General features: G+C 61.1%; 50 protein-coding genes and 3 tRNA genes (2 of these 53 running past the window's edge). 41 read left to right on the top strand and 12 right to left on the bottom strand.

Translation table 11 applies throughout. From position 1 onward, the window contains the following. The 3 genes from AAA021_RS00930 to AAA021_RS00920 form a co-directional block, all read right to left on the bottom strand. On the bottom strand, window positions 1–110 hold the start of the coding sequence (locus AAA021_RS00930; protein WP_226812580.1) for a TRIC cation channel family protein. It extends 580 nt beyond the left edge of the window; the window shows 110 of its 690 coding nt (coding positions 1–110); its start codon is at window positions 108–110; its stop codon lies beyond the left edge, outside the window. Between the two features lie 424 nt (window positions 111–534). Next, window positions 535–625 (bottom strand) — tRNA-Ser (locus tag AAA021_RS00925). A 48-nt stretch (window positions 626–673) separates the two neighbouring features. Further along, window positions 674–764, bottom strand: a tRNA-Ser gene (locus AAA021_RS00920). A 504-nt stretch (window positions 765–1,268) separates the two neighbouring features. On the opposite strand from AAA021_RS00920, the gene rpsF reads away from it, so the two are divergent. The 15 genes from rpsF to AAA021_RS00845 all read left to right on the top strand — a co-directional run bounded on the left by rpsF (window position 1,269) and on the right by AAA021_RS00845 (window position 18,456). After that, on the top strand, window positions 1,269–1,562 hold the full coding sequence (gene rpsF / locus AAA021_RS00915; RefSeq protein WP_006235831.1) for a 30S ribosomal protein S6: 294 nt from the start codon (window positions 1,269–1,271) through the stop codon (window positions 1,560–1,562). Between the two features lie 48 nt (window positions 1,563–1,610). Beyond that, entirely contained in the window at window positions 1,611–2,063 is a 453-nt protein-coding gene (ssb, locus tag AAA021_RS00910) for a single-stranded DNA-binding protein (RefSeq protein WP_006235830.1), read from the top strand. Between the two features lie 72 nt (window positions 2,064–2,135). Then, a complete protein-coding gene (gene rpsR / locus AAA021_RS00905) occupies window positions 2,136–2,402 on the top strand; it encodes a 30S ribosomal protein S18 (RefSeq protein WP_006235829.1) in 267 nt (88 codons plus the stop codon). Window positions 2,403–2,417: 15 nt separating this feature from the next. Next, on the top strand, window positions 2,418–2,957 hold the full coding sequence (gene rplI / locus AAA021_RS00900) for a 50S ribosomal protein L9 (RefSeq protein ID WP_022094073.1): 540 nt from the start codon (window positions 2,418–2,420) through the stop codon (window positions 2,955–2,957). Between the two features lie 224 nt (window positions 2,958–3,181). Further along, on the top strand, window positions 3,182–4,573 hold the full coding sequence (gene dnaB / locus AAA021_RS00895) for a replicative DNA helicase (RefSeq protein ID WP_022094074.1): 1,392 nt from the start codon (window positions 3,182–3,184) through the stop codon (window positions 4,571–4,573). Between the two features lie 93 nt (window positions 4,574–4,666). Further along, window positions 4,667–5,953 carry an adenylosuccinate synthase gene (locus tag AAA021_RS00890; RefSeq protein ID WP_349087596.1) on the top strand — a complete coding sequence of 429 codons (1,287 nt, stop codon included), beginning with the start codon at window positions 4,667–4,669 and terminating at the stop codon, window positions 5,951–5,953. A gap of 118 nt (window positions 5,954–6,071) precedes the next feature. Further along, window positions 6,072–7,376: a phosphoribosylamine--glycine ligase gene (gene purD / locus AAA021_RS00885; protein ID WP_349087595.1), complete on the top strand. Its 1,305-nt coding sequence runs from the start codon at window positions 6,072–6,074 to the stop codon at window positions 7,374–7,376. Between the two features lie 21 nt (window positions 7,377–7,397). Next, on the top strand, window positions 7,398–8,093 hold the full coding sequence (locus tag AAA021_RS00880; RefSeq protein WP_195363837.1) for an NUDIX hydrolase: 696 nt from the start codon (window positions 7,398–7,400) through the stop codon (window positions 8,091–8,093). A 247-nt stretch (window positions 8,094–8,340) separates the two neighbouring features. Continuing rightward, entirely contained in the window at window positions 8,341–10,113 is a 1,773-nt protein-coding gene (locus AAA021_RS00875) for an ABC transporter ATP-binding protein (RefSeq protein WP_349087593.1), read from the top strand. A gap of 19 nt (window positions 10,114–10,132) precedes the next feature. Beyond that, window positions 10,133–11,098 carry a hypothetical protein gene (locus tag AAA021_RS00870; protein WP_006235822.1) on the top strand — a complete coding sequence of 322 codons (966 nt, stop codon included), beginning with the start codon at window positions 10,133–10,135 and terminating at the stop codon, window positions 11,096–11,098. 206 nt (window positions 11,099–11,304) lie between these two features. Next, complete coding sequence (gene carA, locus AAA021_RS00865) at window positions 11,305–12,744, top strand: glutamine-hydrolyzing carbamoyl-phosphate synthase small subunit (protein ID WP_349087591.1); 1,440 nt, start codon at window positions 11,305–11,307, stop codon at window positions 12,742–12,744. A 1-nt stretch (window position 12,745) separates the two neighbouring features. Then, on the top strand, window positions 12,746–16,060 hold the full coding sequence (gene carB / locus AAA021_RS00860; RefSeq protein ID WP_349087590.1) for a carbamoyl-phosphate synthase large subunit: 3,315 nt from the start codon (window positions 12,746–12,748) through the stop codon (window positions 16,058–16,060). A gap of 444 nt (window positions 16,061–16,504) precedes the next feature. After that, the gene (gene purE, locus AAA021_RS00855; RefSeq protein ID WP_006235810.1) at window positions 16,505–16,969 is read left to right on the top strand and encodes a 5-(carboxyamino)imidazole ribonucleotide mutase; all 465 of its coding nucleotides are present in this window, start codon (window positions 16,505–16,507) and stop codon (window positions 16,967–16,969) included. 35 nt (window positions 16,970–17,004) lie between these two features. Beyond that, window positions 17,005–18,003, top strand: a complete 999-nt coding sequence (locus AAA021_RS00850) for a sortase (protein ID WP_349087589.1) — start codon at window positions 17,005–17,007, stop codon at window positions 18,001–18,003. Between the two features lie 3 nt (window positions 18,004–18,006). Further along, a complete protein-coding gene (locus AAA021_RS00845) occupies window positions 18,007–18,456 on the top strand; it encodes a molybdenum cofactor biosynthesis protein MoaE (protein ID WP_349087588.1) in 450 nt (149 codons plus the stop codon). A gap of 90 nt (window positions 18,457–18,546) precedes the next feature. On the opposite strand, the gene AAA021_RS00840 is transcribed toward AAA021_RS00845, so the two are convergent. Beyond that, the gene (locus tag AAA021_RS00840) at window positions 18,547–19,776 is read right to left on the bottom strand and encodes a putative ABC transporter permease (RefSeq protein ID WP_349087586.1); all 1,230 of its coding nucleotides are present in this window, start codon (window positions 19,774–19,776) and stop codon (window positions 18,547–18,549) included. Window positions 19,777–20,070: 294 nt separating this feature from the next. Here AAA021_RS00840 and AAA021_RS00835 point away from each other — a divergent pair, with 294 nt between their 5' ends. The 11 genes from AAA021_RS00835 (at window position 20,071) to AAA021_RS00785 (ending at window position 30,157) form a co-directional block, all read left to right on the top strand. Beyond that, complete coding sequence (locus AAA021_RS00835) at window positions 20,071–21,741, top strand: amidophosphoribosyltransferase (RefSeq protein WP_138113623.1); 1,671 nt, start codon at window positions 20,071–20,073, stop codon at window positions 21,739–21,741. 157 nt (window positions 21,742–21,898) lie between these two features. Next, the gene (gene purM / locus AAA021_RS00830; protein ID WP_349087584.1) at window positions 21,899–23,002 is read left to right on the top strand and encodes a phosphoribosylformylglycinamidine cyclo-ligase; all 1,104 of its coding nucleotides are present in this window, start codon (window positions 21,899–21,901) and stop codon (window positions 23,000–23,002) included. After that, the gene (gene purN / locus AAA021_RS00825) at window positions 22,992–23,693 is read left to right on the top strand and encodes a phosphoribosylglycinamide formyltransferase (RefSeq protein WP_349087583.1); all 702 of its coding nucleotides are present in this window, start codon (window positions 22,992–22,994) and stop codon (window positions 23,691–23,693) included. The genes purM and purN overlap by 11 nt, the downstream gene beginning before the upstream one ends. Before the next feature lie 152 nt (window positions 23,694–23,845). Beyond that, complete coding sequence (locus AAA021_RS00820) at window positions 23,846–24,310, top strand: PTS sugar transporter subunit IIA (protein WP_349087581.1); 465 nt, start codon at window positions 23,846–23,848, stop codon at window positions 24,308–24,310. A 170-nt stretch (window positions 24,311–24,480) separates the two neighbouring features. Further along, window positions 24,481–25,701 carry a peptidylprolyl isomerase gene (locus tag AAA021_RS00815; RefSeq protein ID WP_349087579.1) on the top strand — a complete coding sequence of 407 codons (1,221 nt, stop codon included), beginning with the start codon at window positions 24,481–24,483 and terminating at the stop codon, window positions 25,699–25,701. Window positions 25,702–25,755: 54 nt separating this feature from the next. After that, complete coding sequence (locus AAA021_RS00810) at window positions 25,756–26,199, top strand: GatB/YqeY domain-containing protein (protein ID WP_055310319.1); 444 nt, start codon at window positions 25,756–25,758, stop codon at window positions 26,197–26,199. Window positions 26,200–26,455: 256 nt separating this feature from the next. Then, window positions 26,456–27,187, top strand: a complete 732-nt coding sequence (locus tag AAA021_RS00805; protein ID WP_349087578.1) for an amino acid ABC transporter ATP-binding protein — start codon at window positions 26,456–26,458, stop codon at window positions 27,185–27,187. Window positions 27,188–27,195: 8 nt separating this feature from the next. Further along, window positions 27,196–28,071, top strand: coding sequence for a transporter substrate-binding domain-containing protein (locus AAA021_RS00800; protein ID WP_082435536.1), 876 nt, complete (start codon window positions 27,196–27,198; stop codon window positions 28,069–28,071). 25 nt (window positions 28,072–28,096) lie between these two features. Beyond that, window positions 28,097–28,843, top strand: a complete 747-nt coding sequence (locus AAA021_RS00795; RefSeq protein WP_035136546.1) for an amino acid ABC transporter permease — start codon at window positions 28,097–28,099, stop codon at window positions 28,841–28,843. Window positions 28,844–28,846: 3 nt separating this feature from the next. After that, a complete protein-coding gene (locus AAA021_RS00790; RefSeq protein ID WP_006235796.1) occupies window positions 28,847–29,485 on the top strand; it encodes an amino acid ABC transporter permease in 639 nt (212 codons plus the stop codon). Window positions 29,486–29,533: 48 nt separating this feature from the next. Next, on the top strand, window positions 29,534–30,157 hold the full coding sequence (locus tag AAA021_RS00785; protein WP_148331746.1) for a cytidylate kinase-like family protein: 624 nt from the start codon (window positions 29,534–29,536) through the stop codon (window positions 30,155–30,157). Between the two features lie 126 nt (window positions 30,158–30,283). On the opposite strand, the gene gltA is transcribed toward AAA021_RS00785, so the two are convergent. From gltA to glmU, 6 genes are all read right to left on the bottom strand, one after another. Continuing rightward, complete coding sequence (gene gltA, locus AAA021_RS00780; RefSeq protein WP_006235794.1) at window positions 30,284–31,693, bottom strand: NADPH-dependent glutamate synthase; 1,410 nt, start codon at window positions 31,691–31,693, stop codon at window positions 30,284–30,286. Further along, entirely contained in the window at window positions 31,684–32,523 is an 840-nt protein-coding gene (locus AAA021_RS00775; RefSeq protein ID WP_006235793.1) for a sulfide/dihydroorotate dehydrogenase-like FAD/NAD-binding protein, read from the bottom strand. The genes gltA and AAA021_RS00775 overlap by 10 nt, the downstream gene beginning before the upstream one ends. Window positions 32,524–32,896: 373 nt before the next feature. Beyond that, complete coding sequence (pth, locus tag AAA021_RS00770; RefSeq protein ID WP_349087576.1) at window positions 32,897–33,526, bottom strand: aminoacyl-tRNA hydrolase; 630 nt, start codon at window positions 33,524–33,526, stop codon at window positions 32,897–32,899. Window positions 33,527–33,876: 350 nt separating this feature from the next. Further along, window positions 33,877–35,004: a hypothetical protein gene (locus AAA021_RS00765; protein WP_349087575.1), complete on the bottom strand. Its 1,128-nt coding sequence runs from the start codon at window positions 35,002–35,004 to the stop codon at window positions 33,877–33,879. A 451-nt stretch (window positions 35,005–35,455) separates the two neighbouring features. Beyond that, the gene (locus AAA021_RS00760; RefSeq protein WP_022094252.1) at window positions 35,456–36,442 is read right to left on the bottom strand and encodes a ribose-phosphate pyrophosphokinase; all 987 of its coding nucleotides are present in this window, start codon (window positions 36,440–36,442) and stop codon (window positions 35,456–35,458) included. Between the two features lie 191 nt (window positions 36,443–36,633). Then, a complete protein-coding gene (glmU, locus tag AAA021_RS00755; protein WP_349087574.1) occupies window positions 36,634–38,046 on the bottom strand; it encodes a bifunctional UDP-N-acetylglucosamine diphosphorylase/glucosamine-1-phosphate N-acetyltransferase GlmU in 1,413 nt (470 codons plus the stop codon). Between the two features lie 199 nt (window positions 38,047–38,245). Here glmU and AAA021_RS00750 point away from each other — a divergent pair, with 199 nt between their 5' ends. From AAA021_RS00750 to AAA021_RS00740, 3 genes are read left to right on the top strand one after another with little or no spacing between them, the layout of a single operon-like run. Further along, complete coding sequence (locus AAA021_RS00750) at window positions 38,246–39,133, top strand: energy-coupling factor transporter transmembrane component T (protein WP_349087573.1); 888 nt, start codon at window positions 38,246–38,248, stop codon at window positions 39,131–39,133. Next, window positions 39,133–40,776, top strand: coding sequence for an ATP-binding cassette domain-containing protein (locus AAA021_RS00745; RefSeq protein WP_349087572.1), 1,644 nt, complete (start codon window positions 39,133–39,135; stop codon window positions 40,774–40,776). Before AAA021_RS00750 ends, AAA021_RS00745 begins: the two co-directional genes overlap by 1 nt. Window positions 40,777–40,780: 4 nt before the next feature. Next, window positions 40,781–41,494 carry a DUF6580 family putative transport protein gene (locus AAA021_RS00740; RefSeq protein WP_349087571.1) on the top strand — a complete coding sequence of 238 codons (714 nt, stop codon included), beginning with the start codon at window positions 40,781–40,783 and terminating at the stop codon, window positions 41,492–41,494. 149 nt (window positions 41,495–41,643) lie between these two features. On the opposite strand, the gene AAA021_RS00735 is transcribed toward AAA021_RS00740, so the two are convergent. Beyond that, entirely contained in the window at window positions 41,644–42,462 is an 819-nt protein-coding gene (locus AAA021_RS00735; protein ID WP_349087570.1) for an exodeoxyribonuclease III, read from the bottom strand. Window positions 42,463–42,598: 136 nt separating this feature from the next. Here AAA021_RS00735 and AAA021_RS00730 point away from each other — a divergent pair, with 136 nt between their 5' ends. The 3 genes from AAA021_RS00730 to AAA021_RS00720 all read left to right on the top strand — a co-directional run bounded on the left by AAA021_RS00730 (window position 42,599) and on the right by AAA021_RS00720 (window position 45,897). After that, complete coding sequence (locus AAA021_RS00730) at window positions 42,599–43,351, top strand: NAD-dependent protein deacylase (RefSeq protein ID WP_349087569.1); 753 nt, start codon at window positions 42,599–42,601, stop codon at window positions 43,349–43,351. A gap of 95 nt (window positions 43,352–43,446) precedes the next feature. After that, entirely contained in the window at window positions 43,447–45,195 is a 1,749-nt protein-coding gene (gene folP / locus AAA021_RS00725; protein ID WP_349087568.1) for a dihydropteroate synthase, read from the top strand. Then, window positions 45,196–45,897, top strand: a complete 702-nt coding sequence (locus tag AAA021_RS00720) for a hypothetical protein (protein ID WP_006235776.1) — start codon at window positions 45,196–45,198, stop codon at window positions 45,895–45,897. A 196-nt stretch (window positions 45,898–46,093) separates the two neighbouring features. Here AAA021_RS00720 and AAA021_RS00715 read toward each other — a convergent pair whose 3' ends face one another. Beyond that, window positions 46,094–46,867: a type III pantothenate kinase gene (locus tag AAA021_RS00715; protein ID WP_161115240.1), complete on the bottom strand. Its 774-nt coding sequence runs from the start codon at window positions 46,865–46,867 to the stop codon at window positions 46,094–46,096. 196 nt (window positions 46,868–47,063) lie between these two features. On the opposite strand from AAA021_RS00715, the gene AAA021_RS00710 reads away from it, so the two are divergent. The 9 genes from AAA021_RS00710 to AAA021_RS00670 form a co-directional block, all read left to right on the top strand. After that, window positions 47,064–47,140 (top strand) — tRNA-Met (locus tag AAA021_RS00710). A 447-nt stretch (window positions 47,141–47,587) separates the two neighbouring features. Next, window positions 47,588–49,618 (top strand): bilirubin reductase, long form, encoded by a 2,031-nt coding sequence (gene bilR, locus AAA021_RS00705; protein ID WP_240125875.1) that lies wholly within the window; start codon window positions 47,588–47,590, stop codon window positions 49,616–49,618. Between the two features lie 447 nt (window positions 49,619–50,065). Continuing rightward, entirely contained in the window at window positions 50,066–50,461 is a 396-nt protein-coding gene (locus AAA021_RS00700; RefSeq protein WP_349087567.1) for a transposase, read from the top strand. A 284-nt stretch (window positions 50,462–50,745) separates the two neighbouring features. Beyond that, entirely contained in the window at window positions 50,746–53,628 is a 2,883-nt protein-coding gene (locus tag AAA021_RS00695) for a proton-conducting transporter membrane subunit (RefSeq protein ID WP_349087566.1), read from the top strand. 12 nt (window positions 53,629–53,640) lie between these two features. Further along, window positions 53,641–54,228, top strand: a complete 588-nt coding sequence (gene nuoB, locus AAA021_RS00690) for an NADH-quinone oxidoreductase subunit NuoB (RefSeq protein WP_349087565.1) — start codon at window positions 53,641–53,643, stop codon at window positions 54,226–54,228. Continuing rightward, window positions 54,228–54,971 (top strand): NADH-quinone oxidoreductase subunit C, encoded by a 744-nt coding sequence (locus AAA021_RS00685; RefSeq protein ID WP_195443995.1) that lies wholly within the window; start codon window positions 54,228–54,230, stop codon window positions 54,969–54,971. The genes nuoB and AAA021_RS00685 overlap by 1 nt, the downstream gene beginning before the upstream one ends. Window positions 54,972–54,976: 5 nt before the next feature. After that, the gene (locus AAA021_RS00680; protein WP_260699074.1) at window positions 54,977–56,065 is read left to right on the top strand and encodes a nickel-dependent hydrogenase large subunit; all 1,089 of its coding nucleotides are present in this window, start codon (window positions 54,977–54,979) and stop codon (window positions 56,063–56,065) included. A 7-nt stretch (window positions 56,066–56,072) separates the two neighbouring features. Then, window positions 56,073–56,414, top strand: a complete 342-nt coding sequence (locus AAA021_RS00675; protein WP_349087564.1) for a 4Fe-4S dicluster domain-containing protein — start codon at window positions 56,073–56,075, stop codon at window positions 56,412–56,414. A gap of 469 nt (window positions 56,415–56,883) precedes the next feature. Beyond that, window positions 56,884–57,484 carry the start of an FctA domain-containing protein gene (locus AAA021_RS00670; RefSeq protein ID WP_349087563.1) on the top strand. The gene runs 5,984 nt beyond the window's last position, so only the first 601 of its 6,585 coding nucleotides appear in the window; it begins with the start codon at window positions 56,884–56,886; the stop codon falls past the right edge of the window.

Below are 57,484 nucleotides of genomic sequence, written 5' to 3'. Positions count from 1 at the left end.
ACACCCGAGATCGATGCAGCGACAACAGCGAACATCTCGAGCCAAAACGGAATAGCGACCATGGCATCTGAGGCATGTGAGGTAATGGTTATAGCGGCGACGACGGGCAAGATGGGGTCCTTTGGGTTGTGGGTTTGGACAATGCCCGTACATAGTACATGGTTGGCGGGCCTGGCGACCCTATTGCTCGGTAAACGGTTGCGACTGGGTGGGGGCGTAGGCACCAAACGTGTACATCAGCCTCCAAAGATGTCGAAAAATGTCGCTTTTGGAGGGTGATGTACACATTTGAGATTCAAGTTGGGATCAAAAGCGATGGGGGCGTGGCTGAATAGGAGGGATGTCCAAATTTTGAGCGGAGCTCAAAATTTATCCGGTCGGCTTACGCCGACCGCGCTGCGCTAAAAACGCGCCACGGGCGCGTTTTCTTTACGCTCCGCGCCCTGGCGGGTTCGAATCCCTCCTCCGCCGTATTTGCTTGTTAGGGACTCAAAACAAAAAAGCTCCCATTCCCGGGAGCTTTCTCAACCAAAATGGCGGAGGAGGAGGGATTCGAACCCTCGTGACCTTATACAGGCCAAACGGTTTTCGAGACCGCCGCATTCAACCACTCTGCCACCCCTCCGCGTGGGGTAAAAACAAAGCAGGCTCGAAGGCCTGCTTTGGAATTAACTGGCGGAGAGTCAGGGATTTGAACCCTGGAGACGCTTTTGACGCCTACACGATTTCCAATCGTGCTCCTTCGGCCACTCGGACAACTCTCCGTTAAATGCGAAAGTCAGTATACACGAGGAATCGCAAAGTGCAAACAGAAAAGTTGGCATTTTTTAAAACGCTTTGCCGCGCTTGGCGTTGCAGTGGGGTTTGAGGTGCCAAAAAACGGCTTCCGACCAGCCTGGTTGATCAACTCAATTGTTCAAAAGGGGTATTCATAAGCGACTTGGCAATGAATATAAAAATCTTTGGGTGGTGTTGTGGACCACTGGTATGCATTTTGCGACCACAACCTTGTACCCGTTGACCTGCGGCTTGGCTCAGCTTGTCCCCACGGCACCGTATCTTGTCCACAGATCCGTCAAGCTCTTGGTCGGCATTTGGTTGGAATGTGCATGAAACGTCGTGCGAGTATGGGCATATGTGGAGGTCATGAGGTTGTAGCTGCATATTCTTGCAGCCTAGGAGGTTGAAAGATATTATTACCAAGTCTTTTCCTGCTTCAGGCGCACCTTCACGACCTGAAGCCACATTTGCCCAGAGGAGGTGACAATATGAAGGCTTATGAACTGCTGTTCTTTGTTGACCCGTCGCTCGACCCCGAGACTCGTCTCGCTGTTATGAAGCGTATCGATACCACGATCGCTGAGGGCGCTGGCAAGGTCGACTCCGTTGACGAGTGGGGCAAGCGCAAGCTCGCCTACGAGATCAACGACCTCACCGATGGTGACTACACCCTCATCAACTTCCACGCAGATCCTACCCAGATCGCCGAGCTTGATCGCGTCCTGCGCATCACCGACGCTGTGGTCCGCCACATGATCGTCCGTCGCGACGACCAGGAGTAAGACTGTCGTTTTGGACTGGGCTTGTGCCCCAAGAGGAAGTAGTGAGTTATGAGCATCAATCGAGTGAACATCACCGGTAACCTCACCCGCGATCCCGAGCTGCGCGCCACCGCCGGCGGAACCCAGGTTCTGTCCTTTGGCGTCGCCGTGAACGATCGTCGCCGCAACGCGCAGACTGGCGAGTGGGAGGACTATCCCAACTTTGTCGACTGCACCATGTTCGGCACCCGCGCCGAGGCCGTGAGCCGTTTCCTGGCAAAGGGAAACAAGGTCGCGATCGAGGGCAAGCTGCGCTACAGCTCTTGGGAGCGCGACGGCCAGCGCCGGAGCAAGCTTGAGGTCATCGTCGATGAGATCGAGTTTATGAGCTCCCGTGGTGGCCAGGGTGGCTACGATCAGGGCGGTTACGCCCCCGCAGCTCCCGCGCCCGCAGCACGTCCTGCCGCACCGGTGGCTACGCCGCCCGCGGTCGACGTCTACGATGAGGACATCCCGTTCTAAGGGTTGTTCACCTATTTTTGAGTGAGAGGCGGCTTCGGTTCGCCGAAGTTGCCAAACGAAAGGTATTTTGACATGGCTAATGATTTTTCTGCACGTCAGCCGCGTCGTAAGTACTGCCAGTTCTGCAAGGAGAACACTGAGTTCATCGACTATAAGGACACTCAGCTTCTCCGTAAGTACATGACCGACCGTGGCAAGATCAAGCCCCGTCGCGTCACTGGCGCTTGCACGCAGCATCAGCATGACATCGCCAACGCCATCAAGCGCGCCCGCGAGATGGCTCTCCTGCCGTACACCGTCCCCGTGGTTTCCTCTCGTGGCAACCGCGACCGCGGCTAAGAAGGGAGACGCATCATGAAGGTTATTCTTCTCGATGAGATCAAGGGCAAGGGCGGCGAGGGTGACGTCGTAGAGGTCGCTCAGGGTTACGCTGAGAACTTCCTGTTCCCCAAGAAGCTCGCTGTTGCCGCCACCAAGGGCAACCTCAAGCAGCTTGACGAGCGTCGCAACAACATCGCCAAGCGCGAGGCCGTCCGTCTGGCTACCGCCAACGAGACCAAGGCTGCCTTCGAGGGCAAGACGGTCACCGTTGACGTCAAGGTCGGCGACGAGGGCATCCTCTTTGGCTCCGTTACCGCCGCTATGATCGCTGACGCCATCAAGGCTCAGCTCGGTATGGACATCGACCGCAAGCGCGTCGAGCTCGGTAAGCCCATCAAGGTTGCCGGTGCCCACACCGTTGCCATCTCGCTGTACCGCGAGATCAAGGCCGAGGTTGTCGTTCTCGTCGGCGTTACCGCCGAGGAGCTCGCTGCCGAGGCTGAGGTCGAGGAGGCCGCTGAGGTCGCCGAGGCCGAGACCGCCGAGGTCGAGACTGAGGCTGCTGCCGAGTAGCATTTGCTGCAACGCAACAATCTTGTTCTAAGAAGGGCGCTCTGGGAAACCAGGGCGCCCTTTTGTTTTTTGCGCTGAGTGAGTGTCATGGTGAACGTTGCGTCGAAGTCCTATATACAGGACCGTTCATCCGTTTGGTTCGGTGATGATTGGCCGCGCGCGGCGCGTTTTGGGACCGTGGCTGATACTATGGATGCTCGCAAGCGATATGAATGAGGATGCTCATGGCATATGACGATAGGGAGACCGGGCTGACGGTTGAGGACCGCGGCTCAAAGTTGGGTCTTCCCCAAAACCAAGATGCAGAGGCCAATGTGCTGGCCGCTATGCTGCTATCGCCCGAGGTGGTCGAAGAAGCCCAGGTCGAGCTGCAGCCCGATGACTTCTACCGGCCCATTCATAAGACCATCTATACCGCGATGGTCGATATGTACAACAGCCGCATTCCCATCGACTCCATCTCGCTGATCGATTACCTGCGAAGCATCAACAAGCTCGATGCCGTGGGCGGCGAAGCGTACATTTTGGAGTTGATGGGTCAGACCCTGTCGCTCGTCAACTGGCAGCATCATGCCGCCATCGTTCGCCGCGATTCGATGCTGCGTGAGCTGATCGGCGCCACCAACGAGATCAACGCGCTGGCATATAATGCCCCCACCGACACCAAAGAGGTTGTCGAGCTGGCCGAGAGCAAGCTACTCAAGGTTACGGCACGCGAGGTCAAGTCGAGTTACAAGACGTTGACCGAGTTTATGGTCGAGGCCTATAACGAGGCCGAGGAAGTGTGCCAGGCCGGTGGCCAGGCTGCGGGCGTGCCCACGGGCTTCCCGTCGCTCGACCGCATGCTCATGGGTTTTCGCGAAGGCCAGCTCATCATTATCGGCGCCCGTCCTGCTGTAGGTAAGACGTCGTTCGCTCTGAACCTGGCACTTAACGCTGCCGCTGCTGGTTATACCGTCGGCTTCTTCTCGCTGGAGATGTCGGGCAAGGAAATTGCCCAGCGTCTGATTTGCGCCTACGCCATGATCTCGATCAGTGACTTCCGCATGGGCCGTATTAGCCCCGAACAGTGGGCCAATATCAACGAGGCCACGCAGACCTTGTCCAAGCTCGATATTCTGATTGACGATACGCCCGGCACCACAGTGACCGAGATTCGCGCCAAGAGCCGCCGTATGCTCCATAACAAGGAGAAGGCAATCATCATCCTGGACTACCTGCAGCTGGTGAGTCCTCCGCCGGGACGCCGCTCCGAGAGCCGTACCGTCGAGGTTTCGGAGATGTCGCGTGGTCTGAAGATCATGGCCAAGGAGCTCAAGATCCCGCTCATCGCGCTGTCGCAGCTTTCGCGTCAGGTTGAATCCCGTACCGGCAAGCGCCCGCAGCTTTCCGACCTTCGTGAATCGGGCTCCATCGAGCAGGACGCCGATATCGTTATGTTCTTGGACCGCTCCGCCGACGAGGCCGAGGCCTCGCGCGACGATCGACCCGACGAGGGCGTCACGCGTATCGTCGTGGCCAAGAACCGTTCGGGCCCGATCGGCGACGTCGACCTGATGTTCCTGCCGGCATCCACCAAGTTCTATGAGCTTGATGGGGCACATGCCGAGGAGTAGGACAGGCGCCCGTTGCACGGGTATACTGGGAATGTTTTGTGCTTCTGCGTGCCGGCGTGGCGCGTAGACAGTCCATGAATGTAAGGAGTAAACATGCCGTCAACCGTTTTGGTCGGTGCCCAGTGGGGCGATGAGGGCAAGGGTAAGATTTGCGACCTAGTCGCCGGCGACTTCGATGCCGTCGTGCGCTACTCGGGCGGCAACAACGCCGGTCACACCATCGTCGTCAACGGCAAGAAGTACGGCCTGCACCAGGTGCCCTCCGGCATCATGTATTCCGACCACGTGTCGGTGATCGGTAACGGCTGCGTCGTCAACCCCAAGGTTGTCCTTGAGGAGATCGATATGTTCGAGGCCGACGACATCACCACCAAGAACCTCAAGATTAGCGGCAACGCGCATGTCATCATGCCGTACCACATCGATCTGGATGGCGCCTTTGAGCAGAAGCTCGGCAAGAAGAACATCGGTACCACCAAGCGCGGCATCGGTCCGTGCTATCAGGACAAGATGGTCCGCATTGGCCTGCGCATGCAGGACATGCTGGACGAGGCGCTGTTCCGCGACAAGCTGGAGACCGCTCTCGCCCGCGTGAACCCCGAGCTCGAGCTCATCTACAACCTGCCCACCTACACCGTGGACCAGATTTGCGACGAGTACCTGCCGATGGCCGAGCGCCTGCGTCCCTACATCACCGAGACGAGCCTGCTGCTCAACAACATGATCGATGAGGGCAAGGACCTGCTGTTTGAGGGCGCCCAGGCGACGCTGCTCGACATCGACCACGGCACCTATCCGTACGTGACGTCTTCCAACTGCACCGCCGGCGGCGCCATTACCGGTTCCGGCGTCGGCATGAAGAACGTCGACCGCGTGCTGGGCGTCATGAAGGCCTATATCACCCGCGTCGGTTCGGGCCCCATGCCCACCGAGCTTTCCTATGAGTCCGAGGCCGGTCACACGCTGACCGAGGAGGGCTATGAGTACGGCGTGACCACCGGTCGCCGTCGTCGCTGCGGCTGGTTCGACGGCCCTATTGCCAACTACGCCTCGCGCGTCAACGGCCTCACCGATATCGCCATGACCAAGCTCGACGTGCTTTCGGCCTTCGACACCATCAAGGTGTGCGTGGCCTACGACGTCGATGGCGAGCGCTATACCAGCGTGCCCGAGCATCAGGTTCGCTTTGAGCACGCCAAGCCCATCTACGAGGAGCTTCCTGGTTGGAAGTGCGATATCACTGGCTGCCGCAGCTTTGAGGAGCTGCCGCAGGAGGCTCAGGACTACGTGGCGTTTATCGAGGATCTGGCACACACCCGCGTGACGTTCGTTGGCGTTGGCGCTGGTCGCGAGCAGATCATCAACCGATTCTGGAAGTAATCGGGACTATTTGGTTATTGCGATATACCCCTTTGCAGCCCGGACGGGCGGCCGAGGGGTATATTTGCTTGCAAAGGGCTCGCGCGGAGCGGGCCGTTCATCCATAGAGGAGGCACCCTTGAAGGCGGACACTCAAACCATCGACATCCTGTTGTTGGGCAGCGGCGGCCGCGAGCATGCTTTGGCAGCTAAGCTCGCAGCATCACCGCGCGCCGGCAAGCTCTACATCGCGCCGGGTAACGGCGGCACTGCGAGCTGCGGCGAGAACGTTGTTCTCGACGACTGCGATCCTGCGGCCGTGGCGGCGTTTGCGCAGAGCCACGGATGCGGACTCGTGGTGATTGGCCCCGAGGCTCCGCTCGTGGCGGGCGTGGCCGACGCCGTGCGCGCGGCGGGTATTCCCTGCTTTGGCCCGGCTGCCGAGGGCGCCCAGATGGAGGGCTCCAAGCTGTTCTCCAAGCAGCTCATGGAGCGTGCCGGTATCCCGACGGCAGCCTACGGCTCGTTTACCGACGAGGCTTCGGCTCTTGCCTATGTGCGTGAGCAGGGCGCTCCGCTGGTCGTCAAGGCTGACGGCCTGGCCGCAGGCAAGGGCGTTATCGTGGCGACTGAGCTCGAGCAGGCCGAAGAGGCCGTGCGCGAGTGTTTTGGCGGCACCTTTGGCGATGCCGGCAATACCGTGGTCATCGAGGAGATGCTCGTTGGTCCTGAGTGCTCGCTGCTGGCCTTTACCGACGGCAAGACCGTGCGCCCCATGGCCACTTCGCAGGACCACAAGCGTGCGCTCGAGGGCGACAAGGGTCCCAACACCGGTGGCATGGGCGTTTACAGCCCGGTGCCCATCGTGACTGACGAGGAGCACGCCACGATGGTGAAGGTCATGGAGCAGACCGTGGCCGAGCTCGCTGCCGAGGGCATCGACTACCGCGGCTGCCTGTATGGCGGCTTTATGCTCACCCCCGCCGGCCCCAAGGTGCTGGAGTTCAACGCCCGCTTTGGCGACCCCGAGACGCAGGTCGTGCTGCCGCGCCTCAAGAACGACCTGGTCGAGGTTATGCTCGCCTGCGCCAACTGCGAGCTTGATCAGATTGAGCTCGACTGGCGTGACGAGTGGGCCGTGGCTGTTGTTCTGACGAGCGCGGGCTATCCCGGCAGCTACGAGAAGGGCAAAGTCATCACCGGCATCGCCGATGCCGAGGCCATGGAGAACGTGACCGTGTACCACGCGGGCACTGCCGTGGTGGACGGCCAGCTCGTGACCAATGGTGGCCGCGTGCTTGCCGTGACCGCTCTGGGCGACACGTTCGAGAATGCTCGCAACCTTGCCTACGAGGCCTGCGAGAAGATTGATTTTGAGGGCAAGACCCTGCGTCACGACATCGGCCTGCGCGCGCTGCGCGGCCGCGACGCCTGGGATGCCTAAAATCCGAGAGGAATGAGACGGATGGACGAGAAGAACGAAGAGCTCGTGGACGCGCAGATCGTCGAAGAGGACAGCCGCATGTATGGGCACGCCGAGGGCGAGCCTGGTGGCGAGGTCGCTGACGAGCCGGCACTGGTGCTGGGCGACGACGACCCGCACGATGCCGAGCTGCACGAGAAGATTCTTTCGGAGGAGTGCGCCTGGAAGGGCAAGATCCTCGACGTCCACCGTCTTGAGGTTGAGCTGCCCAACGGTCACCGCAGCGCCCGCGATATCGTTCGCCATCCGGGTGCGGCGGCCGTTGTGGCACTGACCGAGAGCGGCAAGATCGTACTGGTGCGTCAGTACCGCACCGCCATCGACCGCGTGACGGTCGAGATTCCCGCCGGCAAGCTCGATCCAGGCGAGGACCCGCTCGATTGCGCCAAGCGCGAGCTGCATGAGGAGACGGGCTTTAGGGCTGGTCGCATTCGCTTTTTGACGTCGATTGTCACGTCCTGTGGTTTTTGCGATGAGATTATCCACATCTACTTGGCTACCAAGCTCGAGTTTGATGCGCCCAACCCCGATGATGACGAGTTTGTCAACGTGGACCTGGTGCCGCTGCACGAGCTGATCGACGCCGTACTCGACGGCAAGATCGAAGACGCCAAGACCGTCGTAGGCGCCTTGGCCTGCGACAGCATCGCGCACCGCCTTGGGGGCACGGAGCTCTAGGTTACGCGGTTTTACCAAACCGCGTAACGAGTCGACGCTGCAAACGCCCCTAAGCGGCAATCTGCCTTTCAATCGTCGCTCGCGTACCGAAGTACGCGTCGCTCCTCTTTCAAGGCACCTTGCTCGCTTAGGGACGTTTTCGCTGACGTTGCTAGAACATCGGCGTTATGTTTGTTGGGACGCTTTGTTTTCAGCCCGACCGGCTCAACCGGATTTATCACGCTATTTATTTCTCTTCGAGGACTGCATGTTTAAGAGGTTTCTTTCGTATTACGAGCCCCAGATGGGGCTTTTTGTTGCTGATACTGTTTGTGCTCTGGTGCTTGCCGCCATTGACCTTGCTTTTCCTATTATTCTGCGTAATTTGACCGGTGGGCTATTTACTCAGGGTCAGGCTGCCATTATGCAGGCGCTCGGCATGATCGCGGTGGGCTTGGTGCTGATGTATGCCGTCCGCTGCGCCTGCCGCTACTTTGTGAGCTATTGGGGCCACGTGATGGGCGCGCGCATGGAGTCCAAAATGCGCGAGGACCTGTTCGACCAGTATGAGCGCTTTAGCTTTGCGTACTTCGACCGCAACAGCTCGGGTGACATGATGAGCCGCGTGGTCAGCGACCTGTTCGATATCTGCGAGGCGGCGCATCACGTACCCGAGTGGATCATCATCTGCGGTATCGAGATTATCGGCTCGTTTGTGATCCTCTTTACCATCGCTCCGGTGCTGGCGCTTGCCATGGCCGTGGTGACGGCGGCGTTTGCGGTCGTCATGTTTTGGCAGAACATGCGCATGCGCGAGGTCTTTAGCGACAACCGCAAGAAGATCAGCGGCATTAATGCACAGCTGCAGGATTCTCTGGCGGGCATGCGCGTGGTCAAGAGCTTTGCCAACGAGGAGACCGAGCGTGCCAAGTTCCGTGCCTCTAACGACCGCTACCTTTTGTCCAAGGAGAACATGTATCACGCCATGGGCGTCTATACCGCGACGTATGGCCTGCTCTCGGGTGTGCTCTATGTGATCGTGGTGCTGCTGGGCGGCTGGCTGGTCGCCAAGGGACAGCTGCAGGCGGTCGATATGGCGACCTTTGCACTCTATATTTCGCTGTTCTGCACGCCGCTCGAGACACTCGTCAATTCGGCCGAAACGTATCAGAAGGCTATCGCCGGCTTTAAGCGTATGGACGAGGTGCTCTCGACGGCGCCGGATATCCAGGACAAGCCGGGCGCTACGGATCTGCAGGTGACTGCCGGCGCCGTGGAGTATCACGACGTGTGCTTTAACTACGAGGATGTTGAGCTGGGCGAGGGCTATGCCGACGAGCGTCCCGTTATCGACCATATGGACCTGTCCATCAAGCCCGGGCAGACCATCGCTTTGGTTGGCCCTTCGGGCGGCGGCAAGTCCACGACCTGTTCGCTGCTGCCGCGCTTTTATGACGTGGCTACCGGATCCATTAGCATCGACGGTCAGGACGTGCGCGATGTGACGCAGCAGAGCCTGCGCCGCGCCATCGGCCTGGTGCAGCAGGATGTCTATCTGTTTGACGGCACGATTGGCGAGAACATCGCCTACGGCAAGCCGGGCGCTACGGCAGAAGAGATCGCCGAGGCCGCCCGTCGCGCCAACATCGATGCCTTTATCGAGTCGCTTCCGCAGGGCTACGACACCGTGGTGGGCGAGCGCGGCAGCCGTCTTTCGGGCGGACAGAAGCAGCGCGTTGCCATCGCGCGCGTGTTTCTCAAGAACCCCAAGATCCTGATTTTGGACGAGGCGACGAGTGCTTTGGATAACGAGAGCGAGGAGGCGGTGCAGGAGTCACTCGAAGAGCTGGCACGCGGCCGCACCACGATTATCATCGCCCACCGTCTTTCGACCATTAAGCATGCCGATGAGATTGCGACCGTTGAGCATGGTCGCGTTGTGGAGCGTGGCACGCACGAGGAGCTTCTCGCCCGTGGCGGCACCTATGCCCGTTACTATCGAATGCAGTTCGAAGGTGCGCGTGCGCACGAGCTCGACTGATTGATATGACAGGAAGTTTATGGCTGACAAGAACCCTTTGACTCCGGAAGAAGTGACGGAGTTATTCTCCGAAATCGATGCATCCGGCGTCTTGGATCCCACGCTCGCCAAAAAGCGTACCGAGCGCATGCGTGAGAAGGAGGCTGCGGCCAAGCGCGGTGACAAAGCGGCGCTAGCGCAGCTGCGCAGCGAGGACCGCGCGAGCCAGGCAAAACATATCGACCCGCTGTCCGAGGACGATCCTTCGGGCTCGCAGGTGAGCCATACCATTACGAAGACCGCGATGGCCGTGGTCATCGGTATTTTGGTGCTGATCGTGGGCATGCAGATTGGCTACGGCGTGATGCGTCGTCTGAACACCGCCAACCTGTCCGAGAGCGTTTCGGTCGATACCGTTTCGACCGCGCTCAAGGGTGGACTTGAATGGGGCAACGGCTTTACGCAGTTCCCGCTCGACTTTACCGTCGATGAAGCCGATGAGCGTACGGGCACGGTCGAGGTGACGGTGTTGGACACATCGTCTGCCAACGAGCTCGAGCTGCTGTCCAACGGGCAGATCCAGGCCGCGGCGCTTGCGACCAACGCGCTGCTCAACGATAAGATCGACCGCGTGGTGTATAACGTTCACGCCTATATCGACGAGGATAGCAACATTCAGCACGATTCCTTCTTTGGCATGTTCCCCGCGCGGGGCCACCAGAGCGCCATTTTGACGTTCGTGTGGACCAAGAGCTCATCCAACGCCACGAGTATCGACTGGAAGATGCGCATCGTGAGTATGGATGACACCATCGCCGAACGCATTCAGAAGCAGGTGAACTCGGTGTCGTCGTTGATTGAGGACCCGGTGGTGAGCCAGACCAAGATTGACGAGGAAAAGGCCGAGCGTGACCTGGAACATCGTCTGCATGGCCGCGAGATTTTCCGCGGCGGCAAGCCCGATCGCACACCGTCCGAACTGCTGGAGCAGGACAAGAAAAAATAAGACGCCATCATCCCGCGTGAGCCACAAGCCCCGCGGGATGTTTTTTTTGGGACGGGGATTAAAAAACATTATGCATAGAAAGTCATAATTATCATTTCGTAAACATTTCGATGAAATTAACGCCATGAGGCATGCTTGCGGTTACAATACCGCGAGGCCTAACTACACACCTTTAAGCCGGTCCTGTGAGACCGGGAAGGAGAATTATGGCGAACAACCATACCGCGGGCGCTGCCGCCCGCACCTTCGCGCCCAGCGAGCTTTGCCAGCGTATGCTGGCCAAAACCAGCAAGGGCACCTGCGGTCCCTGCATCCTGTATCTTGAGGATGGGACCATTTTTTATGGACGTGCATGCGGCGCCAAGGGCACCGCGACCGGCGAAGTCTGCTTCAACACCTCGCTCGAGGGCTACTTTGAGGTCATGACCGACCCAAGTTATGCCGGCCAAATCGTAACCATGACCTATCCGCAGATCGGCAACTACGGTATCGACGAGACCGACGTCCAGTCGGCCTTCCCCGGCGACGCCGTGCGCCCTGCGAGCGCTCCGGCCATGCGCGGCATGATCGTTCGCGACATGTGCGCCACGCCTTCTAACTGGCGTTCGGCCGTCAGCGTGCCGGAGTATCTGCGCGCCCACGGCATCGTCGCTATCGAGGGCGTCGACACCCGCGCTCTGGTGCGCCATCTGCGCGACAATGGTTCCAAGATGGGCATTATCTCGACCGAGATCTTCGACGTCGACGAGCTTGCCGAGCGTCTGGCCGCAGCGCCCACGCTGGTAGGCGAGAACCTGGTGAAGACCGTAAGTTGCCCCGCGCCTCACGAGTTTGTGGCCGCCGACCTGCCTGCCACGCATGACTTTGCACTTGCGGTTGCCGCTCCTGCCCGTCACAAAGTGGTCGCCTACGACTGCGGCGTCAAGCGCGGCATTCTGGAGGGCCTCGTCCGCGCCGGCTGCGACCTTACTGTCGTGCCGTGGGATACGCCTGCGAGTGAGGTGCTCGACATGAATCCCGATGGCGTCTTTTTGTCCAACGGCCCCGGCGACCCCGATGCCGTGGTGGAGACCTACGAGCAGGTGCAGCAGCTGATCGGCAAGGTGCCGGTCTTTGGCATTTGTCTTGGTCACCAGATGATTAGCCTGGCCTGCGGCGCCCAGATGGAAAAGCTTAAGTTCGGTCACCGCGGTGGCAACCAGCCGGTCATGAACCTGGTAAGCCGTCGCGTGGAGATCACCGCGCAAAACCATGGCTTTGGCCTGCTGTTCCCCAGCTTGGGCAATCTTGTCCCCGAGCTTTCCGGCGGCGAGACCGAGCATGCGGCCGATGGAGATCTGCGCGTCTGGGTGCGCCGCGGAATCGCGCCGGTCGTGATGAACGAGCGCTTTGGCCGCATTCGCCTAACACATGTGAATCTCAACGACGGCACCGCCGAGGGTATCCAGCTGCTCGACGCCCCGTGCTTCTCGGTCCAGTACCACCCCGAGGCTTCGCCTGGCCCCACCGATGCCCACTATCTCTTTACCGCCTTTACGCGACTCATGGACGGCGAGGAGAACTACCTGGACATCGACACCGCGAAGGACCGCCTCGCCGGCTGGAATTTTGCCGAGACCGCCGCGACCGAGACCGAGGAGAACTAACATGCCGAAACGTACTGACATCAAGCGCATCCTTGTCATTGGTTCGGGCCCCATCGTTATTGGCCAGGCATGTGAGTTCGACTACTCCGGCGCCCAGGCCTGCAAGGTGCTCAAGGAGGATGGCTTTGAGGTCATCCTGGTCAACTCCAACCCGGCGACCATCATGACCGACCCGGGTCTTGTCGACCGCACCTATGTCGAGCCCATCACCGCCGAGTTTATCGAGCGCGTGATCAAGAAAGAGCGTCCGGACGCGCTGCTGCCCACGCTGGGCGGCCAGACCGGTCTGAACGCCGCCGTCGAGCTGGCGAAAGACGGCACGCTCGACAAGTACGGCGTCGAGATGATCGGCTGCGACCTGGCCGCCATCGAGCGCGGCGAGGACCGCAAGCTCTTTAACGAGGCCATGGCCGAGATTGGCCTGGAGGTCGCGCGCTCGGGCTATGCCTACAGCGTGGCCGACGCCGAGGCTATCGCCGAGCGCGTGGGCTATCCCTGCGTACTGCGCCCGAGCTTTACCCTCGGCGGCGCCGGCGGCGGCATCGCTCACACCCACGAGGAGCTCGTCTCCATCGTGAGCCAGGGCCTCGAGCTCTCGCCCGCCCACGAGGTGCTGGTCGAGGAGTCCATCGAGGGCTGGAAAGAGTATGAGATGGAGGTCATGCGTGACCACGCCGGCAACGGCATCATCGTGTGCTCCATCGAGAACCTCGACCCCATGGGCGTGCATACCGGTGACTCCATCACCGTGGCGCCGGCGCAGACGCTCTCCGACCTTGAGTATCAGCGCATGCGCGTGGCCTCGCTCGCCATTCTGGAGAAGATCGGCGTCGAGACCGGCGGCTCCAACGTGCAGTTTGCCGTGAACCCCCGGACCGGCCGCCTGATCGTCATCGAGATGAACCCGCGCGTGAGCCGTTCGTCCGCACTGGCCTCCAAGGCCACGGGTTTCCCCATTGCCAAGGCCGCCGCACGCCTGGCAGTGGGCTACACGCTCGACGAGATCGTCAACGACATCACCAAGGCCACGCCCGCCTGCTTTGAGCCCACAATCGACTACTGTGTGGTCAAGGTGCCGCGCTTTGCCTTCGAGAAGTTCAAGGGTACCGACCCCACGCTCACCACGCGCATGAAGGCCGTGGGCGAGATCATGGCGATCGGCCGCACCTTCGAGGAAGCCTTTGGCAAGGCCATGCGTTCGCTGGAGGACGGGCATCAGGGCATTTGCGTCGGTGGCAAGGAGGGTGCCGACAAGCTGAGCGACGATGAGCTCGCTCAAGCCGTGGCAACGCCGACCGAGCACCGCATTTTCTTTGTGGTCGAGGCTCTGCGCCGCGGCTGGGATATCACCCGCATCCATGCCATCTGCGGCATCGATCCGTGGTACCTCAACCGCATCAACGACATGGTGCAGGTTCAGGAGAGCATCCGCGGCATGCGTGTGGAGGACATTGATGCCGACGCGATGCGCCTGCTCAAGCAGTATGGCACGAGTGACGCCGAGATTGCCGCGCTGACCGGCTCGGACGAGCGCTTTGTGCGCGCCTACCGCAAGGGCCTGGGTGTGGTTCCCAGCATGAAGACGGTCGATACCTGCGCGGCCGAGTTCTCGAGCGCCACGGAGTACCATTACAAGACCTACGAGAACATCTACCGCACGAGCCCGGTCGCCAAAAAGTGTGTGGCCCCCGACGAGACCACGCCGGTAGATAAGCCCAAGGCGATGATCCTGGGTGCCGGACCCAACCGTATCGGCCAGGGCATCGAGTTTGACTACTGCTGCGTGCATGCGAGTTATGCGCTGGCGGCCCGTGGCTTTGAGACCATCATGGTCAACTGCAATCCCGAGACCGTCTCGACCGACTACGACACGTCCGACCGCCTGTATTTTGAGCCGCTCACCTACGAGGACGTCATGGACGTCATTGACGTTGAGCGTCCCGACGGCGTCGTGGTGACGCTCGGCGGCCAGACCCCGCTTAAGCTGGCGCGCATGCTCGAGGAGAGTGGCGTCAACATCATGGGCACCAAGCCCGATGCCATCGACTTTGCCGAGGACCGCGAGCGCTTTGCCGCCCTGCTCGACAAGCTGGGCATTATGTATCCGCCGGCGGGCCAGGCAACCTCGTTTGAGGAGGCCGAGGCCGTGGCCGCGCACATCGGCTATCCGCTGCTGGTGCGTCCGAGCTACGTGCTGGGCGGCCGCGGTATGATGATCGCCTACGATGCCGAGCATCTGCGCGATTACATGGCCGAGGCCGCGCGCATTAGCCCCGACTACCCGGTGTATCTGGACCGCTTCCTGGAGGGCGCAATCGAGTCGGACGTCGACGCTCTGTGCGACGGCGAGGAGGTCTACATCGGCGGTATCCTGGAGCATATCGAGGAAGCCGGTATCCACTCCGGCGACTCCGCGACCTGCATTCCGCCGTTCAGCTTTAGCGAGAGCCTGCAGGCAAAGCTTCGCGAGACCACACGCCGCATCGCGATGGCGCTGGGCGTGCGCGGCCTGGTCAACGTGCAGTACGCCATTAAGGGCGAGACCGTTTACGTGATCGAGGCCAACCCGCGCGCAAGCCGTACCGTGCCGTTTATCTCCAAGGCCACCGGTGTGCCACTGGCCAAGTGTGCCGCACGTATCATGGCGGGCGATTCCATCGCGAGCTTGGGCCTGCCGAGCGACGAGCGCCAGCTGGACTGGTTCTGCATGAAGGAAGCCGTTATGCCCTGGGGTCGTTTCCCGGGCGCTGACGTTATCCTGGGGCCCGAGATGAAGTCGACGGGCGAGGTCATGGGTATCGCCAAGAGCTATCCCGAGGCATACGCCAAGACGCAGCTGGCGATTGACTACAAGCTGCCCGACCCGAGCGCCGGCAAGGTGTTCATTAGCGTGTGCGACCGCGACAAGCGTCACATCCTTTCGGTCGCGCGTATCCTGCGCTACCTGGGCTTTGATATCTGCTCCACCGAGGGAACGGCGCGCGTGCTGCGTGGAGGCAACGTGACGTGCGAGGTTGTGGAAAAGATCAGCGGCCCGCACGACGGCGAGCGTCCCAACATCGGCGACCTGATCGCCGACGGCAAGATCGCGGTGATCGTCAATACGCCGTATGGCCCGGGTTCGCGTGGCGACGGCTATCTGTTGCGTACCGAGGCGGTGCGCCGCGGCGTGACCTGTGTGACCGCGATGTCTGCCGCCAACACGTACGTGAGTGCCATCGAGGCCGTGCGCGAGGACCAGCAGGGTCACGGCAGCGCCAACGACATGGGCATGGACGTCATCGCCCTGCAGGACCTGCCGCAGTACACGGTGTAGTGTGACCTGTCCGGCCGGGGCGGGAGGGGCCGAGATTTCCCCCTTTCGCTCCGGCTGCAAGCAGAGTCGCTCAGGAGGAAACTCGGCCCCTCCCGCCCCGGCCTGCGGTGACTCGGTTGCACCGTGTGCTGCCAAAGGGGCTTTGCGCGATGACTAGGGCTAAATAAAAAGTGAGTGTGGGATCCGCCGTTCGTTCGAACGGCGGATTCCACGTTAATAATTCAGCCAACGTACGTCATAGCAATTCCCGGTAGGTCGAGGGTGCCCCGCGGCGGTCTGGTGTTTTCATCTGAACGACTTTGCGAAGCAACCGGAGTGAAGATGAAAACACCAGACCGCCGCGGGGCACCCGCAGACCGCAGGGACGGGAGCAGCTATACTACTCTCAGTAGTTAAGGGTCGCGGATCCGCCGCGTCACCGCTCTCAACAGGAGGTCTTTGTTTATGGCAGATCAAAAGCCGGTTGTCGGGATCATCATGGGCTCCAAGTCCGATCTGGGTGTTATGGAAGGCTGCACCGCCGAGCTCGAGGCACTGGGCGTGCCCTATGAGCTCGTGATTGCAAGCGCGCACCGCACGCCGGCGAAGGTCCACGAGTGGGCTTCGACTGCTGCCGATCGCGGTATCAAAGTGATTATCGCTGCCGCCGGCAAGGCCGCTCACCTGGGTGGTGTCGTGGCTGCCTTTACGCCGCTGCCGGTCATCGGCGTGCCTATGAAGACGAGTGACCTGGGCGGCATGGATTCGCTGCTGTCGATGGTGCAGATGCCTTCGGGCGTGCCCGTGGCCTGCGTTGCCATCAACGGCGCCAAGAACGCCGCCATCTACGCCACGCAGATTCTGGGCGCTTGCGACCCCGAGTACCGCAAGGTTATCGAGAAGATGAAGCAGGAGATGGCCGACGCCTAGGCGTTCCGCCGTTTCACCGCAGTATAAGGAGAGCCATGTCCGACTATCAGGGAAAACGATTCAAGGCTTCTCAGATTCCCGATCCGTCGAAGCCGGGTGCTGCCCATGCGGCACAGCAGGGTCGGACATCCTCTCCTCAGCAGCCGCGCGCGCCGCGCCCCGTGACGCCGGCGACGCATCGTCGACAGGACGCGCCAGCCGCATATCGACCTTCATCTTATAGCAACGCTAAGAAGCCGCCCCGGTCTTCATCGCATGCCGCGCCGTCGGATTACACCGAGCCGCCGCGCAAAAAGCGCCGCTCCATTATTCCCATTCTGCTCATCATCATCGGCATCGGCCTGATTGTTGCCGCCGCTGCCATCTTTATCAATGCTCAGATTGGCTATAAACAGGCAAGCGATTCGTACCAGAAAATCGAGAAGCAATATGTAAGCGATAAGGACGCCAGCGGCGTGCCGATTATCGACTTCGATGCACTTGCCCAGACAAATCCCGAGGTTGTGGGTTGGATTTACGCGCCAGGAACCAACATCAACTATCCCGTGGTGCAGACCAACAACAACTCCAAATACCTCAACACGCTGTTCGACGGTACGGCCAATGCATCCGGGGCCATTTTCCTGGATAGCAATGACACCGCGCCGGGCATGGTGGATCAGCAGACCACGATCTACGGCCACCACATGAATGACGGGTCGATGTTCAACGTGATTTCGGACACCACTGATCAGGCAACGTTCGATAGCATCGAGTTCGTGTATTACATCACACGGGATGCTACGTATAAACTGCGACCACTGGCGACCAAAGTTGTCGAGGACACGTATGCCAAGGCGCGCACACCCAATTTTGAGGGCGACGACGGGCTCAAGAACTACCTGTCCGAGATGCTCGACGGGGCTTCTGCCGTGGCGAGCGATGCCACCGATCGCGCCGCTTCGGCAACCAAGGTCGTAACGCTTGTGACCTGTCGTTCGTTATCGCTGAGCAACACACGTGCCGTCATGGTGCTCACGCCGGTCGAGGAATAGATTATGGGCTACTCAATGACGGTGAAAGGGGAAATGATGCTCGAGAATGGCAAAACGATGCCTTCGGTTGATGCTTGGCTGCGCGAGGCCAAGGCCGATGCTTCGGCGGCAGGCTGTGGGATGTATCTGACGCATAACGGCGTGGTGCGCGCGACGCCCAAGGCCGAGGCGCGCGGTGTCGAGACCGATGGCGTGGCGCCGGGCCACAAGGTGGGCGGCATGGTGTTCGGCTACGACGCCAGCAAGGTACAGGCTGCTATCGAGGCCACGCGCGCGATGCCAGGTATCGGCTATGTGCGCGTGTGGCTGGCAAGCGGCGAGCTTGCCGTAGGTGACGACATCATGCTCGTGCTCATCGGCGGGGACATTCGCCCGCACGTGGTCGATGCGCTGCAGGCGCTCGTCGGCACCATCAAGAATGAATGCGTGAGTGAGGTCGAGCGCGAGGCGTAGAGGCTTGCGTCGATAGAAGGCTCGTTTATAAAAATGCCCGCCGGTACGTGTGATACCGGCGGGCATTTTGCGTTTTGGGCGCGGTTGGCGCTACACGCGCGTCGCATCCTTGGGTCTCATGGTCATGCTCTGGAAGCGATTCTCCATAAAGTCATTATCGAAGTACTTGCCGTAGAACTGCGCAACGGGAATATCCGGTTCCGTGCCGTTGACGCGCTGATACCAATAATCGAGCGACTGCAGCGTCATGACGCCATCGACCAGCATAATGATGGTGAAGATGACGGTAGCCGAGTAGCGGCTCTTCCACGGAATCATGTTGATGAGCTTGAGCAGCCTCGGCAGCAGCAGCTTGATCCAGATGAGGCCACCCAGGCCCCACAGGCAGGCGAAGCCCGTGCAGGTACGTCCGCCGGTAAGGACGGCGAGCGGATCGGGCATGCCAAAGAGCTTCATATGCGAGTAGCTCCACGAGACCACGCCAAACGAGGTCTGCATAAACCAGCCCACGAACACCTCAAAGCTTGCGCCGAGCAGCGCGCTCACCAAAAAGATAATGATGGGGTTCTTTTTGTAGAAGCGGTTGAGCACCATGGTCATGAGTACGGCGCCAAATCCGTAGATGGGGCTGAAGGGGCCAAACAGCATGCCGGCGCGGTTCTGGTAGACGCCCGGGTCGTCGACCGTCATGTGCCAGATGTCCTCGGCGATCAGGCCGAGTATGCAGCAGACAAAGAATACCCAGAACAGGTTGAAGTAGTTGAGCTTGATGTAGCCTTCGCCGGTTTCATCGCGCCCGAGCATGCCCTCGGCTGCGGCGTCGCGATCGAGCATCTCCTGCAGGCGGCGCTGCAGCTCGCGCTCCTGGCGCAGCGTGGGGTCGACGGTGGCCGAAAGCGCGACGAGGATACCGAGCTGGATGGCAGGGCGCAGCAAGAAAGGCCCGATGCCCTGGAGCATCACGTCAACCAAAAGCTCGACGACGGTGAATGCAATAAGGATGTAGGACAGGCGAGCGGCGTTGCGGCGCTGGTTTTTGATGAGGTCCAGGCCAAAGATGATCAGGATGACGGCGCTTGCCGCAGAGAGCATGATGCCGGCGACGATAAGGCCGACCGCGACGAGCGTGTTGTCGCCGAGCTTGGCGGCGGCGTTGCCGTTGATGAGCGCGGTGATGACCTGCCACATAAAGGCGCCGACCGAAGGGAGCGTGCCCACGCCGGACAGGATGCACAGGACGGCGTACACCTTAATGATGAGGGGGATCTTCTTGACCTCCGTGGCGCTGGGGACGCTGGGGTCGAGTTCGTTTCGATCCATATAGAACCTTTCTCGTTTTGCTGTAGGTGCAAGGATACGCCGCCGACCTGCTAAAAGACAGGACAAACGACCCAATTGCAGCAATGTAAGCCCTAGCGGTGGACGAGACGCGTCGCGACGGAAGCATGCGAGATCGTCGGCCCCGAGGCGGTTGCCCAATAAAATGTTTGGCTGCAAAACGGATTATAAGCTCGGTGGGCTTTTAAAAAGCGCTGTTCATGCGCAGGAGTGCTTGTCTTGCCGTGCGTATAATAGGGCAGGTAACGCCAAATAACGAGGCTCTGAGGGGATGCCATGTCTCAAGAAACCATCCGCGCGGCCGAGCGTGCCGCGGGACAGGTGAAGACCATGTCGACGTATGATCCGGACTCCGACCAGCTGCATGAGGAATGCGGCATTTTTGGTGTGTGGGCACCCGATCGCGATGTGGCTCGACTGACGTACTTTGGTCTGCGCGCGCTGCAGCATCGCGGCCAGGAATCGGCGGGAATCGCCGTGGGTGATGGCGGCACGGTTATGGTCCGCAAGGATCTGGGCCTGCTCGACCGCGTGTTCTCCAACGCCGACCTGTCGACACTCTCCGGCCAGCTGGCCGTGGGCCACGTGCGCTATGGCACCGCCGGTGCCAAGAGCTGGGAAGCCTCGCAGCCGCATCTTTCCACCATCAACAGCGTCATTATCGCGCTTGCTCACAACGGCACTCTGGTCAACACCGACGAGCTACGCCGCCAGCTGATCGAGCTGGGCGTGCCGTTCCTCTCCAATTCGGATTCCGAGGTCGCGACCAAACTCATCGGCTACTTTACTCAGCGTACAGGCCATCTGCGCGAGGGCATTCGCAAGACCATGGAGCTCGTGCGTGGCGGCTACGCCATGACGCTCATCAACGAGCAGGCGCTCTACGCATTCCGCGATCCGCACGGCATTCGCCCGCTCGTGCTGGGCAAGCTGGTGGACGAGGGTCTGGACCAGGCCGATGCCGCATCCGTTTCGCAGCTGCCGTCGCAGGACGGTGCCGCTACGGTCGACGCCACCACCCATGTCACGCGCGCCGGCGGCTGGGTCGTTGCCTCCGAGACGTGCGCGCTCGATATCGTGGGCGCCGAGTATGTTCGTGATGTCCGACCCGGCGAGATCTTGCGCATCAGCGCCGAGGGTCTGGTATCCGAGCAGGGCGTGCCTGCAGCCGAAGAGCCCGCCAACTGCATCTTTGAGCAGGTCTACTTCGCCCGTCCCGACTCCATCATGAACGGCAAGAGCGTCTATGCCTGCCGTTACGACATGGGTCGTCAGCTGGCACACGAGGAGCCCGTCGAGGCCGACCTGGTCATCGGCGTGCCCGACTCCGGCCTGCCGCCCGCGGAGGGGTATTCGCACGAGAGCGGTATTCCCTTTGGCGAGGGCCTTATCAAGAACCGCTACGTGGGCCGTACGTTTATCGAGCCCACGCAGGAGCTGCGCGCCATGGGCGTGCGTATGAAACTCAACCCGCTGCGCGACAACATCGAGGGCAAGCGCCTGGTCGTCATCGACGACTCCATCGTGCGCGGCACCACCATGGTGCAGCTCGTCAAGATGCTACGCAACGCTGGCGCCAAGGAGATTCATATCCGCATCAACTCGCCCGAGGTCATCTGGCCGTGCTTCTACGGCATCGATACCGACGTGCAGTCGCAGCTTATCAGTGCCAACAAGACGGTCGATGAGATTTGTGAGTATATCGGCGCCGATTCGCTGGCCTTCCTTTCGGTCGAGGGCCTGCTTAAGGTCATGCCCAAGGGCGGTTACTGCGATGCGTGCTTTACCGGCCGCTACCCCGTGGCGATTCCCGAGAGCTTTGGCCGCGACAAGTTCATGGAGGGCTTTAAGCCCCGCAACCTAGACAAGCCGCTGCACTTTGACGACGACGCCGTGGTCGAGAAATACGACGACCGCAGCTGGGAAGAGGAACACGGCGAGGCCTAAAACCTGCCATGTAGGGACAGGTTTATTTTGGTAGGTTTTACCTGCTGTTTTGTTGATATGACGGCGCGCGTTGTTATGGCGCGCGCCGAAATGAACGCAACTATGAGCACCGTTTGGCGCCCGCGCGGCGCCACGGTAGTGGGAGAGGAAGGCTCAGATGAGCGACAGCAAGCATGTGACGTATGAGGATGCCGGCGTCGATACCGCCGAGGGCGGCCGTGCCGTTGACGCTATTAAGCAGATGGTTAAGGACACCAACCGTCCCGAGGTCATCGGCGGCATCGGTGGCTTTGGTGGCCTGTTCTCGGCTGCCGCGCTTAAGGATATGGAAGACCCGATTCTGATTAGCGGTACCGACGGCGTGGGCACCAAGCTCGTGCTCGCTCAGATCATGGACCGTCACGAGACGGTGGGCCAGGACCTGGTTGCTATGTGCGTCAACGACATTCTGGCTTCGGGCGCCGAGCCGCTGTTCTTCCTGGACTACGTTGCCATCGGCCACATCGAGGCCGAGCACATGGCAAAGATCATCAAGGGTGTGGCCGACGGCTGCAAGCTCGCGGGCTGCGCGCTCGTGGGCGGTGAGATGGCCGAGCACCCCGGCGTCATGGCTCCTGCCGACTACGACCTTGCCGGATTTACCGTGGGCGTCGTCGACCGTCCCAAGATGCTCGACCCCGCGAACGTCCGCCCCGGCGACGTGATCCTGGGCCTGCCTTCCACTGGCGTGCACTCCAACGGCTACTCGCTCGTGCGCAAGGTCATTGGCGTCGACGGCATTAAGCCGGGCACGCCCGAGGCCGCCGCTAAGGCCGAGGAGCTGAGCCGTCCGCTCGAGGAACTCGGCGGCGCATCGCTGGCAGACGCCCTGCTGGCTCCCACGCGCATCTACGTCAAGCCGATTCTGGAGCTGCTGCGCGGCGGCGCCAACGTACACGCTATCGCCCACATCACTGGCGGCGGTATTACCGAGAACCTCAACCGCGCGCTTGCCGACGACGTCGATGCCGTGGTCACCCGTAACGGCGTCGAGATGGGTTGGGACGTTCCGCCCGTCATCACCTACGTCTCGCGCCAGGCCGAGCTCGCGCCCAATGAGGCATGCAAGACCTTCAACATGGGCGTTGGCCTGTGCCTGATCGTCGCCCCCGAGGACGAGGCCGCGGTGACCGAGGCTCTGGTCGCGCTGGGCGAGAAGCCGTTCCGCGTGGGCGAGTGCGTCGAGGGTTCCGGTAAGGTCGTGTACTCCGATGAGCGCTAACGAGCAGATGGCTGCTGCCGCGAGCCTGGGCTTTGTGCCCTACACCCGTCCGACCGGCACCGATACGGCCGAGCCGCTCAAGATCGGTGTGCTCATCAGTGGTTCGGGTACCAACCTGCAGGCGCTGATCGACCTGATCGCCGCCGGCAAGCTCAACGCTTCGATTGAGCTTGTGGTGTCGAGCCGTCCTTCGGCTAAGGGTTTGCAGCGCGCTGAGCGCGCGGGCATCCAGACGCTCACGCTGTCCAAGGATGTCTATGCCGACCCCATCGCCGCCGACGAGATCATTGCGCACGAGCTGCTCGAGCGCGGTTGCGAGTATGTGGTCATGGCCGGTTACATGCGCATGGTGCACACGCCGCTGCTGGCGGCGTTTCCCAACCGCGTGGTCAACTTGCATCCGGCACTGCTGCCGAGCTTTACCGGCGCGCATGCGATCGACGATGCCTTTGCGCGCGGCGTCAAGGTAACCGGTGTGACCGTGCACTTTGCCAACGAGATCTACGACAACGGCCCCATCATCGCCCAGCGCGCGCTGGCTGTTGAGGAGGGCTGGGACGTCGACAGGCTCGAGGAGCACATCCACGCGATTGAGCACGTGCTGTATCCCGAGGTCGTGCAGATGCTCGCCGACGGTCGCGTCCACGTGCTGGAGAACGGCAAGGTCGCAATTGACGCGCCTCGCGGCTAGCGGCGCACAGTACAATTTAGCCGAGTAGTCAGGGTGGTCATTGGCGCCAAGGCGCGCGTGGCCACCTTTTGTTTTGGGTAGTCATCGGGAACGGTCTTTAACGACTGGTCATTCAAGAACGTCGCAGGTGACTAGATGAGAGAGGTGAGCGCATGGCGGATAACGAAGCGCTGTTTACGCCTGAGCTGGTGTTTTTTGATTGGGAGTGTGCAACGCCGGATGAGGTGTTTGCGCGGCTCGAGGGCGAGCTTGCACCACGTGGCTACATTGCATCCGGTTGGCTCGACGCCGTTCGCACGCGCGAGGATGCCTATCCCACGGGTCTTGCCATGCCGGCGGCAAACATTGCCATTCCGCATACCGATCCGGGGTTTGTGGCCAAGCCCTATATCGCGGTGGTGAAGCCCGCCGCGCCCGTGACATTTAACGCTATGGCTGGCATGGGCGCTCCGATGCCGGCGCAGATCGTCATCAATCTGGGCATCGCAGAGCCGGGCGGTCAGGTCGAGGCCCTGCAGGCGCTCATGAACATCTTTATGGACGCCGATGCCGCAGCCGACGTGCTCGGCCAAACCACGCCGCAGGGCATGGTCGACGCCATCCGCCGCCACTTCTAAGGTGGGGCTGAGTCGGCACTTGGGGACTGTCCCTAACTGCCGGCTGCCAGAGCTGTCCCCTTTGCACCAAAATGGTGCAGATTAACCCGTCCCCCATGCACCAGGTGTGCCGCGGGGGCTGCGTTGTGACACAATGGCGTTTGTTCGATTCGTTATGCGAAAGGCCAACTATGGCAAATAAGAAAAAGAACTCCGAGGCCGCGCCGACGCCCGAGCAGCAGGCCCGCGCTGCCTCCAGCTCTCGCAAGAAGCAGCGCAAGACGTACGTGTCTAAGACCGTCAAGATCGTCCTGGTGGTCATCGGCGTGCTGGCGATGCTGCTTTCCGTCTCGGCGATGGCGTGCTCCGGCCTTATGTCGCAGGCCGAGGACACCTCGGGCTACAAGCTGACCGGCGGTGTTGCTGCAACTATCAACGGCACCAACCTCACCGAGGACACCGTGACCAAGCAGATCATGAGCATGCGCACGTCCTACGGCTACACCAAGGATAAGGATTGGGCGCAGTATCTGGTTGACAACGACCTCACGCCCAAGAAATACCGCAAGCAACTCATCGACTCCTACACGCAGCAGATTCTGCTTCAACAGGCACAGAAGGAGAACGGCGTGACGGTGTCGGACGAGGAGGTCGAGAAGGCTTGGAAGGACGCGTGCAAGAGCGCGGGCGGTGCCAAGGCCTTTAAGAAGACCCTCAAGACCTACGGCTATACCGAGGACACCTACAAGGACTCACTCAAGGAGAGTCTGGCGCAGCAGAAACTCAAGGATGCCGTCGCGCCCACGAGCAAGCCCAAGGACAGCGAGATTGTCGATTACATCAACGAAAACCTATCCAGCTACAACGACGCCCGCCGCTCGTCGAACATCCTGATCAAGGTTGATTCCGACGCTTCCGACGAGGACAAGGCTGCCGCCAAGGCCAAGGCACAGGAGTGCCTGGACAAGATCAACTCCGGTGAGCTGAGCTTTGAGGACGCCGTTGAGCAGTACTCCGAGGACACCGGTTCCAAGGAGAAGAAGGGCGATGTGGGCTGGGATAAGCTCACCACTTTCGTCGACAGCTACCAGACGGCGCTCGAGGGGCTCAACAAGGGCGACGTGAGCGAAGTCGTCGAGTCGACCTATGGCTACCACATCATCAAGTGCACCGACTACTTCCATGTCGATAATCAGGTTGATGATATCAACCAGGTGCCCAAGGCCATCAAGAAGTATGTCTCCAACGTGGTGAAGACGCAGGCGGCCAGCACCGCGTACAGCGAGTGGCTAGAGCAGTACAAGAAGGATGCCGACATCACCGTTAATCCCATGCCCAAGGACGTGCCGTACAACGTCAGCCTGAAGGGCGTCACCAAGAGTTCGACCGACGATTCGTCGACGACTGAGTAATCATGGGACGGCGCTCGTGTGAGTGCCGCCCACGCTATTGAGGAGGATTTGCAGATGACCAACGAAGAGCTGCAGAAGGAAATGATTGCGGCCATGAAGGCCAAGGACAAGGTTCGCCTGTCCATCATTCGCCAGGTCAAGGCCGAGGTGAAGAATATCGAGGTCAATGAGCGCCGCGATGTGACCGAGGAAGACGTCAACAGCATGATCAAGCGTCTGATCAAGCAGACGAGCGAGACGCTGGAGATGTCCATCAAGGCCGGCACCGACCAGGAGCGTACCGACAACCTGACCGAGCAGGTCAAGATTCTAGAGAGCCTGCTGCCCGCGCAGGTTTCGGGCGAGGAGCTCGAGGCCCTGATCGAGCAGGTTATCGCCGAGCTGGGTGCCACGTCCAAGAAGCAGATGGGCCAGGTTATGGGTGCACTCGGCAAGGCCACCGGTGGCAACTTCGATAAGCCGGCCGCGGCAAAGATCGTCGGAGCCCGCCTCGCGTAGGGGCCGAGTGGCACCAGTTGAGGCTGAGGGGGCGTGACCATTGCGGCCGCGCCCCTTTTTGCTGGGCTGGGCAATCATTGGGGACAGGCTTAAATGAGTACCCAATGAGCGGGCACTCATTTAAGCCTGTCCCCAATGAGTGCCGACGAGCAGGTGGAAGGTTGCGGGTTCTTTACGGGAATGTAGTGTGGGCTGCGGAAACGTGATTCTTTCCGTACAATAGTTCAACTCGTGTAAACGCAGGGAAGGGACATTCATGGCAGACATGATCGAGATCAAGCATCTCAACAAGTACTTTGGCGACCTGCATGTGCTCAAAGATATCAATCTCACCGTCAAGCGCGGCGAGAAGCTCGTAATGATCGGGCCTTCCGGCTCGGGTAAGTCGACGCTCATCCGTTGCGTCGATTATCTGGAGGAGCCCACGTCGGGCGAGGTCGTCATCGACGGTACGCCGCTCACCAAAAAGAATCACCTGGAGATGGCTCGCAAGTATAGTTCCATGGTGTTTCAGCAGTTCAACCTGTATCCCAACATGACGGTGCTCGGCAACCTGACGCTCGCGCCCATCAAGCTGCAAAAGAAGAGCAAGGAGGAGGCGACCGAGGTCGCCATCGCCGCGCTCAAGCGCGTTGGCATGGCGCATAAGGCCGGCGAGTATCCGCAGAACCTCTCGGGCGGTCAGCAGCAGCGCATCGCCATCGCCCGTGCCCTGTGCACCAAGCAGCCCATCATCCTGTTTGACGAACCGACCTCGGCGCTCGACCCCGAGATGGTCCAGGAGGTTCTGGACGTTATGATTGAGCTCGCGCAGGAGGATATCACCATGATCTGCGTGACGCATGAGATGGGCTTTGCGCGCCAGGTGGCCGACCGCGTCATCTTTATGGAGGACGGCCGCATTCTGGAGGAGGGCACGCCTGAGCACTTCTTCGATAACCCCGAGAACCCGCGCTGCCGCGAGTTCCTGTCCAAGATTCTGCACTAGGCGCGGTGATGGACATGACGGATATGACGAGGGCGGCCGTGTCGCGCCGTCACTTTTTGCAGCTGGCGGGCGCCGGCATGCTCGCGCTGACGGGGACCGCGCTTACCGGTTGCGGCAACTCCACCAGCGGCGAGGGCTCCGACAAGGGGTCCAAGCTTGCGGCCATCAAGTCGCGCGGCCATCTGAATGCCGGCGTTAAGAAGGACGTTCCCGGCTATGGCTATTACGACACCGCCAAGGGCCGCTTTGAGGGCATGGAAGTCGATTTGTGCTACCAGATCGCCGCTGCCGTCTTTGGCGTGAGCTACAAGGAGGCCCGTGCCCAGGAGCTTGTCGAGTTTACCGACGTAACACCCAAGACGCGCGGCCCGCTGATCGATAACGGCCAGCTTGACGTGGTCGCGGCGACCTACACCATCACCGACGAGCGCAAGAAGAGCTGGGATTTCTCGACGCCGTACCGCACCGACTACGTGGGACTCATGGTCAAGAAGCGTTCGGGCTTTACCTCGATTGAGGACCTGGACGGCAAGGTCATCGGCGTGAGCCAGGGTGCTACCACGCAGGGCCTGATCGAGCAGATGATCAAGGACAACGGCTTTAGCTGCAAGCCAGAGTTTAGGGCCTTTAGCGGCTACCCCATCATCAAGAGCTCGCTCGACGCCGGCAATATCGACGTCTTTGCCATGGACCGCTCCACGCTGGCCGGTTACATGAACGAGACCGTTGAGCTGCTGCAGCCCGAGGTCAAGTTTGGCGAGCAGGGCTACGGCGTGGCGACCAAGAAGGGCTGCGACCTTTCGGCCGTGGTCGATCAGGTGATTTGCGATCGCCTGGCCGACGGCTGGCTCGACCAAGAGGTCAAGACCTGGGGTCTTGTATAGGCGCATCGTCCAAGGAAGGAATCAAATGCTCGAAGGATTATTTGACGCCGACCGTTGGTCGACGACATTTCAAAATATGGGGCCCTTCTGGGAGGGCTTTGGCGTGACGCTGCAAGTGGTCGTTGCCGGCCTGCTGTTGTCGCTGGTGCTGGGCACGCTGCTGGGCGTGTTCTCTACCACTCGCTCGCGCGTGCTGCGCGCCATAAGCCGCGTGTACGTGGAGTTTTACCAGAACACCCCGTTGCCCGTGCAGGTGCTCTTTATGTACATGGCCGGTCCGCAGTTTTTGCAGGCCATAACCGGTGCCGACCAGCCGGTGCGCATCGCGCCGTTCGTGCTGGGCTTCTTGGGCGTGGGCCTGTATCACGCGGCCTACATTTCGGAGGTCATCCGCACTGGTATCGAGGCGGTTCCGCGCGGTCAGATGGAGGCGGCCCAGAGCCAGGGCTTCACCCGTGCGCAGGCGTATTGGTACATCGTGCTGCCCCAGACATTCAAGATCATTCTGCCGCCGCTGTGTAACCAGGCGCTCAACCTGGTCAAGAACACGTCGGTGCTGGCACTTGTGGCCGGCGGCGACCTTATGTATCGTTCCGACAACTTTGTGAGTCTGTACGGTTATTTGCAGGGATACATCGTCTGCTGCCTTATGTACTTCATCATCTGCTTTCCGCTCGCCATGCTGGTGCAGTGGCTCGAGCGCCGCTCCAAGGAGCGTCCGCGCGGCGTGAGCCTGGCCGAGCTGGGACTCGACAACGTAGAGGAGGCCTAGCGCATGGAAATCTTCAACGCGACCAACCTGCTCTACATCTGGGGCGGCTTTGTTAAGACGATCGAGATCTCGGCGCTGTCGATCTTTTTCTCGCTCATCTTTGGCACGGTGCTGGCGCTCGTCAAGAGCTATGCGCCCCGCCCGTTCCGTATTTTGGTGAGCGCCTATATCGAGCTGTTCCGTTGCACGCCAAACCTGCTGTGGATCCTGTTTATCTACTTTACGGTGCAGGGTTTGGACATTGTGATTTCGACCATCGCCTTTACGCTGTTTACCAGCGCTGTTATGGCCGAGATTGTGCGCGGCGGTCTCAACTCGATTCCGCGTGGCCAGTTTGAGGCGGCGCAGAGCCAGGGCTTTGGCTTCTTTGCCACCATGCGCTATATCATCCTGCCGCAGACGTTTAAGACGATTATTCCGGCGCTGTTTAGCCAGTGCACGACCGTCATCAAGGACAGCTCGTATCTTTCGGGCATTAACGTGGCCGAGCTCATGTACACGGCAAATGTCGTGATGGCCCACGCGATCGACCTATCGCAGGTGCTTATGCTCTACGGCCTGGTGTTTGCGATGTACTTTGTGCTCAACTTTGGTATCTCGTTGCTGGTGAGGGCTTATCAGAGGCGAATGGTGGCAGCGTAGAATGTGGCAAAGGGACAGTCCCTTTGTCACATAGAGAAAGGAATCGCGATGAGCGATCTGGAGAATAAGAAGAGTCCTGTGGTCATTACCATCGCGCGCGACTTTGGCGCCGAGGGCCACGAGATTGGCCGTATCCTCGCCGATGAGCTGGGGATTCCGCTGTACGATAACGAGCTGCTGGTGCGTGCTTCGCTGCGCGCGGGCGAGTCGCTCGACAAGATGGCCGCCTACGACGAGCGCCTGGCCGTGGAGAACATGGCGTTTCTGCCCGACCGCTACGATGCGCGTTCGTACTCGGACAAGTTGTTCCAAAAGATGAGCCAGGTGATTTTGGATCTGGGTGAGACCGAGAGCTGCATTATCGAAGGCCGCCTGTCCGATTACCTGTTGCGTAACAACCCCAACCATATTGCCGTGCTGGTGACTGCGCCCTTTGAGGACCGCGTCGAGATCGTGCGCAAGAAGCGCGGCCTCAACAAAAAGAAGGGCGCCAAGCTGGTCAAACAGCAGCAGAAGGCGCGCGAGGCGTTCTATAAGCGCTACAGCGCCGGAAAGTGGAAGATGACGAGCGGCAAGGACATCGTCGTCAACCGCGCCAAGCTGGGCCGCGAAGGCTGCAAGGATGTCATCGCCGCTGCCTACCGCTACAAGGTGGCGCAGCTCGAAGGCTAACCGACCAAAACCATCACAAAGGTGCCTGTCCCCATCGTGGTGGTTGGGTGGTCGGCATAGAAAAAGTCCCCGCCGGGCGTGTGCTCGACGGGGACTTTGCCGTTTGGTGGTTAGCGCTGTAGGTGATTACTCGCCCAGCAGGCTCTTGGTGATGGAGGCAGCGGCCTTCTTGCCGGCGCCCATCGCCAGAATGACCGTAGCGGCACCGGTGACGATGTCGCCGCCGGCCCAGATGCGGGGATCGGTGGTCTGGCCGGTCTCCTCGTCGGCGACGATGTAGCCCCACTTGTTGAGCTCCATCTTGCCACCGATCTTCTTTGCGAAGGGGTTGGCGTTGGTGCCGATAGCCGAGATCGCGACATCGCAGGGAATCTCCTCGATGGCGCCCTCGATGGGCACCGGGCGACGACGGCCGGACTCGTCGGGCTCGCCGAGCTCCATCTTCTGGACCTTGACGGCGCATACGGAGCCGTCCTCGCCAGCGACAAACTCGAGCGGGGAGACGAGCGGCAGAACCTCGACGCCCTCGGCCTTAGCGTGGTGCAGTTCGGCGCGACGGCAGGGCATCTCGTCCTCGGTACGACGGTAGGCGATGATGGCGTGCTCGGCGCCCAGACGCTTGGCGGTACGGACGGCGTCCATAGCCACGTTGCCGCCACCAAAGACGACGACGTTCTTGCCGTGCTTGGTGGGGGTGTCGTACTCGGGGAACTTGTTGGCCTTCATCAGGTTCACGCGGGTGAGGTACTCGTTGGCGAAGAAGACGTTGGGCAGGTTCTCGCCGGGGACGTTGAGGAACTTGGGCAGGCCAGCGCCGGTCGCCACGTAGATGGCGTCGAAGCCCTGCTCGAACAGCTCCTCGGCCGTGGCCATGTTGCCCACGACGGAGTTGTACTCAAACTTGACGCCCATGTCCTCCAGGCCGTCGATCTCGCGCTTGACGACCGCCTTGGGCAGACGGAACTCGGGGATGCCGTAGACCAGCACGCCGCCGCCGGTGAAGAATGCCTCGAAGACGGTGACGTCAAAGCCGTTGCGGGCGAGCTCGCCGGCGCAGGTGATGCCGGACGGGCCGGAGCCGACGACGGCAACCTTCTTGCCGTTCTTGGGGGCCATCTTGGGCGTGGAGGCGAGCTCGGGGCGGTCACCCAGGAAGCGCTCGAGCTGGCCGATGGCCACGGGCTCGGACTTCTTGCCACGGATGCACTTGCCCTCGCACTGGTTCTCCTGCGGGCAGACGCGGCCGCAGATGGCGGGAAGCATGGAGTCCTCGCGGATGGTATCGAGAGCGCCGCCGAAGTCCTTCTCGCGGATCTGTTCGATAAAGCGGGGGATGTTGATGTTGACGGGGCAGCCCTCAACACAGAACGGCTTCTTGCAGTTGAGGCAGCGCTCGGCCTCGGCCAGCGCCATCTCCTCGGTGAAGCCCTTGTCGACGGGGCGGAAGTCGCAGGCGCGCTCGGCAGCCGGCTCCTCGTTGTCGGGGGTGCGGGGCGACTTCATATCGGCAACGAAACGACCGTTAACTAGTGGCATGCGCAGCTCTTTTCCTCATAGGCCTTGAGGGACTCGCCCTCTTCGGAACGGTAAGCGGCCTGGCGGGCACGAAGGTCATCCCAGTCGACCAGGGTGGCATCGAAGTCGGGGCCGTCGACGCAAGCGAACTTGGTCACGCCGCCCACCTCGACGCGGCAGCAGCCGCACATACCGGTGCCGTCAACCATGATGGGGTTGAGCGACGCGGTGATGGGGGTGTCGTACTTCTGGGCGGTGAGGGTCGAGAACTTCATCATCGGAACGGGGCCGACGCAGAAGACCTGGCTCACGGCCTTGTCCTGCAGCAGGCGCTCCAGCGGAGCGGTGACAACGCCCTGCTCGCCGTAGGAGCCGTCGTCAGTGGTGATGTGGATGTGGTCCTCGTCGAGGAGCTCGCGGAACTGGTCCTCCATGAGCAGGAGGTCCTTGGTGCGGGCGCCCATGATGGCGTGCACCTCGTGGCCGGTCTCGACCAGGTGCTTGGCGACCGGGAAGGCAATTGCCAGGCCGACGCCGCCGCCAATGACAGCGCAGGGGCCCTCGGCCATCTCGGTGGGAACGCCCAGCGGGCCCACGACGTCGCGCAGCGACTCGCCGGCCTCGTAGGTGGAAAGCATCTCGGTGGTCTTGCCGATCACCATGAAGATGAACTCGACCCAGCCCTCGTCACCGTTCCAGCCGGCCAGGGTAAACGGGACGCGCTCGCCCGTCTCGTTGGCGCGAACCATGAGGAACTGTCCAGCGTGCGCATGCTTGGCGATTGCAGGCGCCTCGATGCGGAACTTGAACACCTTCTCCGAGAACTGCGTCTTCTCCAGGATCTTATACATAGAACCCCTCTCTTGTTAGGGCCGCCGAACCGTGCCTCCACGGAAATGGACGGTAGCCCGAATAAAACCGTACGTGCACAGGCGTTGTGCAGACATACGGTGCAAATTATACCCTCATGGACATGTCACTTACGTGTGTCTTCGGCGGTTGGGAGCAGGGTTTGTCCACTTTGGCCTACCAAAGGGGGAGAGGTTTATTTTGGTCAGCTTTATCGGGTAAAACGGCAAAGGGGCCAGCCTCGGGTTGCAATGAGGTCGGCCCCCTTTGGGGTGCTATGTGTGTATGGCGGTGCGCGGTTTATTGCGATGCGGCCGCTGCGGCGTTTCCGCAGGTAAAACCTGCCAAAATAAACCTATCCCTAAATGATAGGTTTTAGTGCTTGCCGTTGGCGGAGGCGGCGCCGTTGACATGGTCGCGAGCATAGACTACGCCGTGCACAATCGCCAGGCCGGCGGCGTCGGCCGCGCGGGCGCAGGTGTCCTGGAAATCCTCGGCCTCGCGGGCGCGCAGCTGCTTAAGCACGTAGTCGGCGACGGCCATCTTGCCGGGAGGGTTGCCGATGCCGGTGCGGATGCGGCTGAAGTCGCGGCTGCCCATCTTGTCGATGATGGAACGCAGGCCGTTGTGACCGGCATGGCCGCCGCCCACCTTAACACGCACGTCGCCGGCGGGAATATCGAGCTCGTCGTGGATGACGAGCAGCTCCTCGGCCTTGATCTTGTACTCGCGGCAGAGTTTGGAGATGGGCCCGCCCGAGGTGTTCATGTACGACTGCGGCTTGACCAGTACAATCTGGCGCTTGCCGCCCTCTTCCTCGGGATCGTTGATGTTGATGAGCGCGACCTCGGCACCTGCTTGGTTTTTCCAGTACGTGACGCCGGCCTGACGGGCCAGCTCGTCGATTGTTTTGAAACCAGCGTTGTGACGGGTCTCGGCATATTCCTCGCCCGGGTTGCCAAGCCCGGCGACCATGCGAATCTTAAGCGGCTGTGCAGCTGCCATGTTCATCCTTTCGTTGATTTGTCGCCTGCTATGGTGAGCGACCCTGTTGCCGCTGTCAAATGGAGGGCAATTGAGGTTGTTTGGGGGCGTTTGGACGGCCGCCGAAATTCGAGATGGACAGTTAGTTCAGATACGTATAAGTTCTGAGGATTCGAGGTGCTCAATTCAATGTCGATACGTTGTTTTGGAGCCTTAGTTAGTCCATACGGCGTTGTTTTGAAGTTTACCCTGCCTTCAAATAGGGCGAATGGTATAGAGATGGCTGCAAAACAGCCTAATTCAATGTGTCCATTTATACGTATCTGAACTAACTGTCCAGCCCTGTTCGACGGCGTGCGGGTGATTCGCCGTTAGACCGGCGCAAGGCCGATTCCGGCCCGCAGGGCGTTGAGCCAAGCGGCCTGACGCTTGCGATAGCCCTTGATACGGTATCGGAATCGGACTCCCGCGAGTCGATGCATCGTTTGGGCGAAGGCTTCGAGTGCAACAAGGTCTTTCATTTGGTCGCGATTGATAACCAGGACGTGGATGCCCATTGCCTTGAGGCCATTATTTCGATTGCCATCGTGGATGCGAGCGTTTTGAAGCTCATGCCCAATTCCGTTGTATTCGTTGTCGACTCCGGCTGCCGGGCAATATAGGTCGCAGATGGCATAGGGGATGCCCGAGGACATGTTGACCGCAAGAGTGTCGAAGTCGATTCGATAGTTGAGTAGCAGGCCTCCCATGGGCAGACTGCAACATCCGAATCCTCCAAAGCGCATGGGCGCTCCGAGAACGGCAAACATTAGGGATTCGGCTGGGGATGCAGATCCGGGTCGGGCAAGTTTGACTGCCGTGCGAAACGAGGTGTATGAGCTACTTTTGGCAAGCTGTGCAACAGCCTCGAGATCTTCGATGGTCGTGGCGGGCTCGCATTTGTAGTGTGCCTGTTCGTAGCGGGTTTCGTTCTGCTGTTCGGTCGCCGACTGGTCGCCCCGGCAATCGAGGTCGTCCATCGCTTCGTAGTCATCGCCCTTGGGCCAGATGTCGTCATAGGCAATGGGGTATGTTGCCCTGGGAGGAAGGGAGTAGGTTCCGAGCAGCTCCATAAGGAGCATCAAGGTTTTGGCGACTGATTCATTTTTGGAACAAAGCATGGCTGTCATGGCAGGAGACGTTGCGTAGATGTCGGCCTCGACGTGCATAATTGCACCTTCAGGAAGAGGAGTGGAGAGAATATGCTGAAGAAGTCGCTTGTCGGGGCGCCTGTTGTCTTCGTTTGAAACGAGAAGATCGAGCAGTTCGGAATCATCTTCATTCCAGGCGTCGAGTATCGAAAGTGCGCCAAAGTCTATCGCGTCATTGTTGGGAATGCAGCCAGCCAAGGCCTGTGCTTGCTGTTCGCTATCAACGGAGTCCCAGGGTAGGGCAGAGTACGCCCGTCGTGCGCGACGAATTGCGCGGAGGGCGGAGAAATGTGAAATCACGGTCGTCATAGCTATAACGTACTAAGTTGGCGGCAGAATGCGACCGCCATACCGTTCTTTTCGCTCAGCGGGGCGCTGCGCGCCATGAACGGCTGGGTGTTATGAAATCGGTGGAATCGGTTGAGGGGATTGCAGGAAATTGAGCTCTGCCGCGAAGGTTGACGATAGCTACTGGACAGTTAGTTCAGATACGTATAAGACGGCGGGCGTTCGAGGCGTTTCTAAGGGCTTTCGAGGGCGATTTGAGGGTAAATATGCGGCGGTCGTACTCGAAAGCGATGAGCTTTGGGCAGTATGGCGTTCGCCGGGGAGCTCAGAAGGCTCAGAACGGCCTTTGGAGCTTTAAAAAAATACGTATCTGAACTAATTGTCCAGGGAAGGTTGTCGAGGGGTAGAAAAAGGGTCGGAAGCGAGCTTCCGACCCTTTAAAAACACCAAAGATGATGAGATGCACGCTGGATTACAGCGCGAAGTCGCCGCCGACGAGCGTGGAGACGGGCTCCTCGTGGTAAACGGCGGAGATGGCCTGAGCGAACTCCTCGGCGACCGAGATGGTCTTGATCTTGCCGCCGACCTCGACGGGAATGGCGTCGGTGACGAGGCACTCGACGATCGGGGCGTCGTTCAGACGCTCGATGGCCGGACCGGAGAAGATGCCGTGGGTGGCGCATACGTAGATGTCGCCGGCGCCCATAGCCTTGAGCTCCTTGACGTTGGCGCACAGGGTGCCTGCGGTGTCGATCATGTCGTCGTTGATGATGCAGGTCTTGCCCTTGATGTCACCGATGATGCCCATGACCTCGGCGGCGTTGTGGCGCGGACGGCCCTTGTGGGCGATGGCCAGGTCGCAGCCGAGCATGTCGGACAGCTTCTTGGCGGCCTTGGCGCGGCCCACATCGGGGGAGACGACAACCAGGTTGTCGGTGTCGAAGTGCATGTCGTTGTAGTACTGGCCAAACAGCGGCAGCGCGGACAGGTGGTTAACCGGGATATCGAAGAAGCCCTGAATCTGGCCCTGGTGCAGGTCGAGGGTGATGATGCGGTTGACGCCGGCGCGCTCGAGCAGGTTGGCGACGAGGCGGGCGGTGATGGGCTCGCGCGGGCCGGCCTTGCGGTCCTGGCGGGCATAGCCGTAGTGGGTGATAACGGCGGTGATGGAGCGGGCGGATGCGCGCTTGGCAGCGTCGGTGGCGATGAGCAGCTCCATGAGCATGTCATTGACGTTGCCGCCGGCCACGGACTGAATCAGGAAGACGTCGGCGCCGCGGACGGTCTCGTCGTAGCGGGCGTAAATCTCACCGTTGGCGAACTGCTTTAGCGTAAGGCCCGAAAGCTCGACCCCAAGGTACTCAGCGATCTTCTGAGCGAGGGGACGGTTGGAGGAACCGGAATACACGCGGATGGACTTGCGCATATTCTCCGACTTCTCGGGATCATTAATCGGCATTACCCTTCTCCTTTATATCGAATGCCATATAGATGCCTTGTTGCATTGTAACCGCGCGACGGGGTTAATCGGGTCTTGATAACGTCTTTACCGTCAACGGACACGAACCGACCACTCATCCGGTTGTGCAGGTCACGATAGAAAAAGGAGCCGCCCCCATGGGAACAGCTCCTTAGATGCTTGGTAAAACGTTATACCTCGTCGTCCTCGTGCAGACGGCGGCGATAATCGGCGGCCCAGCCCTCAATATTTACCTGACGGGCGCGACCCAGGCCAAGTGCGTCGGCCGGGACCGGCTCGGTGATGACGGAGCCGGCGGCCACGAGCGCGCCGTCGCCAATGTGGGCGGGCGCGACCATCATGGTGTCGGAGCCGATGAAGGCATCCTTGCCGATGACGGTCTTGTGCTTGTGTACGCCATCGTAGTTGCAGGTGATGGAGCCCGCGCCCACGTTGACGCCGGAGCCCATGGTGGTATCGCCGATGTAGGACAGGTGCGGCACCTTGGAGCCCTCGCCGATCGTGGACTTCTTGATCTCCACGTGCGTGCCGGCCTTGGAACCGTCGAGCATGTGGGTGCCCGGGCGCAGGTAGGCGCGCGGGCCGCAGTCGACGCCGTTCTCGATGACGGCCTCGACGGCGATGGTTTCATCGATGGTGCAGCCGCTGCCGACGGTGGTGTCGGTGAGGCGGCTGTTGGGGCCGAGCTGGCACTCCTCGCCCACGGTGACGTGGCCGATCAGGTGCGTCTGCGGCCACACGACGGTGTCGCGGCCGATGACGGCATCGGGACCGATCCAGGCCTGCGTGGGATCGATGAACGTGACGCCCTCGGCCATCCAGTGCTCGTTGATGCGGTCGCGCGCGATGGCGGTGAGCTGCGCGAGCTGAATGCGGCTGTTGACGCCCAGGCCGTCGCGGTAGTCGTCGCAGTGGAAGATGGAGACGGCCTGGGCGTGGCCTTTGAGGATTTCGAGCATGTCGGGCAGGTAGTACTCGGACTGTGCGTTGTCGTTGCCGATCTCGTTGATGTGGGCGGCGAGCTGCGCGCCGTCGAAGGCGTAGCAGCCGGCGTTGCACTCGAGCAGCGTGGCGGCCTGCTCGGGCGTGCAGTCCTTCTGCTCGATGATGCGCTCGATCTGACCATCGGCGCCCAGCTTGATGCGGCCGTAGCCGAAGGGGTCGGGCGGGGTCATGGTCATGACGGTGCAGGCGAGCTCGCCGGTGGCGACGGTTTGCGCGAACTTGGCGACGGTGTCGGCGGTGATGAGCGGCAGGTCGCCGTTGAGCACGACGACGGGGCCTTGCGTGATGCCGCAGGCCTCGAGCGCGACCTTTACGGCGTGGCCGGTGCCCAGGCGCTCGGTCTGCTCGACGCACTCGACCTTGGTGGCGCTGTTGGCGTAGGCGCCGTCGATGAGGGCACGCATCTCGTCGGCGTGGCTGCCGATGACGACCACGACGCGGCTGCAGCCGGCCTTGATGGTAGCGTCGACGATCCACTGGACCATGGGCTTGCCCAGGATCTTGTGCGAAACCTTGCAGTGGTTCGACTTCATGCGGGTGCCCTCGCCGGCAGCGAGGATAATTGCGGTTGCGTCCATGTGATCTCCTGTTACGTTATAGAGACGTGTGTTTGGAAACGATACACGGCGCAATATGATACCGCAGGCATATGTTGAGCGCGTAACGATTGATGCGTGAGGGCCGATGTCGGTGCCGACGGCGTGACGTTTGTGCTGCTTGCGTGCGGCGTTGGCGGTGCTGCGGAGCTATCGTTTGAGCGAGGGGACGGGGGTGCCCGTGGACAACATACAAGAGGAGTTTGGCGGCGAGCCCGTCGCGGCATTCTCGATGTCGCATCCGGCTGTGCCGGCCCTCTACATGGTGCTGACGCTGGGGCTCACCATGTTCTCGATGCAGCCGGTGCTGATTGCGCTGTCACTTGCGGGCGGGCTGGCGTATGGATTTGCGACGCGCGGGGCTGCCCGCACGCTGGGCGCACTCCGCTGGCAGTTGCCGGTGATTTTGATTATCGCGCTGGTCAATCCGCTGTTTAGCGCCTCGGGCTCGACGGAGCTGTTCCGTATTGGCATGCGCGCGGTGTATCTGGAAAGCATGGTATACGGCCTGTGCATGGGCGGGCTGTTTGTGGCGAGCGTGCTGTGGTTTGAGGCCGCGGCGTCGATGCTCGAATACGACAAGGTGCTCGCGCTGCTGGGCAATGCCGTACCGGTGATTGCGCTCATGATCTCGATGTGCATGAGGCTTATCCCGCAGTTTTTACGCCGCGGTCGTACGGTGCTGGCGGTGCAGGATGCGATTGATGTGCCGGGCCGCGCGCCCACCGATCCCGTGCGATCGCGCCTGCGGGCGTCGAGCGTGTTGATGGGCTGGGGCATGGAAGATTCGCTGGAGCGCGCGGACGCGATGCGCTCGCGCGGGTGGGGTGCCGCGACACGTCGTACGACGTATGCGCGGTATCGACTGGGGCGCAGCGACGTTGCCGCGCTGGTCGGGCTCGCGCTGTTTGGTGCTGCCGCGGTGGCCGTGGCGGCGACCGCGACGACGCAGTATTCGTTTTATCCGCAGCTCTCGGTGCCGGCGCCGTGGCTGGGCTATGTCGTGTACGCTGCCTGGATGATGCTGCCTTGCGCGTTGCACGCGATTGATGAGAAGAGGTTTGGCTGATGGCTCGGTTGGATAGGAGCTCGGCGGCGGGTGTGGCATATGGCTCGGCCGCGCCGGCGATTGAGGTGCGGAGCCTGAGCTTTGCCTACCCCGATGCTGATGCTGCGGTGCTCGAGGGGCTCGACTGGTCTGTTCCCCAAGGTGCATTTGCGCTGCTTGTTGGCGGTACCGGATCGGGTAAGTCGACGCTGCTGTCGCTGCTCAAGCCCGAGATCGCGCCGACGGGCGAGCGCGCTGGCGAACTGCGCGTGCTGGGCGAGAACGTTGCCGACATGGACGTGCGGGTATCGGCGGAGCGCGTGGGTTATGTGTTTCAGGATCCCGAGAACCAGATTGTGTGCGAGACCGTGTGGCACGAGATGGCGTTTGGCCTAGAGAATCTGGGTGTGTCGCGCGACGAGATGCGCCGCCGTGTTGCCGAGACCAGCTATTTCTTTGGTCTGGAGGACTGGCTTCACCGCGATACTGACACGCTTTCGGGTGGTCGCAAGCAGCTGCTGCCGCTTGCCGCCGTCCTGGCGCTGCGTCCGCGTGTGCTGCTGCTCGACGAGCCCACGTCTCAGCTCGATCCCGTTGCCGAGAAGAATTTCCTGCACGCGCTGTTTCGTGTGAACCGCGAGCTGGGCTGCACGGTTGTTGTGGCGACGCATCAGCCGCGCCCAATGCTCGAATACGCGACGTGTGCGTACCGGATTGAGGATGGCCGCGTGCACGAGGCGGCGGATATGGCTTCTTTGGTACGCCGAGAATCGCTGTTTTCCGATGACACGTTGGGGTGGGGTGCCATCCGATGTGCAAAAAACGGAGTATTCAGCAGGCGTGAGGACAATTTGGGCTCTCTGGAGCCGCCCGGGGACGTATCGAGCGCGAAAAAAAGTTTGGAATTGGACAAATCGTCCGAATTTGTGGCGCAAACGTCGCTCGAGAACGGCTTGGAAGCCTTCTCGCGCACGGATGGAAGCAGAATACTCCAAAAAATGCACGCTGGGTCGGCTACCACTCTGTCGGAAGGTTGGTTTCGCTACGATCGAGCGTCCGGCTGGGTGTTGCGTGGGCTCGATGCGTCGTTTTCGGCCGGTGCGGTGCATGCGATCGTGGGCGGAAACGGATGCGGTAAGTCGACGATGCTCTCGGTGCTGGCGAAGACCGCCAAGCTGCAGCGCGGCCGCATGGTGCGCGGAGCGGCCTCGGCGGCGCTGCTGCCTCAGAATCCCAAAGCATTGCTGGTTGCCGAGACGGTGTGCGACGAGCTGATGGAATGGGCCTCGACCTGCGGATATGACGAGAACTTGGCGCGGGAGCGTGCGGCGAGCTTGGGGTTGTCGGGTCTGGATGGACGCCATCCGTACGATCTTTCGGGCGGGCAGCGTCAACTGCTTGCATTGGCAAAACTGCTGCTAATCGGCCCCGAACTGCTATTGCTCGATGAGCCCACCAAGGGTCTAGACCTGTTCAGCCGCCGCATCATCGCCCGCGCCCTGCGTGACCATGCGAAGGCTGGCGGCACCGTCATCATGGCTACGCACGATTTGGACTTTGCCGAGCAGGTAGCCGACGACGTCGCCATGATGTTTGACGGCGAGATTGCCTGCATGGAGCCGCCGGCCGACTTCTTTGCCGACAACGTGTTCTATAGGGCGTGATGGGATGACGGACTGTCGTTTCTCGCGTTTGCTTGCAAAACTGGAGATCCCGCTGTTGTTGGCGGTGCCGGCGGTGATGGCTGCCGCGTTGCTGGCGGGTGTTGAGCAGGCAGCGTTGGCCATGCTGGTTGTGGTGGCGTTGGTGCTTGCGCTGTTCTTTGCGGGTTACGAGGCATCTCGTCCGGGTTTGCGCCAGATTATGCCCACACTGGTGCTGGCGGCGCTGGCCGCGGCGGGGCGCATCCTGTTCGGACCCATTCCCGATTTTAAGCCGGTGAGCGCCATCGCCATTATCGCGGGGGCGACGCTTGGTCGCCGCAATGGTTTTATGGTTGGCGCGCTGGCGGCGCTGACCAGCAATTTCTTTTTTGGACAGGGCATGTGGACGCCATGGCAGATGTATGCCTGGGGCCTGGTTGGTTATGTTGGCGGCGCGCTGGCGCATGCGGGTGCGTTCGACCGTGCGGATGGAACCGTGCGCATGCCGGCACTGATGGCGTACGGCTTTGCATCAGGCCTGCTCTACGGCGTGGTGATCAACGCCTACGACATCATTGGTTTTGTACAGCCGCTTACTTGGGCAGGTGCCGTGGCACGTCTTGCCACCGCCGTGCCGTTCGATATCACGCACGGACTCGCGACCTGCGTGTTTTTGGCCGCCTTGTACAAGCCCTGGTGCCGTCGCATTAACCGTGTCGTCGTGAAATACGGGCTGTAAGGCATTTCGCGTTTCCTCACGAACTTGCGGTGGAATAGTTCTCGTTTTTGGCTATTTGCTGCCCAAACAGGAACTATTCCACCGCAACTTATGGGGGGAGAGGGGTCACATGATCTGTTTTCCTCTGTCCCCCCAGGAATTACTTGGGGCTAGAGCTCTAGCGTGAGGGTGACGGGGCAGTGGTCGCTGCCAAAGATGTCGCCGCGGATGCCGGTGTCGCGTACGTTGTCGGCGATTGCGTCGCTTACTAGGAAGTAGTCGATGCGCCAGCCGGCGTTGTTCTTGCGGGCATTAAAGCGATAGCTCCACCAGCTGTAGACGCCCTCGACGTCCGGATTTGCCGCGCGCCAGGTATCGGTAAAGCCGGCGTTGAGCAGCTCGGTAAACTTGCCGCGTTCTTCGTCCGAAAAGCCGGCGTTGCCGCGGTTGGACTTGGGGTTCTTAAGGTCGATCTCCTCGTGCGCCACGTTAAAGTCGCCGCAGGTCACGACGGGTTTGCCACTCTCGCGCTCAAGCGCGCTCAAAAAGCCGCGATAGGCATCATCCCAGGCCATGCGCACGTCGATGCGGGCGAGTTCGTTTTGCGCGTTGGGAGTGTAGACATCCACAAACCAGAACTTGTCGAACTCCAACGCGCAGACGCGGCCCTCGGTTGCGGCTTGGGCGACGAGCTCGGCCGCCTCGCCCTCGCCGGCGTAGGGTAACAGCGCGTCGGCGTGCAGCACGCGCAGCGGTTCCTGGCGGCTAAAGACCGCAGTGCCCGAATAGCCTTTACGCTCGGCGTAGCTCCAGGTTTGGCGATAGCCGGGCAGGTCAATATCAACCTGGCCTTCTTGCAACTTGGTCTCTTGCAACGCCAGGATATCGACGTCGAGTTCTTGCGCGATCTGGATAAAGCTCGGGTCCTTTTTGAGCACGGCGCGCAGGCCGTTGACGTTCCACGAGGCGAAAGTGTAAGTCTGAGGCATGGTGTCCTTTCGACGGGGTTGGCAGGCTTAAGATTAGCGCAACAGGGGCGGTGGTGGGCACCGCGCGTGCTGACCCAAAGGCCGCATGCTGGGACATCGCCCGACGCTGCCCGACCAACAAGGACGGAGGACTCATATGACGCAGGCGATAACGGACTCCAAACAGGCCTCCGCCGCGCTGGCGGAGCTGTTCGGCACCCACAAGCGCGTGGTCTTCTTTGGCGGCGCGGGCGTTTCCACGGCGAGTGGCATCCCCGATTTCCGCAGCGTGGACGGCCTATATCACCAACAGTTTGCCTACCCGCCCGAGACCATGCTCTCGCATGGCTTTTACGAGGTGCACCCGGCCGAGTTCTTCGACTTCTACCGCACCAAGATGATCGCGCTTGGCGCCAAGCCCAACCGCTGTCACACCAAGCTGGCCGAGCTGGAGCGCGCCGGCAAGCTAAATGCCGTGGTGACGCAAAACATTGACGGCCTGCATCAGATGGCCGGCTCACAGCGCGTGTTCGAGCTGCACGGATCGGTCCATCGCAACATTTGCCAGTCGTGCGGCGCGGTCTATAGCGCCGAGTGGATTTGCTCGCGCGAGCACGAGGACGCCGCGGGCGTGCCCGTGTGCCCCGCGTGCGGCGGGCGCATTAAGCCCGATGTGGTGCTCTACGAGGAGCCGCTCGATGAGCATGTGCTGACCGGCGCCGTTGCCGCCATCGCCGCGGCCGATGCCCTCATTGTGGGCGGGACCTCGCTCGTGGTGTATCCGGCGGCAGGCCTTACGCGATACTTTACCGGCGATACGCTGGCTATTTGCAATCTTGCTCCTACCGATCAGGATGCAAATGCCGACCTGCTGATTTCTTGCGACATCGCGGCCGCGTTTGCGTTCTAGCCCGCGCGCGCGGATACAATAGAAAGACTGAGTGCAAAGCGACCCCGCCGCCAGCTCCCCAAGCTCGGCGGCGTGGGCATTTTAGGAGGATGTTCATGGCGAACGACAGCAAGACATGGCGGTGCGGAAAGTACGAGCTCAGCTTTGACCGTCCGCGCATCATGGGCGTCCTCAACGTGACGCCCGATTCGTTTAGCGATGGCGGGGAGCACTTCGACCCGGATGCCGCCATCGAGTACGGCCTGGCGATGCTCGACGCCGGCGCCGACATCATCGACGTGGGCGGCGAGTCCACGCGCCCCGGCTTTACCCCGGTCAACCCCGACGAGGAGGCTCGCCGCGTGCTGCCCGTGGTACGCGCGCTGGCCAAGGAGGGCGCCATCGTCTCGATCGACACGCGTCATGTGGCGGTTGCCAAGGCGGCCGTGCGCTGCGGCGCCTCGATCGTCAACGACGTGACCGGCTTCACCGATCCCAAGATGGTCGAGTTTGTTAAGACGAGTACCTGCGGCGTCATCGTGATGCATGCCGGCGAGGTCGCCGCGCCCACCCGCACGCACGCAACGGTGCAGCTCGATACCTCGGCAGCGGCGTTTGTTGCCGAGAAGGCGCGCGAGGCGGCTGCCGAGGCCGCGCGTGAGGCCGAGAAGCCGGCTCGCCGCCGTCGCGGCAAGCTGCTGGGTGAGCCCAAGGTTGAGGCCAAACTTCCGGGCGGCGTGGTGCAGCCCTCGTTGCCGTTTGGCGAACCGGAGCCCACGTCCGAGCCCGCAACCGAGCTGGGGCAGGAGACGCCGGCCGCCGAGCAGGTTGCTGCCGCCGAGACCGTCGCGCCCGCGCCCGAGGCCGCGCCCGCAGCCACCGAGGTCGCATCGGAGTCCAATGACCACCTGGCAGCCATGATGCGCCGCAGCGCCCGCCGCGAGGAAGCCTACGTGCCCACCTCGCAGCTCCGCCGCTTCACCCTGCCCGATTCGGCGCCCATCATGCGCCGCGTCATGGGCTTTCTGTCCGACCAGGCCCGCACGCTCATCCATGCCGGCGTGTCTCGCGACCGCATCTGCATCGATCCTGGCCCGGGCTTTGGTAAGTCGGCTAACGAGGACATCGTCATCCAGCGCGAGACTGCCAAGATGGCGTCACTGGGCTATCCGCTCATGTGCGCCGTGTCGCGCAAGCGTTTTGTGGGCGCCATCTCGGGCGTGACCGAGGCCGCCGAGCGCGATGCCGCTACGTTTGGCGTGTGCCTGGGCGCCATCCAGGCCGGTGCCAACATCGTGCGCGTGCACGACGCCGCGGGTTTTGCGCAGTTCCTGAACGGCTACTGGGCGGTTGCCAAGCCGCAGCCGCGCCGCGCGTTTGTGGCCGTGGGCTCCAACCTGGGGCATCGCTGCGACAACATCCGCGCCGCACGCGAGATGATCGCCGAGATTCCACTCACCTGCGTGTCCAACTCCTCCAAGATTTACGAGAGCGAGCCGGCCTACGAGACGCGCCAGGACGCGTTTGCCAACGCCGTCATCGAGATCAAGACCGAGCTGGCGCCGCTGGTGCTGCTCGATGAGCTCATGAAGATCGAGGCCGAGCTTGGGCGCGACCGCTCCAAAAAGGCCAAGGCCAACGGTCCGCGCACCATCGACCTGGACCTGCTGTGGATGGACGGCGAGACCCACGGCGGCAAAAAGCTGCGCCTGCCGCATCCTCTCATTGGCGAGCGCGACTTTGTGCTGGTGCCGCTCGAGGACCTGATGCACGACCCGGCGCGGTTCTTCCGCTACAACGGTGTCGAGGTCAAGGAGCCCGAGGACCGCGTGGGTCATATCGTGGGCGAATTGGGGCGTATGTAGATGATCGAGATGAATGCTGTTGCCGCCGGCACCGAGCTCGACGCGGCACGTGACGCGGGCCGCGAGGGCGTGTCCGCGGGCTGGTGCGCATGGAGCGCGGGCAACGCTTCGCTGGCGTTTTCGCTGGTCGTGCGTCCGGATGTGAATATGCACGCCTTCCATGGCCTGCCGTTTGTGGCCGCGATGGGTATGATGGACGCGCTCGTGGGCACGGCTTCGACGCCGGGGTTGGGCCTTGCCGGTAAGGTGGGTATCCAGTGGCCGAGCGATATCGTGTGCGGAACGCCTGCGTTTGAGACGTCGCTCGCGCGTGTTGCCGTGAACGGCGGTGCCGGTGCTGCGGGCATGTTCGGTGCCGTGACGGTGGATATTGAGCGTTCGGCGTTGAGCGAGCTTGGTGTGGACGTGGCTGACGAAGCGCTGGTCGAGGCGCTGGCCGCCGCCGTGCTGGCCCGCGTGGACGCCTGGGCGGTTGTTGCCAACACGCCGCAAGGCGCCGCAGGGCCGCTGGCTCCCGTGCTGGGCGAGTACTTCGACATGGTGCCGCTGCTGGGCCGCCAAGTTGCGGCGGTGTCGCCCAACGGCCTGCCGCTTGCGGTCGGTGTGTTTGCAGGCCTGGACATCTGGGGCCGCGCGACCATTAAGACCGATGCCGGCGAGCAGGAGTTTCCGCCCGAGGCCGTACGAATTCGCGGACTGTAACGCGAGGCACCCGCGCTCAAAGATAACGATGACAACGAAGCCCTCTTCGGCCTGTGCCGGGGAGGGCTTTGCGTGACTGCGGGGTAGCACCTCGGACCTATTCCTCAAAACTGAAAATTTTTCGATTTTGAGGAATAGGCTTGGCGAGCATTTGCGGGGACTGTGGCATCGGGCGTGCTCGACTTAAGCCCCTGTCCTATCCCAGCTCCTGCATGCGGCGGTAGATTTCGCAGATACCCTTGATGGTGAGCTGTCCGTCGACCACGTCGAAGGCATCGGTCGAATCGGCGACGATGCCGGCGAGACCGCCTGTGGCGATAACGGTGGCATCGTCGCGGCCCAGCTCGCGCTTCATGCGCGCGACCAGGCCTTCGGCCATGGCGGCGGCGCCCATCACGGCGCCGACCTTGATGCATTCCTCGGTGTCACGGCCGATGGCGTGCTCGGGCGCCTCGAGCGGAACGCTGGCGAGCTTGGCAGCGCGGGCAGCTAGCGCGTCCATGGAGATGCGGATGCCCGGCGCGATCGCTCCGCCAATGTAATAGCCGTCCTCATCGATGACGTCGATATTGGTCGCGGTACCAAAGTCCACCACGATCGCTGGCGCGCCGTAGAAAGCTTCGGCTGCGACGGCGTTAGCTACGCGGTCGGCGCCCACGGCCTGGGGTCGCGCCGCACGCAGCTTGGTCACGGCGGCCGTCTGCGGCCCGATGACGATGGCGTCTGCGGCAATGCGGTCGGCCACAGCGTGCCATTCGCGCGAGAGCTGCGGCACCACGCCGGCAAAGGCGATCGCGTCGACCGCGCCGAGCGAGAGGTCGTACATCTTAAAGAAGCCCATCAGGCGCACGTGGATCTCGTCGGCGGTATAGGAGCGGTCGGTGGGCATGCGCCACGACTGCACCAGCTCGTCTCCGTCAAACAGGCCCATGGCCGTCTGCGTATTTCCCATATCGATAGCGAGCAGCATGTCTACTCCCAGTGTCGGCATAAAAGGACGCGCACCATTGTATACGTGCCGTCGACGGCGCTCGGCTGCGATTCGTTTACGGTGATAGGGGCTGAGGGGTTTAAATATGAAGGAATTATGCTCTACGAGATTTTCCTTGCCGTTTACCGAACTCCCGCGTAATATTCTTTCTTGCGCACATGAGGCGCCCAGACATTGCGGGGTGGAGCAGTCTGGTAGCTCGCCGGGCTCATAACCCGGAGGTCGTAGGTTCAAATCCTGCCCCCGCGACCAAGAACTTGCAGCTCGTCGGCCTAGCCGGCGAGCTTTTTTGTTATTTCGGGACCGTGTTTTCGGTCCAATTCTCGGCCTCTCAAACAAAATCTCGATCTGTAACATCTAGACCCGATTTGGGCGGCTAGGTGTTACAGATCGAGATATACCGGTGGGTTGGGTCGTGTTTGTCTAAATCTGTAACACGAGGGACGGATTTTGCCGAGTTGTTGTTATAGATTGAGATTTTCTAGCAGGCGGGTTTGGTTTGTCTCGATCTGTAACAGTAAGACCCAGTTTTGCCGCGTAACTGTTACAGATTGAGGCAAACCGACGGGCCGCCCTGCCCCATCCACCTGCCGCTACCTGCTGTCCGCCGATTTCCGTTGCGCTGTTGTATTCCCATGCCATATCCTCTAGACAACTACGCGGCAACATCGCCGCCGCGCCTACAAGAGAGGAATGTCCATGACCGCACCTGCATCCAAGCTGCTTCAGCCCATTACGGTTGGCCCCCTTGAGCTCAAAAACCGCATTATGTTTCCGCCGCTGACCACCGGCTACGAGGAGCGTGACGGCTCCATTGGCGAGCGCAGCCTGGCTTTTTACGAGCGCTTGGCCCGTGGCGGCGTGAGTTACATCGTCATCGGCGACGTTGCTCCCGTCATGACCGCAAGCCCCACGCCCAAGCTGGCGACCGACGCCCAAATCCCCACGTTTAAGGCCCTGGCCGATGCCGTCCACAAGCACGGCGCCAAGGTCGCGCTGCAGCTGTTCCACCCCGAGTACGACGTGCCCGGTGTCGGCCGCATGGTCATGGGATCCATGGCCGCCGCCAAGGCCGCGCAGGAGGCCAAGGCCGCCGGCGACGAGGAGACCTTTGCCGCCAAGATGGCCGAGTCCAACGAGATCCGCAACCAGGCCTACGCCAAGCTGCACCACGACATGCAGCACTTTGTGAACGAGGCGAGTGTGGAGCAGCTCACCCAGATCAAGGAGGCTATCGCCGCCTCGGCCGCTCGCGCGCAGCAGGCCGGGATCGATGCCATCGAGGTCCACGGCGACCGCCTGGTAGGTTCGCTGTGCTCGGCCATCCTCAACCAGCGCACCGACGAGTACGGCGGCTCGTTCGAGAACCGCGTTCGCTACGCGCTGGAGGTCGTCGCTGCCATTAAGGAAGCCGCGCCGCAGCTGATGGTGGAGTACAAGCTCCCCGTGATCATGGAGAACCCCGACGGCACGCCGCGCGGCAAGGGTGGCCTGCAGCCCGACGAGGCCTGCGAGTTTGCCAAGCTGCTCGAGGGCGCGGGCATCGACATGATCCAGGTCGCGCAGGCCAACCACACCGGCAACATGGGAGACACCATTCCGCCCATGGGCGCCATGCCCTACAACTGGACGCTGCCCGTGGCCGAGCGCGTCAAGGCCCTGGTTTCCGTGCCGGTGGCAACCGTCGGCCGTGTTGTCTCGGTCGAGGCCGGCGAGAAGATTCTGGAAGACGGCGCGGCCGACATCATCGCCTACGGCCGCTCGCTCATGTGCGACCCCGACATTGCGCTGAAGGCCGCCACGGGCGAGCCCGTTCGCGAGTGCCTCAACTGCAACAAGGGCTGCGTCGATGCGATTCAAAATCGCAGGTACATCTCGTGCGTGCTCAATGCCGAGAACGGCGACGAGGCGACCATAGCCATTAAGCCGGGCGAGGGCGACAAGAAGATCGCCGTGGTGGGCGGCGGCATCGCCGGCCTAGAGGCCGCACGCGTGGCGGCCAAGCGCGGCTACGACGTGACCGTTTACGAGGCGAGCGATCATCTGGGTGGCCAGATTGTGCTGGCGGCTGCGCCTCCGCGCAAGGACGAGATCATGCGCTCGGTTGAGTACTACGAGAAGATTCTGCCCGGCCTGGGCGTGAAGGTTGAGCTCAGCCATGCCGCTACCGCTGAGGACCTCAACGCCGCCGACGCTGCGATTGTTGCCGTGGGCGCGCACGACGTGGTCATCCCCGTTCCGGGTGCCGACTCGGACAAGGTCGTCTCGAGCTGGGACGTGCTGGCCGGCAAGGTGGAGCTTACGGGCCGCGTCGCCGTCATTGGCGGTGGCCTGGTGGGCACCGAGACTGCCGAGTACCTGCTGCAGCGCGGCTGCGAGGTGGCGATTGTCGAGATGCTCGACAAGATTGCCGCGGGCGAGTCCGAGACCATTCTGCCGCTGATTATGAGCGACTTTGCAGAGCACAACGTGGAGCAGCACGTGAAGACCCGCCTGACCGCCATTACCGACGAGGGCGTGGAGGCCATTCGCACTACCGAGGACGGCGCCGAGGAGCCGGTAAAGATCGCCTGCGATTACGTGGTGATGGCCGTGGGCTCCAAGGCCAACGCGTTTGACCTGGATGGCGTGACGGTGCCCGTGACCTGCGTGGGAGACTGCTCGGGCGAGCGCACCGCCGACATCGCGAGCGCCATTCGCACGGCATATCACGCGGCCAACGAGCTGTAGTTAACTTCGCGGCCAGGCGGGGCGGTAGCACGGATCCGTCTCGCCCGGCTGTGTCCCGTCGGATGTCAACCGGTGCGGGGCCTGCAAGCGCGCAGGTCTCGCCCTTTTTGTTTTGCTCCGGTGGATGGCAATGCGCGGTAATCATGAGGAGTGAGGACGTCTACTGCCTCGCAGATCACTCAAAATTATTGGGGGAGGGGTTAATAACCATATCCTCTATACCAAAGGACATAAAGAGATGCCAATTTTGTTGACAAGCGAATGACGATTAGCCGTGAGTCAGCTACCAGCGTAAATAATCGATAAAGAAATGTCGTAATTTGGTGCCAAATGCCCAGATAACGCCGCGTCTATTTTAATTAACTGCTTTGAGCAAACAGTAAAATGCTACTATCTAACTTGCACGTAAGAAGGCAGATTAACGGTTAAGGCTAAGAAGTGGCAGGTATGTCGGAAGCAACTAGGACTCGCACGCATGCGCCCGAGGTTAGGCAGCGCGCCGTCGAGATCCTCCAAGAGGGGGTCGGTCATCGCGCCCTCGCTGCGGAGCTTGGCATTCCCCAGGCCACGGCTCGTCAGTGGGCCCGCGCGTATGCCGTGGGCGGTGCCGACGCCGTTCTCAATGCCGGTTCGCATCATCACACCTATTCGTACGACGTAAAGCTCGCTGTGGTTAAGGACCGTCTGGAAAACGGCTTGACGGTTCGCGAGGCCATGATCAAGCACAAGATTCCCAGCGAGTCTTCGGTCAAGGCTTGGTGCCGTCAGTACCGTGAGAGCGGTGAGTCCGCACTGGTCGATAAGCTGCGCGGTCGCAAGCCGCGCGTTAAAAAGGCGGAATAGCAAACGGGATGGTGCGCCCACGGGGCGCATTTTTCTTGCCGCGCCAACTTTTTGGACCGGCGCGAGCCTATCGGGACATCCTCCAACGTAGTCAATAAACCGCGCGCAGTGGCCCGCGCGTCTGTCGTTGCGGTAAGGGAGCGTCACCCCTCTACTCCAATGCGGACGTACCCTTGCCCCGTACGCCTAAAACTCCCCAGTTGACCGAAAACCTGCCGCCGCTATTCCTCAATTGAGCTATAACGTTAAACAATTGCAGCGTTTTTGCATGGGGGAGTGATGGTATGACGCTACTGTATTTCCTTACCCTGTTTCCGCTGGTACCGGCGCTGGGCATGCTGCTCGCGCGCGGTGACCGCGCCCGCGATGCGGTGGGGCTCATAGGCTCCGGCATTATTATGGCGGTGACAGTTGTAGTCGCCGTCATGTTTTTTGGCATGGGTCCGCAGAGCTTTGAGGTTGCCTCCGGCACCTCGCATGTGCTCTCGATCATCAGCTCCGTCATCGACGTCATCCTGTGCGCCGTAATCCTGTACAACGCGTACAAATATAGGAACGCGCTCGCCACGGTGCTCGGCATAGTCCAGCTGGTGGGCTCGTTCGCCTTTGCAGCCATGACGCTGCCCGCGGTCGAAGCCGTCACGGCGACGCCGCTCTACCTGGACTACATGAGCGTGATCATGGTCCTCGCCGTCGGCATTGTTGGCAGCCTCATCTGCGTGTATGCCTTGGGTTATATGAAGGACTTCCAGGCCCACGACGAGCACGAGGCCGCACTGCGCGGGCAGACCGCGCCCGACCGTCGCCCGCAGTTCCTGGCGCTTATGTTCCTGTTCCTCTCGGCCATGTTCGTCATCGTGACGAGCGACAACCTTGAGTGGCTGTTCTGCGGCTGGGAAATCACCACCGTGTGCTCGTTCCTTATGATTGGCTACACGCGCACGCCCGAGGCCATCAAGAACGCTTTCACCCAGATCATCCTTAACATGCTGGGCGGTATCGCGTTTTTGGCGGGCCTTATGTTCTTGCACGTTAACGGCATGCCGCTGACCATCTCGGGCATGATCGAGCTTTCCGGCGCCGGTACCGCGCAATCCGCACTGCTGGTGATGCCGGTCATCCTGTTGTCGCTCGCCGCACTCACCAAGGCCGCACAGATGCCGTTCCACACGTGGCTGTTGGGTGCTATGGTTGCCCCCACTCCCACGAGCGCCCTGCTGCACTCGTCAACCATGGTTAAAGCCGGCGTGTTCCTAATGGTCAAGCTGAGCCCGCTCTATGCTATCTATCCCGTAACCGGCTTTATGGTCACGAGTGTGGGCGCCATCACGTTTTTGCTTGCTGCCCTCATGGCCATCTCGCAGAGCAACGCCAAACGCGTGCTCGCGTACTCCACCATTTCCAACTTGGGCCTCATCAGTGCCTGCCTGGGTGTCGGCGCGCCCGAGGCCGTATGGGCGGCCATCTTTCTGATCCTGTTCCACACGGTGGCAAAGTCGCTGCTGTTCCTGTGCGTGGGCACGGCCGAGCATCATATCGGCAGCCGCGATATCGAGGACATGGACGGTATGTTCAGCCGCATGCCGCACCTGACGCGTCTGATGATGCTGGGCATCATGGGCATGTTTGTGGCGCCGTTTGGCATGCTCGTGTCCAAGTGGGGCGCCCTGGTGGCGTTCGCGCAGACTGGCAACGTGCTCATGATCATGGTGCTGGCCTTTGGCTCGGCCGCGACGTTCTTCTTCTGGGGCAAGTGGCTTGCCAAGCTTTCGGGTGTCGACCCCACGGCTCAAAACGTTGAGGTCAATGTCCATAAGACCGAATGGATGGCCCTCAACACCATCGCCGCGCTGCTGATTCTGTGCTGCGTGGCGTTCCCGGTTATCTCGAGCGGTCTGGTGTCGCCTTACTTGGCCATGGTGTTTGGCCGCGTGCCGTACGTTATTGGCAAGGACGCCATGTACCTGATGGTGGTTATCGTGGCGTTTATCGCCGTGGTGCTGCTGACTTCATTCCGCGTGAGCAACAAACCGCACGTCAACGTGTACCTTTCGGGCGTGGGGACCGACAAATATCGCCATTTCCGCGGCTCGATGGGACACGAGGTGAAGGCCGAAAAGCGCAATTGGTACTCGGAGGACGCCCTTGGCGAGAAGCGTATTGGCCCCGCGGGTAGCGTCGTGTGCTGCAGCATTATCTTGTTTGCGCTGCTGTGTTGCGCGTGGATTGGGCCCGAGCGACTTGCCATGAGTGCGCCCTCGGTGCTGCGCGGCAAGTATTTTGAAGGTTCGGGCGTCGTGGGCATTTTTATTGGCACCGTGGCATTTGCCTTACTGGCGCCGCTTGTGGGCGGCCTGATCGACGGCATCGACCGCAAGCTGTCCGCCCGCATGCAGGGCCGCGTGGGCCCGCGCCTGCTGCAGCCCTTCTACGACGTTGCCAAGCTGCTGCGCAAGGCCCCCGCCAGCGTAAACACCATGGACGATACCTATATGGCGTGCGCGCTCATCTTTACCGTGGTGGGCGGCGGCATCTTTGTGTCGGGCTCTAACACGCTACTGTGCGCTTTTATGGTGACGCTCGCCGCGATCTTTGTGGTGCTGGCGTCCGCCTCGACGCAAAGCCCGTTTGCCCAGGTTGGCGCCGATCGTGAGTTACTGCAGGTTATGAGTTACGAGCCCGCCGTTTTGCTGATGAGCGTGGGCCTGTACCTTGCCACCGACAGCTTTGATTCCATCGCCGTGACGGGGCAGTCGGTCCCCATCATCGTGCACAGCGCGCCCATTTTCCTCGCGTTGCTCGCGGTGCTTACCATCAAGCTGCGCAAGTCGCCGTTTGACCTTTCGTACTCGCATCATGCGCATCAGGAGATCGTCCAGGGCGTCGCCACCGAGATGAGCGGCGGCACGCTGGCCAAGATGACCCTTATGCACTGGTGCGAGACCGTGCTGTTTTTGATGTGGGTGGGCATGTTCTTTGTCTGGGACAACCCCGTGAGCTGGGTTGTAGCCCTGGTCGTGATGGCCGCGACGTATTTTGTCGAGGTCCTGATCGACAACACCTTCGCCCGTAGCACCTGGCGCAGCTGCGTTAAGCTCGGCTGGGGTGTGGCGCTGGTGTTTGGCCTGCTCAACCTTATGCCCATCCTCGTCGACGTGTTTATTTAGGAGGCGGCATCCATGGATCATAAAATGTCGCGCTCACCGTGGGTTATTCATTACGACGGTTCGAGCTGCAACGGATGCGATATCGAGGTGCTGGCCTCGCTCACGCCACTGTTCGATGCGGAGCGGTTTGGCGTGGTCAACACCGGCAACCCCAAGCATGCGGATATCTTTTTGGTGACGGGGTCGGTCAATGCCCAGAACCTGCCCGTCGTGCGCCAGATCTACAACCAGATGCTCGAGCCCAAGTGCGTGGTGGCCTGCGGTATCTGCGCGTGTTCGGGCGGCGTATTCCGCGATGCCTATAACGTGATCGGCGGCGTGGACCGCGCGATTCCCGTGGACGTGTACGCGCCCGGGTGCGCCATTCGCCCCGAGACGGTGATCGATGCCATCGTGGAGGCGTGTGGCATCCTGGACCAGAAGGAGGCCGTGATGCGCGCCGGCGGCGACCCGCTTACCGTGGGCGGCGCCGCAACCTGGGACGGTGGCGTTGAGCTGGGCGAGGACGGGTTTGTGGCTGCGGGGGCCGGGGCTGACGATGCGCCTGCTGGGACGTCCGCGGCCGGCGACGCGCCCGCCGCTGCAAAGGAGGGCGAGTAATGCAAAAGGCTATCTATACTACCGTCGGGATCGATGAGCTCCTGTCACATGTCCAGGCGCTCAAGGGCGTCGGCGCGCGCTTTGTGCAGATGCATGCCGAGCGCTGTGTGGACGACGGATCGTATCGCTTGGTCTATACGTTTATCGACGTTCGTGCTGCTCAGGAGCATATTGCGCAGGACGGCAGCTATGCGATCGAGAACCTGGTGGTTGAGGGCATCGACCAGTACCAGGAGATTCCGTCCATCAGCTCGTACTATCCGGCGGTATTCCCGTTTGAAAACGAAACGCACGACCTGTTTGGTCTTGCCATCACCGATATGCAGATTGACTTTAAGGGCTTTTTCTACCAGGTCTCGACTGCCGAACCCATGAGCGTTATCACGCCCGAGGTGAAGGCCGCGCGCGAGAAAGCCATGAAGGTGCGTGCCGCCGCCGAGGCCAAGGCGCGCAAGGCCGCTGCCGAGAAGGCCGCCGCGGCTGCGGCTGCTGCAGGGGAGAGCGCTGCGAGTGCCGGCGATGCTTCGGCTGCGGCGAGCGCCGGCGACGCCGCGGGCGTCGCTGCTCAGCCCGCTGCGGCTGCCGGCTCCGATGCTCAGCACGATGAGGCTGCTGCGAAGGCCGCGCTCAAGGCCGCCGAGATGGAGGCAAAGCTCGCTGCCATGGATCCCGAGAAAGCGGCCAAGGTCCGCGCGGCGCTTGCCGCCAAGGTCGCCCGCGACAAGCAGAAAAAGGAGGCGTAAGGTCCATGGCACATCGCTCCGTTATTCCGTTTGGCCCGCAGCACCCGGTGCTGCCCGAGCCGCTTCATCTGGACCTGGTGATCGAGGATGACCGCGTCATCGAGGCAATTCCTCAGATCGGCTTTGTGCACCGCGGGCTCGAGAAGCTCACCGAAAAGCGCGATATGCATCAGTTTGGCTACATTGCCGAGCGCATCTGCGGCATCTGCGCCGTGGGCCATAGCTGCGGCTATGCCAGCGCCTGCGAGCGCATGCTCGGCATCGAGGTGCCTGGCCGCGTGCAGTATATCCGCACCATTCTGCATGAGCTTTCGCGCATTCACTCGCATCTGCTGTGGCTGGGCCTGCTCGCCGACGCCTTTGGCTTCGAGGCGCTGTTCTATCGGTCATGGACCCTGCGCGAGCAGATACTCAAGATTTTTGAGAGCACTTGCGGCGGGCGCGTGATTCTGTCGATTAACGAGATCGGCGGCCTTAAGCACGATATCGAGGACTCCGAGCTGGCGGGCATTGTCCAGACGCTCGATGCCATGCGTCCTGACTACGAGGCCCTGGTGCATACGTTTTTGGACGACAACAGCTGCGGCGAGCGCCTGCATGGCGTGGGCGTGATTAGCAAGAAAGACGCGCTGGAGCTTTCGATGGTCGGTCCGTTTGGGCGCGCCTCGGGCGTGGATTACGACGTGCGCATGTTCGGTGACGGCGCCTATGCGGACTTGGCCGCGTTTGAGCCCATCGTTGCTACCGACGGCGACTGCTATGCCCGCTGCCAGGTTCGTTGCGCCGAGGTCACGCAGACCATGGACATCATCAAAGAGCTGGTGGGCAAGATCCCGCACGACGGTATCGGCGGGCGCACCAAGCTTACGCCGGCCGACGGCGCGCGCGGCGAGGTTGTAATTGAGCAGCCGCGTGGCGAGGCGTATTACTATGTGCGCGGCAACGGCACCAAGAATCTGGACCGTTTTCGCGTGCGCACGCCGACGTCGCAAAACCTGGCGGGTCTGACGCATGCGCTGCAGGGCGTGCTCCTTGCCAACGTGCCCATGATTATCCTGACCATCGACCCCTGCATTAGCTGCACGGAAAGGTAGGCACGGCATGAGTTTGCTGACATTTGCCAAGACGGCCTTGGGCTCTATGGTCGAGCAGCCGGTCACGGTGTGCTATCCGCAGGAGAAGCTGACGGCGCCCGAGCGCTTGCGCGGGCATATCGTCAACGACATGGACGTGTGCATCTGCTGCGGCATGTGCGCGCGCCGCTGCCCGGCGGGCGCGCTCACGGTCGATCGCAAGGGTGGTACCTGGTCGATTGATCCGTACGCTTGCGTGGTGTGCGGCGAGTGCATCGAGAGCTGCCGCAAACACTGCCTGACTATGGACACCTCCCGCACTCCAGTCGCAGCGGACAAGACTCCCACAGTAGAAACCAAGCCGGAATAGCGCTGGAATAGGGGCCGGTGGGGCAAAAATGCCCCACCGGCCCCGCGCTTAAACGCGCGGTTGTGCCGTCGCGAACAAAACTATGCCGGATTACGGGGCTAGATAGCGAACCTCCGACCATACGGAAAATCCCAAAAACAAAACCGCAGGTAGATAGCCTGCCGTTTTTCAAAAAATGGTGGTATGGATGAGGGCCCCGACTTTAGCTCCGTAATCCGGCATAGTTTTGAAATGACACCATATCGGTGACAGCCCTTGATCCCCCGGGGACGGAGGAAAACGGATCATTTTGACCTGTTGGCTCCGAGTCGCACCCGTTTTCCTGCGAAAACCCTCGTGTCTCAACTTTGGTGAGACATTTGTCTCACGTCCAAAATCAAATCTGGAACGTGTGTCACCTGCCCTAATTGTGTCTCATTTCGTAACTTTAGGCTGTTGCAAGGTCTGAGACCGCGAGAAGGGAGAAGCGATGAGTAAGTACACGAGGGGTCTCCTGGCGGTGATACTGGCCGTAGTGCTAGTGTTGCCGGCTGCAGCATTTGCCATGCTGCCCGAGGCCAATGCCAGGTCCAGCACCGGTATGGACGGACCGGAAGCGACAAAGATAGTCGACCACGACACCAGCAACCATTGGAAGTTCTGGGCGGGCGGTTATGACGGCAGCAAGGTCACGACGCAAAACGTCGGCCGAATTTGGACGGATAAGACGGTCCAAGCAATCGATGACGGGAAATCGGACTTTTTGACCACGCTTTCGGCGATGTCTTCGACATCCGATACAACGTCGCTGGTTTCCAAGCCGCTCGACATCGTGATGGTGCTCGATGCCTCTGGCTCAATGGATGATTCTATGGATGGCAAAGGGTCCCCCAAGCGCATCGATGCGCTCAAGAATGCTGCCAACCACTTTATCGACACCATTGCCGAGCAGAATGCAAAAATCAAGGATGCTCCCAAGCAGCATCGGGTTGCCATTGTTAAGTTCGCAGGCAAGAAGAAGGATGAAATCGGCAACGATACGTATCGCGATAATAATCGAAACAAGTGCAACTACTCGCAGACCATGAAGC

Source organism: Collinsella sp. CLA-JM-H32 (assembly GCF_040098165.1).
Classification (GTDB): domain Bacteria; phylum Actinomycetota; class Coriobacteriia; order Coriobacteriales; family Coriobacteriaceae; genus Collinsella.
Note: the sequence above shows the minus strand (reverse complement) of the source record. Positions and strands in the feature narration are given on the sequence as shown.

Excerpts from the sequence above, each read along its gene's own strand:
- rpsF (WP_006235831.1), top strand. The coding sequence starts at position 1,269 with ATGAAGGCTTATGAACTGCTGTTCTTTGTTGACCCGTCGCTCGACCCC.
- ssb (WP_006235830.1), top strand. The coding sequence starts at position 1,611 with ATGAGCATCAATCGAGTGAACATCACCGGTAACCTCACCCGCGATCCC.
- rpsR (WP_006235829.1), top strand. The coding sequence starts at position 2,136 with ATGGCTAATGATTTTTCTGCACGTCAGCCGCGTCGTAAGTACTGCCAG.
- rplI (WP_022094073.1), top strand. The coding sequence starts at position 2,418 with ATGAAGGTTATTCTTCTCGATGAGATCAAGGGCAAGGGCGGCGAGGGT.
- dnaB (WP_022094074.1), top strand. The coding sequence starts at position 3,182 with ATGGCATATGACGATAGGGAGACCGGGCTGACGGTTGAGGACCGCGGC.
- AAA021_RS00890 (WP_349087596.1), top strand. The coding sequence starts at position 4,667 with ATGCCGTCAACCGTTTTGGTCGGTGCCCAGTGGGGCGATGAGGGCAAG.
- AAA021_RS00880 (WP_195363837.1), top strand. The coding sequence starts at position 7,398 with ATGGACGAGAAGAACGAAGAGCTCGTGGACGCGCAGATCGTCGAAGAG.
- AAA021_RS00875 (WP_349087593.1), top strand. The coding sequence starts at position 8,341 with ATGTTTAAGAGGTTTCTTTCGTATTACGAGCCCCAGATGGGGCTTTTT.
- AAA021_RS00870 (WP_006235822.1), top strand. The coding sequence starts at position 10,133 with ATGGCTGACAAGAACCCTTTGACTCCGGAAGAAGTGACGGAGTTATTC.
- carA (WP_349087591.1), top strand. The coding sequence starts at position 11,305 with ATGGCGAACAACCATACCGCGGGCGCTGCCGCCCGCACCTTCGCGCCC.
- carB (WP_349087590.1), top strand. The coding sequence starts at position 12,746 with ATGCCGAAACGTACTGACATCAAGCGCATCCTTGTCATTGGTTCGGGC.
- purE (WP_006235810.1), top strand. The coding sequence starts at position 16,505 with ATGGCAGATCAAAAGCCGGTTGTCGGGATCATCATGGGCTCCAAGTCC.
- AAA021_RS00850 (WP_349087589.1), top strand. The coding sequence starts at position 17,005 with ATGTCCGACTATCAGGGAAAACGATTCAAGGCTTCTCAGATTCCCGAT.
- AAA021_RS00845 (WP_349087588.1), top strand. The coding sequence starts at position 18,007 with ATGGGCTACTCAATGACGGTGAAAGGGGAAATGATGCTCGAGAATGGC.
- AAA021_RS00840 (WP_349087586.1), bottom strand. The coding sequence starts at position 19,776 with ATGGATCGAAACGAACTCGACCCCAGCGTCCCCAGCGCCACGGAGGTC.
- AAA021_RS00835 (WP_138113623.1), top strand. The coding sequence starts at position 20,071 with ATGTCTCAAGAAACCATCCGCGCGGCCGAGCGTGCCGCGGGACAGGTG.
- purM (WP_349087584.1), top strand. The coding sequence starts at position 21,899 with ATGAGCGACAGCAAGCATGTGACGTATGAGGATGCCGGCGTCGATACC.
- purN (WP_349087583.1), top strand. The coding sequence starts at position 22,992 with ATGAGCGCTAACGAGCAGATGGCTGCTGCCGCGAGCCTGGGCTTTGTG.
- AAA021_RS00820 (WP_349087581.1), top strand. The coding sequence starts at position 23,846 with ATGGCGGATAACGAAGCGCTGTTTACGCCTGAGCTGGTGTTTTTTGAT.
- AAA021_RS00815 (WP_349087579.1), top strand. The coding sequence starts at position 24,481 with ATGGCAAATAAGAAAAAGAACTCCGAGGCCGCGCCGACGCCCGAGCAG.
- AAA021_RS00810 (WP_055310319.1), top strand. The coding sequence starts at position 25,756 with ATGACCAACGAAGAGCTGCAGAAGGAAATGATTGCGGCCATGAAGGCC.
- AAA021_RS00805 (WP_349087578.1), top strand. The coding sequence starts at position 26,456 with ATGGCAGACATGATCGAGATCAAGCATCTCAACAAGTACTTTGGCGAC.
- AAA021_RS00800 (WP_082435536.1), top strand. The coding sequence starts at position 27,196 with ATGGACATGACGGATATGACGAGGGCGGCCGTGTCGCGCCGTCACTTT.
- AAA021_RS00795 (WP_035136546.1), top strand. The coding sequence starts at position 28,097 with ATGCTCGAAGGATTATTTGACGCCGACCGTTGGTCGACGACATTTCAA.
- AAA021_RS00790 (WP_006235796.1), top strand. The coding sequence starts at position 28,847 with ATGGAAATCTTCAACGCGACCAACCTGCTCTACATCTGGGGCGGCTTT.
- AAA021_RS00785 (WP_148331746.1), top strand. The coding sequence starts at position 29,534 with ATGAGCGATCTGGAGAATAAGAAGAGTCCTGTGGTCATTACCATCGCG.
- gltA (WP_006235794.1), bottom strand. The coding sequence starts at position 31,693 with ATGCCACTAGTTAACGGTCGTTTCGTTGCCGATATGAAGTCGCCCCGC.
- AAA021_RS00775 (WP_006235793.1), bottom strand. The coding sequence starts at position 32,523 with ATGTATAAGATCCTGGAGAAGACGCAGTTCTCGGAGAAGGTGTTCAAG.
- pth (WP_349087576.1), bottom strand. The coding sequence starts at position 33,526 with ATGGCAGCTGCACAGCCGCTTAAGATTCGCATGGTCGCCGGGCTTGGC.
- AAA021_RS00765 (WP_349087575.1), bottom strand. The coding sequence starts at position 35,004 with ATGACGACCGTGATTTCACATTTCTCCGCCCTCCGCGCAATTCGTCGC.
- AAA021_RS00760 (WP_022094252.1), bottom strand. The coding sequence starts at position 36,442 with ATGCCGATTAATGATCCCGAGAAGTCGGAGAATATGCGCAAGTCCATC.
- glmU (WP_349087574.1), bottom strand. The coding sequence starts at position 38,046 with ATGGACGCAACCGCAATTATCCTCGCTGCCGGCGAGGGCACCCGCATG.
- AAA021_RS00745 (WP_349087572.1), top strand. The coding sequence starts at position 39,133 with ATGGCTCGGTTGGATAGGAGCTCGGCGGCGGGTGTGGCATATGGCTCG.
- AAA021_RS00740 (WP_349087571.1), top strand. The coding sequence starts at position 40,781 with ATGACGGACTGTCGTTTCTCGCGTTTGCTTGCAAAACTGGAGATCCCG.
- AAA021_RS00735 (WP_349087570.1), bottom strand. The coding sequence starts at position 42,462 with ATGCCTCAGACTTACACTTTCGCCTCGTGGAACGTCAACGGCCTGCGC.
- AAA021_RS00730 (WP_349087569.1), top strand. The coding sequence starts at position 42,599 with ATGACGCAGGCGATAACGGACTCCAAACAGGCCTCCGCCGCGCTGGCG.
- folP (WP_349087568.1), top strand. The coding sequence starts at position 43,447 with ATGGCGAACGACAGCAAGACATGGCGGTGCGGAAAGTACGAGCTCAGC.
- AAA021_RS00720 (WP_006235776.1), top strand. The coding sequence starts at position 45,196 with ATGATCGAGATGAATGCTGTTGCCGCCGGCACCGAGCTCGACGCGGCA.
- AAA021_RS00715 (WP_161115240.1), bottom strand. The coding sequence starts at position 46,867 with ATGCTGCTCGCTATCGATATGGGAAATACGCAGACGGCCATGGGCCTG.
- bilR (WP_240125875.1), top strand. The coding sequence starts at position 47,588 with ATGACCGCACCTGCATCCAAGCTGCTTCAGCCCATTACGGTTGGCCCC.
- AAA021_RS00700 (WP_349087567.1), top strand. The coding sequence starts at position 50,066 with ATGTCGGAAGCAACTAGGACTCGCACGCATGCGCCCGAGGTTAGGCAG.
- AAA021_RS00695 (WP_349087566.1), top strand. The coding sequence starts at position 50,746 with ATGACGCTACTGTATTTCCTTACCCTGTTTCCGCTGGTACCGGCGCTG.
- nuoB (WP_349087565.1), top strand. The coding sequence starts at position 53,641 with ATGGATCATAAAATGTCGCGCTCACCGTGGGTTATTCATTACGACGGT.
- AAA021_RS00685 (WP_195443995.1), top strand. The coding sequence starts at position 54,228 with ATGCAAAAGGCTATCTATACTACCGTCGGGATCGATGAGCTCCTGTCA.
- AAA021_RS00680 (WP_260699074.1), top strand. The coding sequence starts at position 54,977 with ATGGCACATCGCTCCGTTATTCCGTTTGGCCCGCAGCACCCGGTGCTG.
- AAA021_RS00675 (WP_349087564.1), top strand. The coding sequence starts at position 56,073 with ATGAGTTTGCTGACATTTGCCAAGACGGCCTTGGGCTCTATGGTCGAG.